Genomic DNA, 57,671 nt, shown 5'->3' with positions numbered 1-57,671 from the left:
GGTGTTGTGCGGCCTGGTGCTCCACGATGGTGACCAGTTCGGCGGAGCCGTAGTCCTCGAAGATCAGCGTGCGGTTGAAGCGCGAGGCCAGACCGGGGTTGGAGCGGACGAAGACCTCCATCTCCCGTGGGTATCCGGCCACGATCACCACCACGTCGTCGCGGTAGTCCTCCATCAGCTTCAGCAGGGTGGCGATGGCCTCCTGCCCGAAGTCGTTGGTGCCGGCGTACTGGGTGAGGGTGTAGGCCTCGTCGATGAAGAGGACGCCGCCCCGGGCCTGTTCGAAGACACGCGTGGTCTTCGGGCCGGTGTGGCCGACGTACTCACCGACCAGGGCGGAGCGGTCGGCCTCGACCAGATGGCCACGGTTGAGGAGGCCGACGGCGGCGAGGATACGGCCGTAGAGGCGGGCCACGGTGGTCTTGCCGGTGCCGGGGTTTCCGGTGAAGACCAGGTGGCGGCTGAGCGGGGGTGCGGCCAGGCCCATCTCCTCGCGGCGGCGCACGGTCTGCATCAGCTTCACCAGCGAGGAGACGTCGTTCTTGACCCTGTCCAGGCCTGCCAGTCCGTCGAGTTCGGCGAGCAGGTCCTCCAGGGTGTCCTCGGAGGGGGCTTCGGTCTCCCGCGCCTGGGTCGCCGCGGCCGCGGAGCCGCCCTCGGCGGACGCGAGCGCCTCGGTGCGGCCGGTGGGCAGGGCGGGGTGGGTCACGTTGCGTGAGACGCAGTCGTCGAACACCGGACGCGCTCCCTTCTCCGCGGCGACGTCCTCCTCGGTGTCCCGCACCAGACAGCCGCGCAGCACGGGGGCGCTGCCGGCCGACATGTGGACGGCCGGGAACCCCTTGCCGTCGTTGCCGGCGCCGGCGAAGACGCACTCCTCGAAGGTGCCGCGTGCCTTCTCGCCGACGAACAGGCTGTTCTTGCCGGTGCGGGACACGGTGACGGCCCGGACGCGTGGTTCGGCCGAGGGGCCGAGGACCAGTCCGGAGCCGGTCGCGTCGCGCACCGTGCAGTCCTCGACGCTGGGGGTGGCGCGCTCCCCGATCACCAGGCCCGCAGTGCCGGTGCCGCTGATCCGGCAGTCCCGCAGCACGGCCGAGGTGCCGGTTCCGCAGGTGATGCCGGCGCGTTCGGCCTCCGTGACGTCGCACTCCTCCAGGACGACCGTGCCGGTGGACTCGGCGCTGATCCCGGTGCGGCCGCGCAGCACGGACAGCCCTCGCACCCGCGCGGCCGCTGACGCGTCGAGCTGGAGGCCCGACAGCCCGCAGTCGCTGATGCGCACACCCTCGACGGTGAGCTCGGCCCGGTCGGTGGCTCGGACGCCGTGCTCCGGGGTGGAGCCGATACGGCAGGAGGTGAGCGTGAGCCGGGAGTCGTCGCAGGCGTGCACCGCGCTGAACCCGCAGTCCGTCACGTTGCTCGACGCCAGGCTCACCTGCGAACGGTCGCCCGCCAGCAGGCCGTTGGCCCGGCTGCCGTGCACCGAGGTGCCCTCCGCGGACAGCCGTGCGTTGCCCCGGGCCACCAGGCACGAGCCGTGCGGCCGGTCCACCTGGCAGTCGACCAGTACGGCCGTGCTGTCGTCGTCGGCGCTCACGCCGGGCCCGGAGCCGCCCCGTATCCGGGTGTTGAGGAGCAGGACGTCACCGGTCCCGGAGACGGCGACCCCGTCCGCCCCGGTGCGCAGCACCTGGCAGTCGGCCAGGACCACACCGCCGTCGGCGTTCTCGGGACGCTCCGGGTTCCCTTCGGAGCGCCGCGAACTCCCCAGCACCCGTACGCCTTCCACGCCCGTCTCCTCCAGTCGGCAGTCCAGTGCGGCCACGGACGCCTCGTCCTCCGTCAGCAGCCCGCTGCGGCCGGGGGCGGTGATCCGGCAGTCGCGGAGCACGGCCGCGGCCCTGCCCCGCACGCGGACCCCGGATCCGGTGACATCCCGGACCGTCAGCCCCAGGACGTCCGCCCTCGTGGCGGAGCCCAGGACGACTCCGGTGCCGTCGATGTCCTCCACCAGCGTGTCGGTCAGTTCGGTCCGGCCGGTGGTGTTCGCGTGCACCCCGGCCAGGGCGGCACCCGAGACCCGGCAGGCGCGCAGGGTCAGCGAGGCGTCGCCGCCCGCCTCGACGCGGCCGCCGGAGATGTCGCAGCCGTCCAGTTCCAGGCCGCCTGCGGCCACCAGTACGGCGGGCAGCGCCGGGTTCTGGCCGGTCAGCGCGATGCCGTCGACGCGGACACCGGGGGCGGTGACGTCCAGGACCGGCCGGCCGGGATCCGCCGCCAGCAGTCGTACGGCGAGGTCCGGCCCTTCCTCCGGCAGCAGGCTCACCGCACGGTCCAGGACCAGCACCTCGACGTAGTCGCCGGGGGCGATGCGGATCTCGTCGCCGTCGGCCGCGGCGCGTACGGCGGCGGTGATGCTGCGGTGGGCGCCGCGGCCCTTGGCGGCGACCCGGTGCACGGCAGGGATGGCGGTGGCGGTCACGGGAGCTCCAATCCCTCGAAGGGCGCGCTGGGTTCATCGGCCGGGGGCCGTGGGGTCGGCGGGGGCGGCGGCGCCGCGGGGGTGGGGGCCGGCTTCGGGAACGCCCGGCCGGGGGACGGCAGATGGCCCCCGTTCTGGCTGTCCGCCTGGGTGATCTGGAAAGTGATGTACCGGGACAGCGCGGACTCGGCCCAGTTCATGCCCAGTTCGCCGAGGCCGCCCTTGTGGAAGACCCGGGAGCCCGTGGCCAGGTGCCAGGCGTTGCGCGCCAGGCCGGTGCTCACTCCACCGAACAGCGAGCCCGCGGCACCCCACATACCGGCCCGCAGCGCGTCCACCCCCTGGACCTCGTTGCCGTTGACCCCGAACACCGACGCGCTGATGGCGTTGCTGACGAAGCCACTGAGCGCGCCGGTCGCGAGGCCCACGGTGTTGGCGTAGGTGGCGCTGCGCCAGCGGGTGGGCTTCTCGAAGGCGGCCCAGTCGGTGACCCAGTCGTCGGTGTTGCTTGCCAACGACTGCTTGGGGTGGCCGCCCCAGTCGCTCACACCCATGCTGGTCTTGAGGTACCCGAGCCGGGTGTGGTTGTACAGGGTGTTGAGCCCGCCGCTGAAGGTGCCGCCGACCGCGCCGGACAGCAGCGCCTTGAAGACGTCCTCCACCTTGAGATTGCCGTTGTTGGTGAGCTCGGTGATCACCAGGCCCGCGGTGAAGTCGGTGACGAATCCGGTACTGAACGAGGTCGCGAAGCTGCGGAGCTCGCGCTGCCACATGGGCATCTCGACGGACTCGCCGTTCCTGACCCCCTGGAACAGACCGTGCCACGGGTCCTGGACCTCTCGCAGATAGCCCATGGCCTCGATGTCGGCGCCGCGGTAGTCGAATTCCCGGCCGATGAGCTGCCAGGCTCGGTCGCCGGGCAGGCCGACCTCGCCGCCGACCCTGGGCAGGACCCCGCCGAGGTAGTGGGGGATGACGGCCGGGCCCGACATGCTGAGCCGGCCGAAGGGGTCGGTCCGGTAGACCCGACCGTCGAAGACGCGCTGCTCGACCAGATGGCCGTTCTGGTACTCCCGCCACTGGCCCCACTGCTTGTCGACCTCGCGGTAGCGGACGGGATCGCCGTCCACCTTGACGCGCTCGCGGAAGACCTTGCCGAGGTTGTACTCCTTCCAGGCCTCCCGGTCCACGCGGACCGTGCTGGGCGTCTCGAAGTGGCGCGCGGACTGGTCGAGCAGATCGCGCAGCGTCGTCGCACGCGTGAGGTTGGCCGCGGGCGCCGCGGGCGGCTGCGGGGTGACGATCTCGTACGCGTACTCGCGGACCCGTCCGCCGTCCCTGCTGCGGACCACCTGGTCGTCGATGAGGTCCCGCCAGCGGCCCTTCGCGACGTCGTCGTACACCCGTACGCCCTCGGAGTGGACCGTGCCGTCGGCGGCGGTCTTCGTCCACTTGTGGGTGCCGTCGGGCTGCCGCACCGCGTCGACCCAGGAGGCACCGACGTCGGTGGCGTTGCGCTCGCGCACCACGTTTCCGAGCCGGTCGAGGTCGACGAAGGAGTCGTCCCAGGTGCGTGAGTAGAGCGAGCCGCGGTTCTGCTTGCGGATGCCCTCGTCCAGCACGGTGGCCGGGTTGGCGGAGTCGTACGTCTTCCATGTCCAGTCGGTGCGGTAGGGACTGCCGGACGACTCGACGAACGCGTCGCCCACCAGGTCGCGCCGACCGGTGACGTGCAGCAGCGAGTTCCTGTCGACCCAGACGCCCGCGCGGTCGTTGCGGGCGAGGTCGTGCGGGGTCGGTGCGTCGAAGAGGTACTCGCGTGTCCCGGAGCCCTCACTGCGCAGCCGGACGCGTTCGACACCCTCGCCGTCGGTGAAGACGTCCCGCCACCCTCCGACGCCGTCGGCGTGCCGGGTGCCGGTCTCGCCGGTCGTCGTGTTCCGCCAGTGCAGCTCGTACGGGGCGCCCTCGCGGTACTCGGGAAGCGGCGCCCAGCGCTTGGCGTTGTCGGCGCTGCGCCCGATCTCGATGACGCTGCCGTCGTCGAGCTTGCGGCTCTCCCGAACGATGCGGCCGAACTGGTCGACGTCGACCCAGTTGGACGCCGACGGGTTGAGCCGGACACCGGTCACCGTGGTGCCGTCGGCGGCGGTCTGGGTCCAGTGGCTCACGCGGTTCAGGGAGTCGCCCGCGAACAGGTCACCGAAGAAGTTGTCGAACGGGTTGCGGCCCGCCGCGCCCTTCCACATGAAGGCGGGCGGACGCATGTCGGCGAACCGCTTGACGAGCAGGCTGCCGCCGTCCGACAGGGCCTCCAGGCTCTCGATCTGGGCGTTCGCCGGGCCCTGACCGACGTACGTGTCGGGGTCGATCCGTGTTCCGGCCGGGGCGTGGCCGGGCAGCAGCGAGTGCTCCTGGTACATCCGGGAGCCGTGCAGTCCGCCGAACGGCCAGGTCTGGCCACGCCGTTGAGCCACCGTCTCCAAGCCCGTGGCGGGGTCGAGGAAGGTGTCCTTGAAGGCGACGTGGTTCGCGCTCCAGTGCCGGGTGCCGGACAGCGCCTCCACACCGTCCTTGTCGAAGCGCTGCCAGGTCCAGTGGCCGTCGGCGCCCTTCTCGGCGCGCACGAGGCCGCCGTCGAGGGCCTTGTGGTAGGTGCGCACGTCGGAGGTGTTGAGCAGACGCCAGGAACCGTCCGGCACATCGTGGTACGTCCGTTGGTCCGGGTCCCCGATGCGCTCGCCGGACCGTACCCGGTTGCCCGCGTCGTCGAACTCGGTCCAGCGGGCGTGGCCGAAGCGGTCCCGGGCGATGTGCAGGGTGTCGCCGTTCTTGAGGACCTCGCGCTCGAACAGGGTCACCTTGCCGGGTTCCTTGCCGGTCAGCCTGAACTGTCCGGTGGGGGACGTCTCCAGCTTGGCGGTGTCGAAGCGGCCGGTGAACGGGGTGTTGTCGCCGTTGACGCGCACGCCCTTGCCGGTCACGTGGTCGATGGTCCAGTACGAGCCGGTGGGCTTGCCGCCCGTGCCGCGAATGGCGACGGTCTCCTCCAGCAGCTGGCCGCTCGCGTCGAAGACGGTCCGCTCCAGCGGCTGGGTGCCCGGCCCGGTGTGGATCAGGGCGATCCGGCCGTCGTCGAGCCGCTCCACGCGCAGGGTCGGGGACGCGTTGCCCGACGTGTCGAGGACCCGGGGCACCCCGTCCGGAGCGCCCGCCTCGAACCGGAACATGCCCCGGCCGTCGGCGAGTTGGACGTCCCTGAGGGCGAGCGTGCCCTCCGGGCCGTAGTGCCACTTCGTCGTGCCGGCGGCGTCGGTGACGGTGAAGCCGCCGCGTACCTCGGCCGGGAGGTTCGGGTCGAGGCGCGTGAGGGTGAACGCGTCGTCGGCGACGTGCGTGCCCACGAACTGGATGGAGTCGGGGGCCCAACCGCCCTCGGCCGTGCGGCCGGTGAGCCCGAGCTTGGTCCCGTCGAGCTCGGCGGGGCCGCCCCTGAGGAACACCTCCTGGTGGAGCAGTTCGCGGTTGGGGCCGAAGCCAGTGGTCAGGTCCGTCGGTGTGTGCGTGACGGTGAAGCGGCTGCCGCCGGGGCCGCCGTGCGGGGTCGGCGTGACGGTGAAGTCGCCGAAGACGCGGCTGCCGCCGCCCTGGAGGTCCTCCAGACGCGTGGCCAGCGGCAGGCTCTGGTACTCCCGCATGACGGTGGCGGCGCCCTGCCGGATCCCCTCGTGGGCCTGCGCGGTCATCTGGCGGAGCTGGTCGTGGAGGAGTTCGGGCCGCAGCCCGGGGAACCTGTTCAGCGAGTCGGTGGCGTCGCCCGCGAGCTGCTGCACATGCGGAAGGTCCAGGTTCTGCAGGGCGTGGGAGTCGGGTGCGGCATGCAGGAACTCCATGGCTCCGGAGATGGACGACAGGTCCGTCGAGGCCGCGTCCTCGGGCAGGGCAGCCCGTATGCCCGATGCCTCGTCGAGGGTGCGGTCGAAGAGTTCCGAGATGTCGGTGAGCCCGTCGTCCAGGAGGTCTTCCTCCGGGATGGAGGTGAGCGGGAAACGCTCGGACAGCGGGTCGGCCAGCCGGGTCGGCTGCGCGCCGTGCGCGCCCTCCGTGAACCGCAGGAAGCCCGAGCCGTCACGGGCCGGCAGGTCGCGGAAGACGAGGGCGCCGGTCCGGTCGAAGTGGAAGCGGCTGCCGGTGACGGTGTCGGTGAGGGTGAAGCCACCGGGCAGCCGCCCGGCGAGCGCGCCCTCCGGGGCGGTGACCCGCAGCGACCTGACGGCACTGTCAGGACCGAGCAGATCGACCTGCGTGAACCCGCCCGCCTCGTTGTGGGTCGCTGAGACTCGCAGGCCGGAGGGGAGTCCCTCCCCGGTGAGCACGGCCTCACGGCCCAGGAAGGAGCCGTCCTGGGCGAACGTCCACGTGGTGTTCCCGGTCGGGTCGGTGATGGCGAACCCGCCGTCCGGGATCCGTTCAACCGTGAAGTCCGTCCCGCGGACCGTTCCGTCCGCCGCCGGGGCACGGTCGAGGAGTTCGAAGCGGAACGAGCCCGGTGCCGTGTCGGTGGACGGTACGCGCAGCACCCGTATCTCAAGATCGGCGAGGTCGTCCGCGCCGGTCAGGCGGATCCCTGGCGTCCCTTCCAGGAACCCGGTCCAGTGCTCGTCCAGAGCTCGCCAGGCCGCGCGAAGGTCGAGGTCGGGCGCGTCGCCCGGGTTCAGCCGGGTGAGCCACTGGTCGCCGTGCTCTCCCACGGCGTCGGACAGTCGCAGGGCGGCGGCATCGTCCAGGCCGGGCAGGCGCGAAGCGGCACCGAGGGACAGGTCGGTGACGTCGGAGAGTGGACGCGAGCCGCCCGGTGCCTCGTCCAGGGTGCGCTGGAAGATCCCGGCGAGGTCGTCCAGGCCCGAGGAGCCGTCCAGGTCGTCGAGCCGGACGGGCGGTGAGTCGGGCGCGCCCTCCGTGAAGCGCAGGAATCCGGAGCCGTCACGGGCCGGCACATCGCGGAACGCGAGGTTGAGGTCGGCGTCGTAGTGGAAGCGGCTGCCCGTGACGCTGTCGGTCAGGGTGAAGCCGCCCGGCAGACGGTCCTGAAGCGTCCGGTCGATGACGGTGAGCGGGAACGAATCGGTGACTTCGCGGGGACCCACCAGCCCGACGATCCTGGCGGTCATGCCGTCCGTCGTGGTCGTGGCCGTGCTCCTGAACCACAGCCCGGACGGCAGCCCCAGATCGTTGTCGACGAGCGCCGTCTCACGGGCGAGGAACTCACCCCCGGCGCTGAACTCCCAGCGGGTGGTGCCGGCCGGGTCGGTGACGCGGAACGTGCCGCTGTCCAGGCGCTCCACCGTGAACCGCGGCTGCGGCCCCGCCCCGTGAGGTGTCGGGACGGCCTGCGTGACATCCAGCCGGAACGTACCGGGCACGCCGTCGGCGGCGGTGCCACCGGCGATCCGGAACTCCAGCCCGGCCAGGTCGCCCACGCCGGACAGCGGCATGTCCTGGAACTCGGTCAGGCGCGTGAGGGGCAGGTCGGCGGGCAGCGCGACGTCCGCGGCACGCGCGACGGCCGGCGCGTCGGCACCGGGCAGCTCGATCCGCGGCAGGTCGGTCGCGGCGCCGTCCAGGGTGTTGTGCTCGGGGATGGAGTGCAGCGGGAACCGCTCGGACAGCGGGCCGCCGAAGTCGTCGAGGGCCGTCAGCGGGCCGACGTTCGGGTCCGGCAGGGCCGCCCCGGCCGTCTCCAGCCGTATCGGCGGGGCGTCCGCCGGGAGGTCCATGAACCGGCCCGCGCGGTCGAAGACGAACCGGTCGCCGTTCGTCAGGTCGGTCACCGCGAAGCCCCCGGCCGGCAGCCGCCCGGCCGCGTCACCACCCGGCAGCCGTACGACGGAGAAGGCCCCGTCGCCCAGCCCCGGCGCGGACAGCCGGAGGGTCGGCACCATCTCACCGCCCGGCCCTCGGGTGACCGTCGTGACCAGCCGTGCGTCGGTCAACGCACCACCGGCGTGGCCGGAGAGCCGCAGTTCCTCGGACAGCCGTGTGCCGTCGAGGTCGAACCGGGCAGTCCAGGCCCCGTCGGGCGTCCCCACCTTCACACCGGTGACCACGCCGAGCGCGCCCGTGACAGGTTCGGTCACCACACCCCCGGACAGCGGCAGCCCGTCCGAACCGACCCACCGGGGCAGTGTGTCCGGACCCGGTGCGGCCTCGAACCGCAGGAAGCCGTCCGTCCCCGGAACCCGGTGGTCGCGGAACTGAAGAGCCTCGTCCGCGCCGAACACCAGGCGTACGCCACCCGCCTCGTCGGTGAGCGTGAAGCCGCCCCCCTCCAGCGGAGCCCGGTCCCACTCCACCCGCACGTGCGACGTCCCGGCGACTTGCTCCGGAAGCAGGGGCACCGTCTCACCGCGGGGCGCGGGAGCGTCGAAGCGGTCCAGCCGTGGCACGTTCATCGTGAACGTGTCGCCTGCGCGGAGGCTGCCGGCGAGCTCGTCACCGGCCCCGCGGACCGCAGCGCCGGCGGGAAGGATGTCGGCGAACACGATGACCTTGGCCTTGTCACCGAACTCGCCGATCAGTTCGTGCGCGAAGTCACCGTCCCGCACCAGCACCTGGTTGATCTTGATCTGGGTGTTGACCGGGAACGTCACTTCCGCCTCGGCCAGGTTCTCCGACCCCAGCACCCGGCCCGGATGGCCTTGCTCCGGCACGTCGAACTTCCAGATCACGGCCTTGGAGTTCACGAAGTTGTGTGTGGTGGCGCTCCCCGTGGTCGTGGACATGATCCCCGGCCAGGAGATGGTCCTCCCGACGTCGTGGTACCCGCCTCCCGGGTAGTGCGCCGGATCCAGGATCCCGTCGAACGACGAGAAGAGCTGCTGGCTGTCGCCGCGCACCACGGTGTTGCCCGGGATCGCCGGGGACGGGAAGTCGTCCCACGCCCGATGGATGGACTTGATGCTCTCATGCCACCTGTGCAGGTCCTGCATGTCCCAGGACTCCGTCACCTGCCGCGACGCGTACCCGCGTTCCGTGGCCACCCGCTTCCAGTTCTCCAGAACGTCCGCGGCCCGGTCCGAGAAGTCGAAACCCACCTGTCGCACCTGTGCCGCCGTGAACCCGGCCTCCTCGAACGCGGCCAGCAGCGGATTGATCGACCGGTACCCCGAACTCAGGTACTTCCCGCCCTCCTGCAGATCCGCCTTCTTCAGCTGCTCGGCCGCCCTCTTCAGCTGTTCCGTCTCGAACACCTGGCGTGAGGCGGCGGCGTTGTCGAGCGTCGCCCACGCGCGATCGCTGGCGGAGACGAGGGAAACGGAGCCGTCTTCGGTGTTCCTGATCTTGTAGCGTCCGAACGTCGCCTTGCCGTCGATCACCCAGTGCGAGGTGTCCCCGCCCGGTGTGTGCCTGACCACGGGGGTCCCGGCATCCAGTCCCGACCCCAACCCGTGTGCGCCCGCGGAGGGCGGTGGAACCGGTGCCATTCCCCCGATTCCCTTGCCGAGCGGCGGAACGGGGGGCGCGGAAGGAGCATGAGGAACCGGGGGAGCGGACAGAACGGCAGGAGGCGGCGGTGCCAGCGGAGCCGGAGGCGGCGTCATAGCGGTTGTTACGGGAGCGGCCGGGACCGCCGGGCCGTCGAAGGCCATGCGCTCACCGGTCGGGCCGACCTTGAAGGTGCCGTCCGGGGTGGTGACGACGAAGCCGTCGTCACCCATCCGCACATGGGTGCCGGGGATGATCCCTGTGTCGTTCCTGAGCGCCCAGCTGAGTTCCGTGCCGGACTCGAACGTGATCCATTGCCCGGTGGGCCGCTGCATGTCGTCCAGCAGCGCCAGTTCGCCGACACGCAGAGTGCCGGAGTTCACGCCCTCGGGGCCGCGCAGTTCGACGAAGACGGGTTTCGCCTCGAAGTCCGCCTTGAACGTGTCCGACAGACGGAGGTCGCCGGCGGCCTCGTCGAGACCCCTGAGCGGGCCGGCCGACAGCGCGTCACCCGTGCCGGAGGACGCTGCCGCCGTGGGGTACGGACCCTCCAGATAGCTCTTGGGAATGGTGCCCTTGATCAGCCATTCCTGGTCACGGGTGGTGTTGAGCAGGACACGGACATCCGAGGCGAGCTTGCCGCTCATGTCCTTGCCGCCCTTGCCGACGAGATTGACGTCGTTGGCCTTGAGGAAGCCGACGACGTCCTGCCGGGTGCTGTCGGCGGTGAGCCCGGAGAGGAAGTCGAGACGTTTCCCGATCGTCCACTCGATCTGGTCGCCGATGAGTTTCTGAAGGCTGTGGGCCGGCAGGATCCCCACGTTCGGCAGCTTCCCCGACTTGATGTCCGTCCCCAGCTTGTAGGCGTCGAGGGTGAACTCCGTGTTGCCGTACACCTTGTGACCGCCCGTGGCGGCGAAGGACGTGAAGGGGCTGTTGCTCTTCCGTGACGCGTTCTCGGCTCCCGCCACATGCTGGAAGGCCGTGGTCCTGCCCTCTGGATTGGCCGGGACCATGCCGAGGTCGGGGTCGAAGTGCGACTTGCGCAGGCCCTTGATGTCGACGTCGAGGTGGTGGAAGTCGTCCTGCCGGACGAGCTTGACGCCCCGCAGCTCCTCGATGTCGACCTGGGACATGTAGAAGTCGTCGGGCTTGGGCCCCAGTTTGAGGTTCTGGGCGGGCGGGAGTCCGGAGCCGGAAGCCCGGCCCGCGTTCTCCAGCACGCTCCCGGGCGCCGCAAGCGGTGTGTCCGGCGCGGACGGTACGAACTTCAGGGAGTCGACGGTCGCGTACGGGCCGGTCAGATACTGGTTCGGAATGGTCCCCTGCACCAGCCAGGTGTTGTCGCGGCGCACCTGCAGGAGGGCCTTGACGTCCGGGGTCACCTTGGTGGCCATCCCCGTGGAGACGCCGTTCTGTTTGAGGAAACTCTGGATCTCCTTGGTGCTGGTCATATGGCTGAACGTGGTCGGGACCTCCAGCTGCGTGTCCCCGACCCTGAGCCGGATCTCGGTCAGGATGTCCTGCTGCAGCTGGGTGTTGGAAATGATCCGCAGGTCCTTGACGCCGTCGACACCGCTGTTGATGTCTCTGCTCAGGGCGACGAGATCCAGTCCGATCTCCTGGTTCCCGTAACTCTTGGCGATGCTGCCCGGCGGGGAGAACGCGGTGAACGGGCTGTTCTCCTTGAATGCCTTGGCATTGGTTGTGGACACGGCCTGGAGCGGTGTGATGTTGCCGTCGAGTTTGACCGGGACGAGACCGTCCACGGTCAGGTGCGTCTTCATGCCGGACTTGAGGCTCGACGCCGAGAAGTCCATGTCCTGTCGCACCAGCCAGTGGACCTCCGGCAGGGCCGGTACGTTCATCTGCGCCGGTGCGGCGCCACCGGCCATCGACGGGCCCGCCGGCGCCTCCGGGCGCACCGGGACGTCGACGCGCAGGGGCGCGCCGTCCGGGCCGAACCTGGTGACGATGCCGTCGGGCGCGGTGACGGTGAAGTGGCCGTCGACCATCTCCACCCTGACGTCCGGGACGATCCCGGCGTCCGTTCTGAGCACGTAGGTGACCTGCTCCCCGGGCTCCATCGTGATCCACCGCCCGGTGGGCTGTGCCAGGTCGTCCAGCAGCCGGAGTTCGCCGGTGGGCAGGTTCGCCCCCGGACCGTCCAGGCGGGCCATCATCACCGTGATGTTCTGGTGGACGGTGTCCAGGTTCGTGCCGAGCCGGTCGAACTCGAGCCGCGCGTGATTGAACTTCACCTCGGCTGCGCTCAGGTCCAGTTCGGCCTCGGCGCGGTGCAGGGGCGACGCGGTGGGCAGGTCGGTGACCTGGGAGAGCTTCTGGCCGGCCGTGTCGAGGTCGAGGGCGGCGTTCTGCGCCCTGACCCAGGCCTGGAAGCGGTCGGCGCCGGTCTTGCCGACGGCACCGCCGGTGATGATCTCGCGCAGGGTGAGCGGGGGGAACCCGGTCTGTGCGGTGACCGGCTTGGTGGCGAGGTCGGTCTTCAGCGGCCCCAGCCCCAGCAACTCCCGTGCACGGCCCACGTCTGCGGGGGAGCCCGGGAGCAGCCGGGCCAGCTCGTCGAGCTTGAAGCCGAGGCTCGCCGGCGAGTCCGCTCCGGTGACCTTCCCCGCCAGTGGGCCGGTGCCCAGCTCGTCGGGGGCGAGGACGCGGACCGTCACCTCGTCCTTCAGCCCGACATGGACGTTCACCGGGTCGGTCTTGCCGATGCGCAGGATCACCCCGTCCGGTGCGACGTCCACCAGGTCGATCTCACCGTCGAGGATCTTGCGCACCTGGGCGGTGGTCAGTCCGCCGAACTTGCCGTCGATGCTGAAGGGCGCCAGCTCCGCCAGCTCGTCCATGGGCTTCAGCAGTCCGGCCCCGGTGCGGTCCAGGCCCGCGAAGGCGTCCAGGTCCCGCAGCCGGGTGACCGCGCTCTGCGGCCGCTCCAGCAGAGGGGACCGGACGGCCGTACCGGTCCCCGCCAACTCGTCGAGGTCGTCCAGGGCGTCGAGGGCGTTGCGGAACCGCGGGGACAGCAGCCCACCGGCGCCCAGATCGGCCACATCGATACTGCCGCCCCGCAGCAGGGGGCCGGAGCGGGAGCCGAGGGCGTCCAGGTCCCGGAAGGCGGCCGGCTCCACGAGGTCGTCGAGCGTGCTGGAGAACCGGCCCGAGGGCATCCCGGTGAAGCGGGGCAGGGAGCTGGCGCTCGTCGAGCGCGCGAGCACGGTCGGCGGGGGCATGAACTCGGTCAGCTCATCGACCGCGTCGTCCCAGGCCCGGGTGCCGGGCACGACCAGCTTGCCGCGTTCCCCGAGCGGCCTCGCGGCGTCGGGGGTGCTCAGCCCTCGGCCGGTCCTCCCGGCCAGGTCGCCGACGGAGCCCGCCGCGCCCGCAGCCCTGCCGAGGGCACCGCGGATCGAGGACTTCTGGAGCAGGCCGCGTTCGAGGATGCCCATGCGCCAGGCACCCCGGAAGCCGTACTTGGCGAGTTCGGCGTAGCGGAGCGGCAGGAGCGCCGCCACCGCGAAGTCGAAGGCCCGGCCCAGGTTGGTGAGCGCGTAGACGCCCAGCCGTCGGCCCATGCCTCCGCCGACGAAGGCGGTGGCCATGAAGAAGTCGCGGCGCAGCGCGAACCGCCCCCACTGCCACGTGCTCCTGGCCAAGCCACCCGCCATCCGCAGCGCCGACCCGATCGCCCGGGGCGTGCCGGCGAGGAGGCCGGGCAGCCGGGACATGCCGGTGGCGAACATGCGACCGCCGGCCTGGAACAGCTTCAGCATCCCCTGGCCGGTCAGGGCGGCCAGCGTCCGGGGCGCCATCACCAGCTTGCCGCCCTGCAGCACGAGCCGGCCTCCGGCGGAGAGGGCCCTGCCGGCGCCCCTCAGGCCGATACTGGCGCCGGACTTGAGCATGCGCAGCAGTCCGCTGGCCGTGGTGAGGCCCTTGGTCGACGGGAAGAGCACGCCGAGGAAGGCAAGGCCGAGGCCGACGCCGTTGAGCTTGCCCTGGCTGTAGTCCACCAGTGCCTTGCCGAAGAGGACAGCGCTCAGGCCGAACGCCAACAGCCCCAGCGGGCCGCCGACGATCATCGCCGCGATCGAGACCACGATCGTGATGATCTCCAGCGCCTTCCAGAGCCCTTCGACGAGCCTCTGCTTGAAATTCTTCTTCGGCGGCGCGACCGGCGAGGACACCATGTCGGCTGCCGACCTGAGGGAGTCCTCAAGGATCTTGGCCTCGCCGGTGATGAAGTCGAGCTCGGCCTGGACGTCGTTCATCGCGGCGGTGTATTCCGCGGGGACCGGCTCGCCGGGCGGGGGCATCTCCACCGCGTGGCTTCGTTCCACGGCGCTCCCCGCCCGGCCCTGGGCCTCCCGCAGGGCGTTCGCGTATCTGGCCGTGGCCGAGGCCGCGAGGTCGAAGGCGCTGCGGGCGTTCGCCATGAACTTCTTGAGCGACTGCTGCACGTAGTTGCGCAGGGCGTCCGCCGTCTTCCCCTCGAAGCCGCCGTCCGACGCGGTCCGCAGCATGTTGTCGAGGCCGGCGTCGACGTCGGCTGACAGATCCCGAAGCAGGCGGAAATCCCGTGTGAAGCCGTCGATGACACGAGGGTTCCCGACGACAGGATTTCCGTTGTACCCCACCACCACTTCACCCAGGTCGCCAGAGCCGGCCACAAGATCCTCCAAGATGTCCACGGCGCAAGGGCCAGCCCTTTGCATGCGGATTGCTTCCTGGTGACGTATTCAAGGGGACCGCCAGTTCAATGAAGTGACCGAAACCACATACCTGCTGGTCAGTAGGGGGCCGGGCGAAATTCTTTTGAACCTTTCGGGTCCGTCTCTGCGTCTACAGGGCGGACACGATGCCACCGCTTGTTCGGCATCACGAACACCTCTGCCGCCTCGGCCCGAATGCCGGAAGAAAGGACGGAATTACGTGACCCGCGTATCGATCGACTACGATCTGATGTACGCCCTCGCCCGTCAGATCTGGCATCTCCGCGATGAAATGGATGTCCCCTCGGGCGTGAAGCACAGCTTCGAGGCCGGCGACATCGGGCCCCGCGGGGACACGGCCGAGGCACTGTCGCACTTCTCCGGCGCCTGGCAGAAGGCGTTCACCGAGGGCTGGCAGGTCATGACCGACCTCGGCAACCTCCTCGACGAGATCGGCAAGGCCTTCTACGACAACGACGCCGGGATCGCGGCCAACGCCGCGACGATGGCGGCGGCCTACCAGCGCCAGAACATCAAGGCGGCGAACGACGGCTACAAGCAGCGGCAGGACGCCCTCTACAAACGGGCCGAGGCCGCGAACCTGGAGCGGAAGCACAGACCCGGGCAGCTCTACCTGGAGCGACAGCGCCAGGAGTTGGAGAAGAAGCGGGCGGCTCTGCAGAAGGAGCAGAACGCCCAGGCGAAGCGCCAGGAGGACCTCACCAAGCAGCAGGAAGAGCTCCAGAAACGGCAGGAGCCCTTGCGGCAGCGGCAGGAGGAACTCACCCAGCGGCAACAGGAGCTGTGGCAGCGGCAGAAGGCCGAGCGCGCCGAACTGGAGGCGGACTTCACGGCCAAGCAGGACGCCCTGGACGAAGAACGGGCGGCACTCGCCAAGGGGCAGCAACCGTCCCGCGAGCAGATGGATGAGCTGCAGCGCAAACAGCAGGACCTCTGGAAGGAACAGGACTCCGCGCAGAAGGCCCTGGAAGGCAAGCAGGAGAAGGAGCAGAACGACCTGAACCTGGAGCGGGACGCCCTGCGGAAGGAACAGGACGCCTTCACCCCCGAATGGGACGAGCTGGACAAGAAGCAGCAGGACCTGTGGAAGGACCAGGCCGCGACCGAAGAGGCGCAGAAACAGCTCGACAAGGACGAGGAACCGCTGCGGCAGCGGGCCGAGGACATGCAGAAGGCCTACGCCTCGGAGCAGGAAGAGCTGGAGAAGAAACCGGCCTGGACCCCGGAGAGCGGCGAACCCAACCCGCTGCACATGAACCGCGAACTCGGCGGGGACGCCCCGGCGGAGACCCCACCGCCCCCTGTACCCACCACCTACGAGCGGAACGACGACAACGGCCACACGAAGATCGAGTACAAGCTGAACGCCGACGGTGAGATCGAGGTCGACAAGAACGGCAACCCGGTCGAGACGACAACGACGATCACCAACAAGAACGGGATGTCGTACACCGAGACCTACCGATCACTCGCCCGTGAGGGCGACTCCGTGACGACCACCCAGGGCTCCGACGGCAAGGTCACCAAGGTCTACGTGGACGCGAACGACGAGTTCTACGGCAAGGGGTTCATGAGGCGGTACGTCACCGACGAGAAGGGCAACACCTTGCAGGTGTGGCTCAAGGCGCCCGACGGTGACTGGACGATGCAGAACGAGGCCAGACCGGCCGAGGGCCCGGAGGAGTCGTCCAACCCCGATATCGACGCGGTTGCTGTCGGGCAGGCGCCGATGGAGTACCTGGAGCGGCCACCCGCCTACCTGACCGTGGACAAGCCGATGGTCGACGCGACCGGGAAACCAGCCGACGGCTCCTTCTCGCCGGGGACAACGACCTCCAACCTGCCCGGCAACGCCACGCGTACCGACTACACGAACCCCGACGGCTCCGGCCTGCACGTCGTCACCGCGGACATAAGCCGCTATGTCGCCGACGACAAGGGCGAGATCCAGGAGGTCTGGCAGAAGAACCGGTACGGCGAGTGGTACCTGAAGGACTCCATCACCCAGCACGAGCGCTACGGCGACGAGCCCCCTCTGGGGATGATCGGCGAGAACTGGCGCTGATCTCCCGCTGAAGGGCCGGACGCCCGTCGGCCCTCACCCCCTGTACTCCCTGCGGGCGCCTCCCCCCGGCGCCCGCAGGGCCCCAAGGGCCCGCATCCGCGGGCCCGGCAGTTCCATCACCAAGGTGCACGTCCGGTCGCGACCGGACGCACCGAAACGCGAAAGAGGACACCATGGGCAAGACCCACGTCGATGACGAGCAGGTAGACTCCACGGCCGCCAAGCTCACCACCGCTGTCGACAGCACGCTCGTGCCCCAGCTGGAGAGTCTGCAGCGGGATGTCGTGGATCTCCTTGGCAACGGCCTGGTGCTGCAGCAGTCCAGCCCGGCGCTGCAGGACTCCTACATGAACTTCAACAAGTCGGTGACGGAGGCGGTGCAGAACATCAGGGAGTTCGCCAAGCAGTTCGTGTCGGTCAAGGACTCCGTGAAGAACCTGGACGGCCAGATCGCGAGCAGCATCCCGGCTGGTAGGTAACCGACGCCACCGCTTCATCCAGGGGTGCCGGCCCGGAATCCCCTTCCCGGGCCGGCACCCCTTTGCGTGTGCCGACGGCGCGGGCTTGGCGTCAGCGCCGTCCGACGGACCGGACGGCAGGTCTGGACCAGATTGTTTCATCCGGATCGCGGTCTCATGTAGAACCTCACGTTCACCTCAAGACCTCTTGAAAGTCCTCGAGGCACACATAGACTCACGCCCCAGCAGGAACAGGAGTTCTCTATTCCGTTTATGGATGCGGGCGGCTCTGGTCCCTGAACTCGCTTTTCTCGACTCATGCCGCCACGTGCGGCGCATGCCGGGACCGGCTCGCAGACCGAGGCCGGTGCTGGGGGAGGCAAACCCATGAGAACGTCCCCGTCCGCCCCATCCACACCCCCTGGGAGCGCTCCCAGGAATGGTGAGACCGTTTCTTCCGGTGACGGGCCGGTCCGTGTGCTCTACGAGCGACACCATGCGCCGCTCCTGCGCTACGTCAGTGGACTGTTGCGCGGCGACCGGCAGCGCGCCGAGGACTTCGTCCAGGAGACGCTGCTGCGCGCCTGGCTGAGCAGCGCGGACCAGCCGCCGGGCTGGTCGCCCTCGAGGGCCTGGCTGTTCAGGGTGGCGCACAACCTGGTGATCGACTGGACGCGGCGCGAGCAGGCACGCCCCGAGCTCCACCACGAGCTCCTGGAGTCCCATGCCGAACCCGTCGACCCCATCAGCCAGGCGGTTCACCGCTGCTTCCTCGTGCACGCACTCTCCCGGCTCTCGCCATCGCACCGCGAGGTGCTCTTCTACGTCTACATGCTGGGCTGGACCGGCCCGGACGCCGCGGACGCCCTGTCCATCCCGCCGGGTACGGTGAAGTCCCGCGCCCATCACGCCATACGCGAGCTGCGCCGACGGCACCCTCAGCACACGCTGGTGGCGGCATGACGACGGGTACACCACTCCACTGGCATGTGATCGCGCTGGCCAAGCCCGACAAGCCGCTGATGACGAAGATCCTCGTCGCTGTCGTCGCGCTTCTGGTGCTGTTCCTCCTGCTGCGGTACTTCGTACGCAAGCACGGCGGCTGGAGACGATGCCGGCGCCGCGTCGCCCGCGAACTCACCCTGACCCGGCACGCCTTCGGCGAACCGCTGCGCGCCTTCCGCCGCCACCGCCGAGGAGTACGGACCTTGGCCCGCCACCTGTGCGACCCGCGGGCGGGCCTGCTGGTGCGGCGGTTGCTCGACGCGGCCGGGGCAGCCCTCGGCGATGTGCCCGGGGCCTTCCCCTACGGGCTGCGGACGGAGCCGGGAGGCGTCTCTGTGCAGATCGCCGCCCGCCGGCTGCCCGAGCCCCCCGCCCCCTGGGAGGCCGACGAGCTACCCGGCCCGCAGTCCTGGTACCTGGAACTCGACCGACTGGAAGACGGCGCGGCTCTGCCCGGCGCAGTATCCCGAGGCGGCGCCCGCATGCGGCCGCTGCCCGTCGCGGTCGGCATGGCGGACGACGCCTGCGTCCACCTCGACCTGGCCGCCGGACCACGGATGATCACGGTCGAAGGTGACTCCGCCGCCCGGACACGCCTGTTCCACGCACTGGCCGCGCAGCTCGACCGACCGGGCAGTGGAGCCTCGGTGACCCTGACGGACGGTGTCCATCCGCACTTCCACGGGGAGCGGCTCGAGACGGTGCTGCGGGAACTGGAGGACACGCCCCTCGCGGAGCCGGAGGAGACGGTCACCGCCACCACCAGGGCCGTGGTCTGCGCCGCACCCACCCGGGAACAGGCCCGGCGGCTCGGGGCGCTCACCGCCTCGGGGGCCGTCGTCTGTCTCGTGGACGGCCCTGTACCCGGACACAGCTGGGCCCTCCGCGTCGATGCCCGGGGCCGGGTCACCTCTCCGGAACTCGGACTGCACGCGGACTGCGGCCCGCTCGGCAGGGCCGTCGCCGCAGCCGTACGGGCGGACCGACGCCGCGCGCGCCGCGCACCCGAGCGGCACCGGCCGACCGAGCAAGCCCTCGAACCGCGCGTGCAACCGGAGCAGCAGGCGGCCCGGTCACCCGAACTCGTGGAGGAACCCGTGCCCCCGGCCCCGGTCCCGGCCCTGACCGTGACCGGTGCCGATCTGCTGTCCGAACCGGCCACCGCCCGGACGCGCCCCGCCCAGGCCTCCTCCACCGATGAGCAGTAGCCCCGCGCCGCTCCGTCACCCCGTCCCGTTGCTCACCCCCGAACCACCCGAAGGGGAGACGTGAAACTCCTCGTCACCACCGTGACCGATGGCGACCTCTCGAGCCGTCAGGACGTCGTGCTGAGCGCCGACGCCACCACCCCCGTGCAGGAGGTCGCCGCGCACCTGGCCCGTATGCGGGCCGGGGCCGCGGCGCCCAGCACGGACACCACGTCCGCCGCGCCGACCTGCTATCTGGGAGACGAACCACTGCCTCCCGGAGCGGCGCTGGGAGCCACCCAGATCATGGACGGCAGCGTCATCGGCCTGGGCGCTCCCGTTCCGCGGGCCGGACTGGAGTACGGGCCCGAGCGCTCCGCGATGCAGCAGCCGCAGCGGGTCGACCACGCACCGTTCGTCGAACTGCAGGTGGTGGGCGGACCGGACGCCGGACGGGTGTACGCGCTCGGCGTCGGCACCCACGGCATCGGCCCGCTGGAGGGTTCCGCCGTACCGCTGCACGGCCGCGGCGTTCCGTCCGACGGCGTACGGATCACCGTGCGCCCGGACGGATCGGCCATCGTCGAACTCCCGGCGGACGGCACGGCACGGCTGTCCGTCCCGGAGCCGCCGGAGCACCGGGGCAAGCCCGACGTCCCGCTGCTGCCGCTCGTGGCGGGGGAGGACGAGGAGGAGCAGCCCGCCGATGAGCCATGGGACACCGCTCTTCTCCCCGATGACTGGGAACCCTGGCCCGTCGGTGCCGAACTCCAGCTCGGCGCCTTCCTGCTGCGGCTGGCCGAACCGACCCCGAGGGACGCCGCGGTGGTGCCGTCCGAGGGCGGCGGGGGCCTGGACTACAACCGTCCGCCGCGCATCCTGCCGCACCTCGCGCCCGAGCGGTTCCGGCTGCCCGCGCCTCCCGAGCCGCTCGGGCGCAGGCCCATCCCGCTGCTCGTGGCGTTCGCCCCGATGGTCTTCGGCCTCGTCATGGTCCTCTTCTGGAACTCGTACTTCTATCTGATCTTCATGCTCCTGTCGCCGATACTCATGGCGGCGAACCACCTCAGCGGGCGGCGCCAGGCACGCCTGGACCACGAGGACAGGTGCCGCGTCTACCGGCTGCGCCGCGCCTCCCTGGAGGAGGACGTCCGGAACAAGGTCGCCACCGAGCAGCGGCTGCGCACCGAGAACGCGCCCGACCCCGCGCTGGCCGGACTGTGGGCGGTCGGCCCCGGCCACCGGCTGTGGGAACGGCGCCGCGGCGACCCGGACCACCTCGCCCTGCGCATCGGGACCGCCGAGCAGCCGTCCCTCCTGGGCATCGACGACACGGCGCGCGAGGACAACCACACCGCCATCCACTGGACCATCCCCGACGCACCCGTCAGCGTCGACGTGGAGACTTGCGGTGTGGTGGGCGTGGCCGGGGAGCCCGGACCGGTCCAGGCGCTGGCACGCTGGATGACGGCCCAGGCCGCTGTGCTGCACACCCCCCGTGACCTGCGGATCGTCGTGCTCACCGACAAGGCGTCCCAGGAGTCCTGGGACTGGACCTGCTGGCTGCCGCACACGCGGGACGGTCTGCCCGGATCCCGCAGCGGTGCCGTCATCCTCATCGGCAACGACCCGGAGACGGTGGCGAACCGGGTGGCCGAGCTGGTCTCCACCCTGCGCACACGCCAGCGGGCCGCCGAGTCGACCATGAGCAAGGCGCTGCTCAGCGAACCGGACGTGCTGGTCGTGATGGACGGCGCCCGCCGCCTGCGCGACGTCCCCGGCGTCGTCTCCATCCTGAAGGAGGGCCCCGCGGCACGGATCTTCCCCCTGTGCCTGGACCACGAGGAACGCCTCCTTCCCGAGGAGTGCACCGCGGTGGTCCGGTACGAGAACCACCGGCTGACCCTGCGCCGCACCGGACTGCCCGACGTCCCCGACATCCGCCCCGACCTGGTCGAACCCGCGTGGTGCGAGCGACTGGCCCGGGGTATCGCCCCCATTCACGACGTCACCCCGGACGCCTCCGAGGGCCTGCCCGACGGCGTCGGCCTGCTCGACCTGCTGGGCATGCCGGAGCCGAGCGGCAAGATGATCGCCGCCCGCTGGACGGAGCGACCGTCGTCCACCTCGCTGCTGCTCGGCGCGGGCTACGATGGCGCGGCCGCCTTCGACCTGGTGAAGGACGGCCCGCACGGTCTGGTGGCGGGCACCACCGGATCCGGCAAGTCGGAACTGCTGCAGACCTTCGTGGCCTCGCTCGCCGCGGCCAACCGGCCCGACGAGCTGACCTTCGTCCTCGTCGACTACAAGGGCGGCAGCGCCTTCAAGGACTGCGTGAAGCTGCCGCACACCCTCGGCATGGTCACCGACCTCGACAGCCATCTCGTGCAGCGCGCGCTCACCTCACTGTCGGCCGAGCTGCTCCGCCGCGAGCACATCCTGGCGGCCGCCGGGGCCAAGGACCTGCCCGAGTACCAGACCATGCGCCGCCGGGACCCCGAACTCCTGCCCGTACCCCGGCTGGTCATCGTCATCGACGAGTTCGCCACTCTCTACCGGGAGATCCCGGACTTCATCCCGGGCCTGGTGAGCATCGCCCAGCGCGGCCGGTCCCTGGGCATCCATCTGATCCTTGCCACGCAGCGTCCGGCCGGAGTGGTGAACGCCGACATCCGTGCCAACACCAACCTGCGGATCGCCCTGCGTGTGACCGACGCCACCGAGAGTCAGGACGTCATCGACACCAAGGACGCCGTCAGCATCTCCCCGAGCACCCCCGGCAGGGCGCTGGCCCGGCTCGGGCACGGCACGGTCGTCCCCTTCCAGACCGCGTATTGTGGTGCGATCCGGCCCGGGGCCGCTCCGGCCCAGGAGCCGCAGCGCGCGATCGAGGGGGAAAGGCCCCAGGTCTGGGGGACCGAACTGCCGTGGCAGCGTCTCGGCCGTGCCGTCGGAGTGCCGGACACCGGTGAGGAGCCCCGTGCCGCCGTTGTGGACGACGACCTCCCCACCGACCTCAACGCACTGGTGGAGGCGGTTCGCGAGGCGACGGAGCTTCTGGACTGTGTGCCCCAGCCCAGCCCATGGCTGCCCCCGCTCGACAGCAATGTGCTCATAGCGGACCTGCCACAGCCCGAACAGACCGGCGGGGCCCGGCTGGCCCCCGTGTCCTGGGCGCTGTCGGACCTGCCCGGCTCGCAGGCGCAACTGCCGGTCCAGCTGGACCTCGACACCTTCGGTCACCTGTACGTCATCGGCATCCCGCGCTCCGGGCGGTCGCAGGTGCTGCGGACCATGGCCGGGGCGCTGGCCCGCGGCCACTCCGCCGCGGACGTCCACCTGTACGGCATCGACTTCGCGGGCGGCGCGCTGTCCGCCCTGGGCGTGCTGCCGCACTGCGGCGCCGTCGTGCTCCGGGGCGACACCGAGCGGCTGGAGCGGCTGTTCGCCCGGCTCGACGCCGAACTGGGCCGCCGTCAGGAGCTGCTGACCCGGCATCACGCGGCGACCCTGGCGGAGCTGCGGGAGATCGTCCCCGCGGCGGCCCGTCCGGCGCATGTCCTGCTGCTCATCGACGGCTGGGACGCCCTCGTCGACCTCATCGCCGATCACCACGGCGGCCGGCTGATGGACCAGCTCAACCGCCTCCTGCGCGAGGGAGCCGCCTCGGGTCTGCACGTCGTCGCCACGTCCGAGCGCGCCCTGCTCGCCTCGCGGGCCAGCGCGCTCAACGACAACAAGCTGCTGCTGCGGCTGAACGACCGCAGCGACTACCACCTCGTGGGCAAACGCCCGGCGGAGATGCCCGACGTCGTCAGGCCCGGACAGGGCTGGTGTTCCGACGGCACCGAGATCCAGGTCGCGCTGCTCGGGCCAGGGGCAACCGGTCAGGAACAGGCGGAGGCGCTGCGCGCGATCGGCGACGAGGCGACCCGTCGCGACGCGGGGCTGCCCGCTGCTCGCCGGCCCGTCCGCATCGGCTCACTGCCCGCGAAGGTGGCCTTCACGGAGGCGTACGAGAGGGTGGCCGAGGAGTTCCGCCGACCCCTGTGGGGCCTGCTGGGGCTGGGCGGTGACGACGTCGCCCCGGTGGGGGTGGACTTCTCCCAGGCGCCGACGTTCGTGGTCGCCGGGCCTCCCGGCTCCGGCCGCAGCACCACGCTGGCGAGCCTCGCGGTCTCCCTGCTCGCCTCCGGTACCCGGCTCGTCGTCCTCACGCCCCGGGAGTCGCCGCTGCGCGCCCTGGACGGGCATCCGGGAGTACAGCTGCTCACGTCACGGGCGCCCACGTCACGGGAGTTCGCCGCCGCCCTGGAGAGCGGCAACGAGCCCCGCGTGGTGCTCGTCGACGACGCCGACCTGGTGGCGCTGCCGGAGTTCGACCAGGACCTTCGCGCCCTGGCCGAGTCCGGCAGGGAACGCGGCATCGGACTGGCGGCCGCCGCCACGGGAGACACCATGGCGGGAGCGATGGGGTGGCTGGGCGCCCTGAAACGGCAGCGCAGGGGTGTGCTGCTGGAGGCCCAGAGCCTGATGGACGGCGACGTCCTGGGCGTCCGCCTGACCCATGCCCATCTGCGCAACCGCAAGCCCGGCCGGGGCCTGACCGTCGACCCGTGCTCCGGTGAGCCGATCAACGTGCAGATCCCCGAGACGCCGCTCGACTGACGCGGATGGCGGCGTACGCCGCCGAACGGGGGCGGCGGCCCGGTTCGGCGGCACGGCTCCCGGCTACGTATGCTGGTGCTCTGACGCGGCGTGAACTCGCTTGCCTTCCAGGGCGGTTCACGCCGTACGGTGCGGGCCGCTGTCGTCGCCGATCCCGCACCGACGAGGGCGGCCGAGCGGCCGGGGCCGAGGCCGGCCCGGGCCCTCGGCCGCACGCCCGTACAGAGGATTGTCGTACGCCGTCCGGCCCTGTCATGGTGGACGTTCTCTCCGACCCGCTCCACCTTTGGGTGAGTGATCGTCATTGTCTCCCCGGAGAGGGTCCCTCATCGTGCGTGTCCGGTCGTGGACGCTGGCCGCCGTCTTCGCTGCTTTGCTGGCCCCTGCAGCCCTGCCCGCCCTGGCCCAGCAGCCCCTCCAGAGTGAGGGGGCCGTCGCCGCCGCCGAGTTGCTCGCGAAGGCGCGCGGCTGCGTCCGCGTGTCGAAGGGGCTCTACCGCAGCGACGCCCGCGCCCGCGCCGTCATCCCGGTCTGCGGTTTCGGCGGCGCGGTGTTCTGGAAGGCCGACATGGACATCGACTGCGACGGCCGGCCCGGCACACACTGCAACCGCGACACCGACCCGTGGTTCCAGCCGACCACCTCCTACCGGCAGTCCGACGGCCGCCACCTCAGCGCCGAGCAGCTGCCGTTCATCGTCGTCCCCGTCCCGAGCCCCATCTGGGACCACCGGGACCACGGCATCAAGGGCGGTTCGATCGCAGCCGTCATCTACGGAGACCGCGTCCAGTACGCCGTCGTCGGCGACACCGGCCCCCGGAACATCATCGGCGAGGCCTCCTACGCCACCGCCAAGGCCCTCGGCATCAACCCCCACCCACGCCGCGGCGGCACCCACTCCGGCGTCACCTACATCCTCTTCGAGAACTCCCGCGTGTCCCCGATCGAGGACAAGGAGGCGACGCTGAAACGCGGGGAGAAGCTGGCGCGGCAGTTCGTACGGGGCCGGTGAGCGGACGGCCTGGGCGGGGCCTTCGGCAAGCTCGGCCCCGCCGACCGCCGAGGGTCACTCCTTCCGGTACGCGTACGCCTCCGCAGCCGCGGCCGCGACCGCCGCGAGGTCCGCTCCCGTCGATGCCGTGACGACCGCGGCGACGGCACCCTCGACGAACGGGGCGTCGACCAGCCGGGTGCTCCCGGGGAGTTCGTCGCCCTCGGCGAGCAGGGCCTTCACGGTGAGGACCGCGCTGCCGAGGTCGGTGAGGACCGCGACCCCGGCCCCCCGGTCCACGGACGCGGCGGCCGCCGAGATCAGCTCGGCGCTGGTGCCCAGACCACCGTCGTCGGTGCCGCCCGCGGGGGCCACCGGGACGTCGGCGCCCGCGCCCGCGAGCCCCTTCGCCAACTCGGCGACCGAGGCGGCGACTGCGGCGCTGTGCGAGACGAGCACGATGCCGACCCGTGCCCCGGCAGGCAACGTTTGCCCGTCAAGGAGCGGCGTCCGGTGCGTGCTCTCGGTGTGCCGGCCGGAAGGCCCCGCAGATGGACTGGATGTACTTGGGCTTTCGGCCGGTGCGGCGGTGGGGCCCCTCCCGCTCATGGGGGCCCCTCCCGCTCGAGCGAAGCCGAGAGTGGGGGAGGAGCCGAGAGTGGGGGAGCTTGCCGGGCGTCGCGACGGGGCGAACGTTGCCTGTCGGGGCACTGGCTTCTCGTCAGGCATCGGTGGCCTCCCGGTGCTCGGCGGTGTCGGCGAGCGCCGCGATCAGCAGCGCGGCGGAGGTGGCTCCGGGGTCCTGGTGCCCGATGCTCCGCTCACCCAGATAGCTGGCCCGTCCCTTGCGGGCTTGCAACGGCGTGGTCGCCAGGGCGCCCTCCTCGGCGGCGGACCTCGCCGCGGTGAACGACTCATCGAGTGCGGCGACAGCCGGGACCAGCGCGTCGATCATGGTCTTGTCGCCGGGCGCGGCCCCGCCCAGGGTCATCACCGCGTCGACCCCGGCGCGCAGCGCGTCCGCGAGCTGACCCTCACTCACCTCGACCGCGTCCCCGAGAGCCTTGCCGGTGCGCCGCAGCAGGGTGCCGTACAGCGGACCGGACGCGCCGCCCACCGTCGAGATCAACTGCCGCCCGGCGAGCACGAGGACGGCGCCGGGCGTGTCCGGCGCGTCCTTCTCCAACACGGCCACCACGGCGGCGAACCCGCGGTGCAGATTGCTGCCGTGGTCGGCGTCCCCGATCGGCGAGTCGAGCGCCGTGAGCCGCTCGGCCTCGCGTTCCACGGAGGCCGCGGCGGCCGTCATCCAGCGACGGAAGAAGTCGGCGTGCAGCACGTAATCTCCTTGCGCGGTATGAGAGTTGACTGACTGCGGTGATGACGAGATGGTGGCAGACGGCCGGTTGACGGCCAGGGTGCCGCCCCTCATACCCCCCAGCGCAGCCCCGGCGTCCTGACCGGCGCGTCGTACAGCCGCAGCAGCTCCTCGTCGATCTCGCAGAGGGTCACCGAGGCGCCGGCCATGTCGAGGGAGGTCACGTAGTTGCCGACGAGGGTGCGGGCCACGGCGACTCCGCGCTCGGTGAGTACCCGCTGGACCTCCGCGCTGAAGCCGTACAGCTCCAGCAGCGGGGTGGCGCCCATGCCGTTGACGAGCAGCAGTACGGGGTTGCGCGGGTTCAAGTCCTCGAGGACGGCGTTCACCGCGAAGTCGGCGATCTCGCCCGAGGTCATCATCGCGCGCCGTTCACGCCCCGGCTCACCGTGGATGCCGACGCCCAACTCCAGCTCTCCGGCCGGGAGATCGAAGGTGGGGCTGCCCTTGGCCGGCGTGGTGCAGGCCGTCAGGGCCACCCCGAAACTACGGGAGTTCTCGTTGACCTGCCGGGCCAGCGCCTCGACCCGCTCCAGCGGCTGCCCCTCCTCGGCGGCGGCGCCCGCGATCTTCTCCACGTACAGGGTGGCGCCGGTGCCGCGCCGCCCGGCGGTGTAGAGGGAGTCGGTCACGGCCACGTCGTCGTTGACGAGCACCTTGGCGATCTGGATGCCCTCGTCCTCGGCGAGTTCGGCCGCCATGTCGAAGTTCAGCACGTCACCGGTGTAGTTCTTCACGATGAACAGCACCCCGGCCCCGCTGTCCACCGCCGCCGCGGCCCGGAGCATCTGATCCGGCACGGGCGACGTGAACACCTCACCGGGACAGGCCGCCGACAGCATGCCCGGCCCCACGAACCCACCGTGCAACGGCTCGTGCCCCGACCCACCCCCGGAAACCAGCCCCACTTTCCCGGCAACCGGCGCGTCCCGCCGCACGATCACCCGGTTCTCCACATCCACGGTCAACTCGGGATGCGCCGCCGCCATACCCCGCAGCGCGTCCGCGACGACGGTCTCCGCGACATTGATGAGCATCTTCATGAGTACCTCCCGGTGCGGTTGGCAGATGGCCAATGCTTACATTGGTGACGGATCGTCAGATCCCTGGCGGTGGTCGAAGTCGGCTCGGCGGGAACGCTCCTGTCGGCAGTATCGACCTTGAGCAAGCGAAGGTCACGTGCGGATGCTCCTGGGCATGTCAAGGCGGGCACGTGCGCTTGTCGTCGCAGGGGGTCACCGCCCATGCCTCGTACGTCCATCAGCGGGAAGACGCCTCACCCGGGCGGCAGGACCGTGTGGCCGACCATCAGCCGCCGTACGGCGAGCGCGAGTTGGAGCCGGAGGCGGCCGTGTGGGTCGCGTACGGACCAGCCCAGCAGGGACTCCGCGTGGGTGAGCCGGTCCTGCAGCGTGGAGTGGTGCAGATTCAACTCGGCGGCGGCGGTCCGCAGGCTGGGGGCGGTGACGACCGCGTACAACGTGGCCGGCAGCCAGGGTGTCGCCGCGATGGCGCTCGCCAGCGCCCGTACGTCGGCCGGCGGTTCCGTGCCCGGCCCGACCACGTCGGCCAGGAGCGCGAGCGTGCCGAGCTCGTCGGCGTACACGGTTCGCGGACCCGGTTCCGTGCCGTCGGCGGTGAACCGCAGCGCGGTGCGGGCGGCGGCCCAGGAACCTGGGAGGTCGAGGACGGGGACGGCCGGGCCCACCCCGACGCGGCCGCCCCGCGGGAGACCGGGCCCGAGGAGCGAGGCGGCGAGAGCGACCTCGTCCGGACGGGCGTCCGCCACCCCGTCCGACCGGCCCCCGCGGGCATGGCCCGCAGACTCCGGCACCGGGAGCGGCTGGACGCGCGCATGGCCGTCCGGCAGGGCGAGCGCCCGGGCCTGACCGGACGGGTCGAGCCCCAGGGCGCGGGCCGCGTGCAGCCGCGCCGCCTGCGGGGCGCCCGAGTCGAGGAGCGTCTCCAGCAGCGCCGGGTCCTCGGCCGGGGCGCGGGCCGGCGCCCGGCCCCGGGTGCGGTCCAGCACCAGCCGCGCCGCGCTCGTGGCCCGTTCCAGGACCATGGCGTCGACCACGCTGCACGGACCCGGGCGCTCCAGCCACAGCGCCGGCGAGCCGCCGGGCGTCAGCGGCGCCGAGGGCCACTCCGGGCGGGCCGGCCCGGACACGTCGCGCCGACGCCCGTCGGCCTCGACCCGGACTCGTACGCCCCGGTCGTGGTCGACGAGCCGGGCCGTACTGCCGGAGAGTACCGCCGCGCCGCGCACCAGCGCCTCCAGCCCGGCACGGCCCTCGACCAGCCGGTCGAAGTAGGCGATGACCCGGACGGCGGCGCCGGCGTCCGGATCGAGGGCGGTCAGTCGCCCGGCCAGCTCTTCCATGGGCACATCCTGCTACGGCACCGAGCCGCAGGTCACTCCCCGAGCAGCCGGTGCAGCCAGCGCAGCCGGGCCGCACGGGCGTCCTGCGAGAGCGCGGCCTGCGGGGCGAGACCGTCGAACGCGTGGAACCCGCCGGGCCACACGTGCAGCTCCGCCTCGCCGCCCGCCTGCCAGATCCGGGACGCGTAGGCGACGTCCTCGTCCCGGAAGGTCTCCGCCGAGCCGCAGTCGATGTAGGCCGGCGGCAGCCCGGACAGGTCCTCGGCCCGGGCCGGAGCCGCGTAGGGGGAGACGTCCGCGGTGCCGCGCGCCTCACCGAGCAGCGCGCTCCAGCCGGTCTCGTTCGCCTGGCGGTCCCAGATGCCGAGACCGGCCATCTGGTGGGCGGACGGGGTGTCGTTGCGGTCGTCGAGCATCGGGCAGCTCAGGAGCTGGCCGATCGGACGCGGACCCCGGCGGTCCCGGGCCATGAGCGCCAGCGCCGCGGCGAGGCCGCCGCCCGCGCTGTCGCCCGCCAGGATGACGCGGTCGGGGTCGGCGCCGATCTCCTTGGCGTTCTGGGCCGTCCACAGCAGGCCCGCGTAGCAGTCCTCGACGGGGGCCGGGTGCGGGTGCTCCGGGGCGCGCCGGTATTCGACGGACACCACGACCAGGCCGAACTCCTCCGCACAGTCCAGGGTGAACTCCATGCCGAGCCGGTTGTTGCCCAGGACCATGCCACCGCCATGCGTGTGGTAGATGACGGGCCGCGGCTCCTGCACCCTGGTGGGCCTGCAGATGAGCAGTGAGATCTCCGGGGCGCCCTCGGGTCCGGGCACCGTCCGCTCCTCGACGTCGAAGACGCCGTCGCGGCGCATCTCCTCGTTGGTCAGCAGCGGAAACGGACCGTCCATTCCCGCTTCCTCGGCCGCCCTGGCGAGGGCGAGCGTCTCCGGCGTCAGCGTGGTCGGCGCCATCTCGCCCATCACGGCGAGCGCGGCGGCCAGCTCCGGGTCGAAGGGCGGGGGCGTGAGCGGCGGGGGAGTCGTGGTCATCCTGGCCTCCTTGCGCAGGTTACGGCGGGTGCCCACGACTGTCGCCGTCCCCGGACCGTGCCGGGATCCCGCCGTACTGCGGGAGTCTCCCGCCACCTGGCGGGTCAGAGCGTAGGGGCAACCGGTCCGGACCAGAACAGTCGATTACGTCCTCGATGCAGTCGACAGAGGACACATCATCCGACCTGTGTTGCTCCGCCGATGAAGCCGGCCAGCACGGGACTGTTGTTCTCTCGCATCCAGACGAGCCCCATTTCGACATTGAGGGGCTCGTTCTGGAGCGCACGATAGGTGACACCGATCTTCTGGATGCGGCGCACCGACGCGGGGATGAGTGCGACGCCGACCCCGCTGGCCACGAGCCCCGCGATGGTCTGGATCAGGGCCGCCTCCTGAACGACGCGTGGCATGAATCCGCCCCGACGGCACTGCTCCAGAATGATTTCGCGCAGGCCCTGGCCGGTGTGGCCGCTGACCGTCACGAACGGTTCCTCGGCGAGTTCGCCGACATCGATCTTCCGCTGCGCCGCAAGGCGGTGACCAGGCGGAAGCGCCGCTACCAGAGGTTCTCGGGAGATGGCCGCGGACTGGAGGTTCCGGTCGCCGAAGGGATGCGTCGCGGCGCACGGAAGGTAGAAGCAGGCGCAGTCCAGCGATCCGTCACGCAGCCCGGAGACCTGCTGCTCCGGGGTGAGCTCGTGCAGATCAAGGCGCACGTTGCTGAATCTCGCCCGGAAATCGCGAAGGATGGGCGGGAGGGTTTCTATGGTCGCGGAGGGTACGAAGCCCAGAGCCAGCCTGCCCCACTCGCCTTTCGCCGCTCTCCTCGCGTCCGCGATGTTCGAGTCGAGCTGGGTGAGGAGTTCCCGCGTGCTCTTCTGAAAGTGACGGCCTGCCGCCGTGAGCCTCACCTTGCGCGTGGTCCGCTCGAAGAGGACCACGTCCAGTTCTTCCTCGAGCTGGCGGATCTGAGCGCTCAGCGGCGGCTGGGTCATGTTGAGCCGGTCCGCCGCCCTGCTGAAGTTCAGCTCTTCGGCCACGGCCAGAAAGTACTGGAGCTGTCGGAGTTCCACAGTGATGTATTCGCCAGTCCTATAGATCAAGAGCAAAACGAGTATTGGACAGGATCAATACTGCGATACAAGCATGTGACGCAACGTTCGCAGAAGCGCGGAGGCGGTCCGTTCACGGGGAGCGGTACGGAAGGGAGGGGATCCTGTGACGGCGAGATCGATGTCGGAGGTCGTCGCGGGCTTCACCCACGACGTGTACGCGGTCAGGGTCGTGTTCGCGGTCGACGCTCACCGCACGTCCTTGCAGCCGGAAATCGAACGTCTCGGCGCCAAGGCGGTCCTCGTGCTGGCCTCCGCCTCCCAGAAGGCTGTGGCCGGCGCACTCACGGCGGCGATGCCGGGTGACCGCGTACAGCCGTTGGCGTTCACACGGAGCCGATCGGCGGCGGGGCAGATCTCCCGGGCGTACGAGGTCGCGGCGCGCGAGCAGGCCGACTGCCTGGTCGCCGTCGGGAGCGGTGCGGTGATCCACGCCGCCGGACAGGCCGCGCTGCGCGCGGAGGTCCCCCTGGTCGCCCTGCCGACGTCGTACGCCGGTGCGGAGTTCGTTTCCCCGCCGGATACGTCGGACACGCCGACCCCACCCCCGGACGGGACCGGACCAGCCGCATACCCGTCAGCGGCGGCCTCGCGGGTGGTGATCTACGACCCGACCCTCACCGTCGGGCTTCCGGACCACGTCACTGCCCGATCCGCGATGCGCGCCCTCGCGCACGGCGTGGACGTCCTGTGCACGCCGGACGCGAGTCCGGTCGCGGCGATGATGGCCGAGGAGGGGATCCGCCGGATCGCCGACGGCATGCCGGACGCGATCCTGCATCCCCACGGACTGGTCGGCCGGTCCCTGACCCAGTACGGCGCGTACCTCACCGCCAGCTCGCTCGCCGTAACCCCACCGGGACCGCATCGCACCCTCTGCGAAGCCGTGGAGCGGGCCTGCGGTATGCGCCCCGCCGATGTACGCCCGGTCGTCCTGCCGCACCTCCTCGCGGCGACCGGTCCGAAGCGGCCGCTGGCCCTCGCCCGTGTCGCCGAGGCCCTCGGCTGCAACGACGCCGTGCAGGGCGTCACCGACCTCGCGCATGAGGTCGGGGCCGCGCAGAGCCTGCGGGAACTGGGGATGGGGCCCGACGGGCTGGACGCCGCCCTGGAGGCACTGCGGCGGGACGAGACGGCCGCCCAGGGCGCAGAGCTGGAGCCGGACGTGCTCGCCGCCGTCGTGGAGAACGCCTACCACGGGCGAACCACCCTCCGCCCGTGACACGGCTTCGGCAGCAGAAGCCCCACCGGGCGCCAGACGCACACGCTACGCATGAAAGGTTGGTGAGGGTCCCATGAGTGAGCCTTCGCTGTTCACCGAGGACAGGTCCGCGGAGATCGTCGTCGAGAGTTTCGGCTCGGACACGGACCCGCGACTGCGGCAGGTCCTGGGTTCCCTCGTCCGGCATCTGCACGCCTTCGTCAAGGAAGTGGAGCTCACCAACGAGGAGTGGGAAGCGGCCATCGCCTTCCTCACCGAGACCGGTCAGGCGTGCACCGATGTCCGGCAGGAGTTCATCCTGCTGTCGGACGTGCTGGGTGTCTCCATGCTGGTCGAGACGATCAACAATCGCTCACTGGAACTGGCCACCGAGTCCACCGTCCTCGGCCCCTTCCACATGGTCGAGTCACCGCCCAGAGAGCCGGGCGACCTCATCGCCCTGGACGGCAAGGGCGAGCAGTGCCTGGTCACCGGGCGCGTCACCGACGAGAAGGGCGCCCCCGTCGCGAACGCCACCGTCGACGTCTGGCAGGCGAACGCCGAGGGCTTCTACGACGTACAGCAGCCCGATATCCAGCCCGAGCGCAACCTCCGTGGCCTGTTCACCACGGACGACAACGGCGAATTCTGGTTCCGCTCCATCGTGCCCCGCTTCTACCCGATCCCGGTCGACGGGCCCGTCGGACGCCTGCTCGAGGCCACGCACCGCCACCCGAACCGGCCGGCGCACATGCACTTCCTGGTGAGCGCCGAGGGCCACCGGCCGCTGATCACCCACCTGTTCGTGAAGGACTGCCCCTACATCGGCTCCGACGTGGTCTTCGGCGTCAAGGAAAGCCTGGCACGCGACTTCGGCCAGGTCGACGACCCCGTCCGCGCGGCCGAACTCGGTTTCGACAACCCCTACCGGGCCGTCCACTTCGACATCACCCTCCTCAGCGCGGCCGGCCAGGAGACCAAGCGATGAGCCAGGCACGAACCTTCACCTACCAGGCGCTGCCCATGCGCGTGGTGATGGGAACCGGCGTGCTCGACCAGCTCGCTGACGAGATCGACAGGGCCGGGCTCAAGCGCGTCCTCGTCCTGTGTTCCCCGCCCCAGCAGGCACTCGGCGAGGCCGTGGCTCAGCTGATCGGCGACCGTGCCGTGGGCGTCCACCCGCACGCCCGTATGCACGTTCCGGTCGAGTCCGCCGCCGCGGCCCGTGACCGGGTGGCGGAACTGGGGGCCGACGGCTGCGTCGCGGTCGGCGGCGGCTCGGCGATCGGGCTCGGCAAGGCCATCGCCCTGGAACACGATCTGAAGATCATCGCCGTACCCACGACTTACGCCGGTTCGGAAATGACCTCTGTGTGGGGGCTGACCGAGCACGGTCGCAAGCGCACAGGCAAGGATCCCCGGGTCCTGCCCGTCAGCGTGCTCTACGACCCCGAGCTCACGCTGAGCCTTCCGGCGGCTGTCTCCGTGACCAGTGGCATGAACGCGATCGCGCACGCCGTCGAGGCCCTCTACGCCCCGGACGCCTCGCCGATCATCAGCCTGATGGCCGAGGAAGGGGTGCGCTCGCTCGCTGCCGCCCTCCCCGCGGTGGCCGCGGACGGCAAGGACCTCCCGGCCCGGGCCGACGCCCAGTACGGAGCGTGGCTGTGCGGGGCCTGTCTCGGCGCCACGAGGATGTCCCTGCACCACAAGCTGTGTCACGCCCTCGGCGGCACGCTCGACCTGCCGCACGCCGAGACACACACCGTCGTCCTGCCGCACGCCCTCGCCTACAACCAGCCCGCCGCGCCCGATGCCGCCGCCGCACTCCGGCGGGCCTTGGACGGAGCCGCCGATCCGGCCACGGCGCTGTGGGAGCTCGCCCGGCGTCTGGGCGCCCCCGGATCGCTGCGTGAACTCGGCATGGAGCAGAACGACATCAGCCGGATCGTCGAACAGACGCTGGCCCACCCCTACGCCAACCCGCGGCAGGTCACCGCGGACCGCCTCACCCGCCTCCTGAGCCGCGCCTGGGCAGGCGAACCGCCGACCGCGTGACCCGCACGCGCTCCCCCCGGCCCCGCCTGCACCCACTCCCGGCGCCGGACAGGGGTGAGGGCAGGTGGGCCATGAAGTCCACCTGCCCTCACCCATCTACCTCAGCGCACCTCCCGCGCGTACGGGGCGACGGTGATCCGGTCGATCAGCGGCGCGTAGCGGGAGCGGAGCAGCACCCCGGGGAAGGTGTCCGAGGCGTAGGTGGTGCCGTCGAAGTTGGGCAGTTCCTCGGAGCGGAAGGTGATCGTGTTCTGTCCCTTCTGGAGGCGGACCGGGACGGTCAGCTCCCAGAAGTTGTTCGCGTGGAAGCTGTGCGGGAAGCCGACGCGCCGCATGTCGCCGCCGTTGACGGTGATGTCGGCGTGGCGGGCGAGGGGGTCCGGGTTGTAGTGGGTGGCCTCGGACTGCTCGGGGTTGGAGTAGCGGACGCGCAGCGCGTACAGGCCGGCCCGGTCGGCCGTGACGGTGAACGTCGCGGTGTTGCCGTTGCCCGGGTCGCCGCCGATGCCCGTGATCGCCGTGCCGTCGGTGGCCAGGGAGAGCGGGGTCAGCGTGGCCGAGCCGGCGAGCTGGGCATCGTTCGCCTCGTACGTACGCGCCGGGAGCGTGCCCCCGGTCGGCGTGACCCTGAGACGGTCGACGAGAGTCGTGGCCGAAACTCCGGTTACCGTCACCTTGTTGACACCGCCCGAGAGGGAGACGGCCACGCTGCTCCTGCCGTTGCCCAGACGCAGAACGTCGTGCCCGTTGACCGAGAGCCGGGCGCCCGAACCGCCGAGGGTGTCGACCTTGAGGGTGGCCTCGCGGTCGGCGGGTGAGTAGACCCAGAACGTGGCGGTCTGGCCCTTCGCCAGCCGGGCCGCGCCCGAGCCGGTGGCCGGCTGCCTCGGCAGGTCGTAAGCGGGCCGTGCCCCGCCGCCGAGCCAGGCCAGCTCGCCCTCGTACACCTGGGTCTTCGCCGAAGACTCCGGCAGGGAGAGGGTGAGGCGGTCGACGATGGCGTCACCCTTGGTGGCGCGCTTGCCGTCGAGGCTCTGCGCGGCGAGCGTCAGAGTGTGCCTGCCCTTGGTGAGCTTGACCTTGGTGTCGGTGTGGTCCCACACCACCCACTTGTAGCCCAGCGGCAGATGCAGTTCCTGCTCGCTGTCCGGCTTGCCGTCCAGGGCACGCCCTGCGGTGGCACCGTCCCGCCCAGCCCGGTGGCGGCGGCAGCGGCCCCCGCCGCGTGTTCGGCGGCCGTCACCACGGCACCCTCGGCGGCCACCGGCCCGGCGGCCGCGTCGCCCGAGGCCGCCCGGCCGCGCCGCCGCCCGGTACCCGCGGACCCCTCGGCGTCGTCACCACCGGCGCCCTGCGCGGGCAAGGGCGCCTCGCCGACCGGTTCCTCGGCCCGCCGCCTGCGCCGCCCGGTGGGGGCGGCGGCGGACGCGGCCTCCGCCTCGGGGGCGTCCTCGCTCTCCAGGAACGCGTCCACCGACGACCGCCGCGCCCGTCGCCGTCCGCCACCGGCGGCCTGCTCGGGCAGCGCGACCTCGGCACCGGCGGCCACACCATCGGCGTCGCCGTCGGAGTCCACCTCGGCGTCGACGGTGGCGGGCGCGGCCGCGAGCGCGACGGCACCCGCCCCGCCCCCCAGCGGCACCTCCAGCACATACGCGCTGCCGCTCATCCCCGGCACCTCGACCGTCTGGAGCACACCGCCGTGCGCCCGCACGATCCCCTGGACGATCGGCTGGTGCACCGGGTCTCCCCCGGTGTACGGCCCGCGCACCTCGATGCGTACGACCTCACCGCGCTGCGCGGCCGCCACGACCACGGTGTTGTCCATGTAGCCACCGGCCGACATGGGCGAGTTGCCCGTGGCGTCGACGCCCGCCACATCCGCGACGAGATGCGCGAGCGCGGTGGCGAGCCGTGCCTGGTCCACCTCGGCCTCGATGGGCGGCGCGTGCACGGCGAACTGCACCCGTCCCGGCCCGATCAGCTCCACGGCCCCGTCGACACCGGCCGCGACGACCGCGTCGAGCATCACGGCCGTACGGACGAGGTCGTCCTCACCGGCATCGATCCGCTGGTAGCCGAGCACGTTGTCGATGAGCGTCGTGATCCGCGAGTACCCGGCGGTGAGGTGGTGGAGCACCTGGTTGGCCTCGGGCCACAGCTGCCCGGCGTCGTCGGCCGCGAGGGTGCCCAGTTCAGCGCGGAGCTGGTCGAGCGGGCCGCGCAGGGAGGTGCCGAGCACGGCGAGCAGCTGCTCGTGCCGCGCGGCCAGCGCCTCGTAACGGTCCTTCTCCCGCTCCCCGAGCGCGGCATACCGCTCGTCACCGGCGGCGAGTTCCTCGGCGTGCGTCTCGCGCAGCTCGGCCAGCGCGGCGGTGTGCTCCTCGCGGACCTTCTCGATCTGCTCCGCGTGCTCCGTGGTGAGCCGCTCCAGCTCCTCCGCGTGCCGCTCGGCCTCGGCTTCCTTCTCCTCGGCGAGCTGGTCGTACGGCCGCCGGTCGGTGAACGTCATCACGGCGCCCACGAGCTGGTCCCCGTCGCGCACCGGCGCGGTCGTCAGGTCGACCGACACCTTGTCCCCGCTCTTCGACCACAACACCTGCCCGCGCACCCGGTGCTTGCGCCCGGACCGCAGCGTGTCGGCGAGCGGCGACTCGGCGTACGGGAAGGGGGAGCCGTCGTCACGCGAGTGCAGTACGAGAGTGTGCAGCTCCCGCCCGCCGAGGTCGCTGGCCCGATAACCCAGTATCTGAGCGGCAGCCGGATTGACGAGAACGATCCGCCCATCGGTATCGGTCCCCACCACACCCTCGGCGGCGGCCCGCAGAATCATCTCGGTCTGCCGTTGCGAACGCGCGAGCTCGGCCTCGGTGTCGACGGTGCCCGACAGATCGCGGACGACCAGCATGAGCAGCTCGTCATTGGCGTAGCCGTAACCGTCGTACGCCTGCTGCCCGTTCTCCAGATTCGCGCTTGTGACCTCGACCGGGAACTCACTGCCGTCGGTCCGGCGGGCGATCATACGGGTCGGCTTGGTCCGACCGGTCGGGTCGACGCTGTCGGGCCGCCGCATGGATCCCGGGATGAGCCGGGAGTCGAACTCGGGCAGCAGATCGAGCAGCCCCCGCCCGACGAGGGCGGTTCCCGGCGTCTCGAAGGCCTCGAGCGCGATCGTGTTGGCGTTGACGACGGTGCCATTGGCGTTGACCAGCACCAACGCGTCGGGCAGCGCGTCCAGTATGGCTGCGAGGCGAGCAGCGCCTCGGGATGGCCTGCTGCTCACGAGACGCTTCCTCCCTGTTACCGCAACTTGCCGACCACGGGGGCCATGGCCATCTTGCCAACCGGCCCGCAGCGTGTCACGCGAGGGAGTCTACGGGCAGAGGTTGCGCTCGCGACGCCGGATGAGAGGGAGGTCGCACACCGAACATACGGAGACGGCACGACCGTACGGACGGCGATGCCGTGACCGTGTGTTTTGCCCGGCGGCCTGTACGACGGCACATATGTACGGGGACCGGCGGGTCCGGATCGCGCTCGATCACACTTATGGGCAGCCGCCGCCGAGCTTATGCGCGGAGCTCCGGGAGTACGGGCACGAGCGCGTCCCAGCGGGCGATCTCGCAGCCGTTCCCGCGGTCGAAGCGGGCGTCGACGGGGCGCCCGGCCCAGGTGCCGGTGACATGCGCGGTGGCGGGACCGCCGTACAGCATCGTGCAGACCGTGCCCGGCCCGACCGGAGCGAAGGGGTCCTTGCCCCAGATCGTCCGCCGGTCGAGCCGCCCGCACGCGTCCCGTACGGCCGGATGACTGCCGCCCTCGGGATGGCACCGCAACTCGAACGTCCCGTTCGCCCCGGCGCCCACCCCGCGCACCGTCACGATCAGCCGGTCCCCAGGGGCGGGGTCCGGCGACGACGTGCGCGGCAAGGTCTCGGCGGCGTACGCGGCCGGGGCGCCGGGCGCCAGTGCCCCTGCGGCGGCCGCGGCGAGCGAGGCAGCGGCACCGAGGAGAAGCCGGCCCAGGGCGGGGCGGGTGCGGGGTGGTACCGGGCGGCGGTGGGGGGCAGGAGTGGAGGGTGTCTGCGGTGCGGCGGGGGGAGGGCTCTGCGACATGACCTGACTAACGCCACGCCCGCCCCACGGTTGCGCGGCGGCGGTCGGCCATGGGCCTGGCGTGACCGAGCACCCTCGCACCGTTTCCGACCCGCCCCGACGTGCCATACGGCTTTGCCCTGTGGCCTCTCCGCCTAGTACCGTGGGAGCCGATTGGTGACAGCCCGCTCGGCTGTGTCATCATCTGCACGCACCACTCGCGCTCGCGCGGGCGGTTGTGCTGGAGGCGTCGCCTAGTCCGGTCTATGGCGCCGCACTGCTAATGCGGTTTGGGCCTTAAAGCCCATCGAGGGTTCAAATCCCTCCGCCTCCGCGCTTGATCACCGAAGCCCCGGTCCACCCGACCGGGGCTTCGCCGTTCCCACCCCTGCCTCTAGGGGCTCACAGGGTGTTTTCCCAGGTCACAAGGGGTATGGCAAACGGATTTCACATGGCGACGGCAGTCATGTAATGTTCTTCCTGTCGCCGCAAGCGGGCCGAAAGGACCGGGTCGGCGGGAAAACAAAACAAGCACTCGTAGCTTAACGGATAGAGCATCTGACTACGGATCAGAAGGTTGCAGGTTCGAATCCTGCCGAGTGCACACAGGTCGAAGGCCCCTTGGGATGATCCCAAGGGGCCTTCGACATCAGCGGGTGACATCAACGCCTCCGGAAACGGTCCTCAGCCGTCGGTGTCCGGCGCCGTCTCGCCCTCCGAGTTTTCCTCGGTGTCGTCGAGCCCAAGGGCGTCGTCCATGCTCTCCGCAGCGGCCCTCAGCGTCGTGTCCATCACGTGCGCGTAGGTGTCCAGCGTCATCGTGATCGTGCTGTGTCCGAGGGTTTCCATGATCGTGCGCGCGTCGACACCCTGAGCGAGGAGTAGCGAGGCGCAGGTGCGTCGCAGGTCGTGCACCCGCACGCGCCGCACGCTTGCGTCACGACACAAGATCGTGAGCATTCGGTCAAGGCTGCGAGGGTCCGTGACGCGGCCGGTCGCCGTCGTGAAGATCAGTCCGTCGGGCTGCCCCGGTGTGGGCTGCACGAAAGACATAGAGGCCCCCCGGCTCTGTCCGGCTGGATGGGGACGGAGGTGAGTGCGGCCAGGATCGCACCGGAAAGCACGGGTGCGGTCGCCTCGCCGAAGGCGAAGTGAACACAGTGACACTGACCAGCCGTACACAGTGACACTGACCAGCCGTATCACAGGGAAACCGGGGGACGTCGGAGATGCGCATCGCCTTCCTGCTGCACAACGCCTACGCGATGGGCGGAACCGTACGGACGACCATGACACTCGCCGGCACGCTCGCCGGGCGACACCAGGTGGAACTCGTGTCGGTCTTCCGGCACCGCGAGAAACCACAACTGGGGCGCTCGCCGGAGGTGCCGCTGCGGGCCCTGGTGGACCGGCGCAAGGGATCCGCGGACGCGGCGGACCCTCTCGCCCGGCGGGCCGGAGAGGTCTTCCCGAAGGGGGACAGCCGCTCGCACCAGTACCACCGGCTCGCCGAGCAGCGGGTCATCGACTGGCTGCGGGAGACGGACGCCGACGCCGTCGTGGGCACCAGGGCCGGACTCAACGCGCTGGTGGCCCGGTTCGGGCCACGACATGCCGTACGCATCGGCCAGGAGCACCTCACCCACGACAACCACCCGCACCGACTGCGGACGGAACTCCAGCGCTGGTACGGCGGTCTCGACGCGCTGGTCACCATGACCGAGACTGACGCGCGCGACCACCGGCGCGGCATGCGGCTGCGGCGCACCCGGGTGCTGGCCATCCCCAACAGCGTTCCCGAACCCCTGGTGCCGCCGGCCGACGCGGCGGCCAAGGTCGTCGTCGCGGCGGGACGGTTGGCCCGCGTCAAGCGGTACGAGATGCTGGTCGACGCGTTCGCCCTGGCCGGTGCGGCCTGCCCCGACTGGTTCCTGCGCATCTACGGGGACGGCCCGGAGCGCGCCCGGATAGCCGACCGGATAGCCCACCACGGCCTGGGTGACCGGGTCTTCCTGATGGGTTCGGCCACTCCCATCGAGGCCGAGTGGGTCAAGGGCTCCATCGCCGCGGTGACCTCCGCGCACGAGTCGTTCGGAATGACGATCGTGGAGGCCATGCGCTGCGGCCTGCCCGTGGTGAGCACCGACTGCCCCCACGGGCCCGGCGAGATCATCCGCCACGGTGTGGACGGCTTTCTCGTCCCGCGCGACAGCACCCGGGGCGTGGCCGACGCGCTGCTGGTACTGATGCGGGACGACGAACGGCGTGCGGAGATGGGCAGGGCCGCCCGGGCCAGCGCGGAGAAACGATTCGCTCCGGATGACATCGCCGACTGCTACGAGCGCCTGTTCAGCACACTCGTGGAGGAGCGGGCCGGGCGCTCCGCTCCTCCACCGCCCGGCCTGGCCGACTGGCGCGACCGTGCCACCGCGCTCGCCGCCACGGCAGGCATCCTCGCCCGCGGAGCGGTGCGCCGCGGGCGGCGCAAGCTGGGCTGGGTCGGATGAACGCGGATCGCACAGCGGCCTCGGCACAGCGGATGCTCTGGATCGTGGCCGCCGGGTTCTGTCTGCTGTCGGCCGTCCTCGTACCGCTCACCCTGCCGCTCGGCTGGGACGAGATCGTGTACGCCAGCCGCTTCGGATCGTACGGTCCCGCGACCCCGTTCAGCGCCCCGCGTACCCGCGGGGTCCCCCTGCTGCTTGCTCCGATCGCCTCCTGGAGCGACTCGACGGTGCTGCTCAGGGTGTGGCTGCTCCTGCTGGCCGGCGGTGCGCTCTGGCTGGGATTCCGGCCCTGGCTGCGGATCCTGCACCGCCCGGCGGCGGCGTGGGTGGCGGCCGGACTGTACGGCAGCCTGTGGATCACTCTGTTCTACGCCGGTTCCGCGATGCCGAACCACTACACCGCGATGGGTGCCACCGCCGCGGTGGGCTGCTTCCTCGCGCCGCGTCCCCGGTACGCGGGTGTCGCGGCAGGCCTGGCGGTGGTGACACTGATGCGGCCCAACGACGGTGTGGCCGTCGCCGTGCCGCTGCTCCTGGCCGCCGTACTGATGCCCACACTGCGCGGCCACGGCCGCCTGAGGGGGCGTCTGCCGGCCGTGGCGGCCGGACTCGTGGCGGGTGCGCTGCCCTGGGTCGTCGAGGCCGAGGTGCGGTTCGGCGGGGTGCGGAACCGGTTCGCGGAGGCCGACCAGGTCCAGGGCGGCCTGGGGGCCGTCTTCTCCCTGCGCGCCCATCTCACCGCGCTGGACGGCCCGCTGCTGTGCCGTCCCTGTACGGGCGACAGCGTACGGCTGCCCGTGACGGAGTGGTGGGTGCTGCTGCCGCTGCTGGTCGGCCTGGGACTGTGGGCGGAGCGCCGGGCGCGCCGGTCCACTGCACCGCTGTGGCTGGCGGTGGCGGTGGCAGTGGCCACGGCGGCGCCGTATCTCTTCCTCGTCCCCTACGCCGCGCCGCGGTTCCTGCTGCCGGCTTACGCCCTGCTGGCGCTCCCTGCCGCTGTCGGGCTCCTCGCCGTCGTCCACCGGGCCCGTACCCGCCGTTCGGTGCCGACGGCCGCGGTGCTCGCCCTGGCACTCCTCGGGCACTGGGGCATCCAGGCCGGTCTCGTCCACACTCATGCGGGCATCCAGCAGCGGGCCCGCGGAGACTGGGAGCGGATCGCCTCCGTGCTGCGCGAGCACGGGGTGCATCCGCCGTGTGTCCTCGCGGGGAACCGTTCGACGATTCCCATCGCCCACACCGCGGGCTGCACTGTCACGGAGACGGATCCCCGGGCGCACCCCAGCGCGTTGGTCCTTCGCGAGCGGAAGCCACCGCACTGGGCGCGCGACTGGCAGCGTTTTCCGGTGCCGGACACCTATAACCCCGGATGGACCGTCGTCGTGCGTCCATGACGGCCGGCCGTGCGCCTCAGGGCCGGCAGGGCGATGCGGTCCCAAGGTCCACTGCGGCGTCGGCGGCTCCCGTGATGTCAGAACTGACTGGCGCGCCCATGAGCGTTGACGACTTCTGGAAGATCATCGAATCGGCTCGGGCAGCGGCTGACGCCGGCGCAGGGCCTCTGCACGAGACCATGGCGGACCAGCTTGCTTCCCACAGCCGGGGTCGACGCCGCCGAAGCCGGCGAGACGGTCGGGGCTGCCGAAGACGCTCATGTCGCCGCCGGTGGCGGCCAGGAACAGTCGGTATTCGGCCGTGAGGGCGGGGGCGCGGGCGCTCGATCCCTCACGGAACGGGGCCACTTGAGGAAGACGTCGCAGAGACGGTCGCGATTGTACGACTTAGGGACCATCTGTCACACTGGCCCCGCCACCCACGGGCGGGGAAACTTTGGCCGTGCGGTGGATTCGCCCAACTCCTTTTCACGGCAGGGTCAATGCGTACCAACACACTGACCTTGAGGACTGTCCCTGTGCGAAGAAGTCGAATGGCCTTCCTCCTGGCGGCCAGTGTCGTCGCCGGCCTGGTTCCCGTGCTGGCCCCACCACGGCGTCCGCCGCGGGCGATCCCCTCGGCCAGTACCTCCGACAGAAGCCGGCGTGGCACCGTTGCGCCAAGACGATGCCGGCCGCCTTCCAGTGCGCCAGGATCAAGGTTCCGCTCGACTACAGCCGCCCGGGCGGCAAGAAGCTCGACCTCGCGATATCGAGGATGAAGACGAGCACCAAGAAGGAGCGCCGTGGTGTGCTCCTGATCAACCCGGGTGGCCCGGGCACTGAGGGCCTCTACATGTCGAGGGACATGGCGAGCGTGCTGCCGAAGTCCGTGACGAGGAAGTACGACCTCGTGGGCTTTGACCCGCGGGGCATCGGTCGGAGTTCCCCCGTCGGCTGCGGCCTGACGTCCAAGGAGCAGAACCGGGAGCGGCCTTACAAGGCCGAGACGTTCGCCAAGGACGTCAAGTGGGCCCGGACCGTCGCCGAGAAGTGCTACGCCAAGCAGGGCGACAAGTTGCGGCACATCACCACCCGCAACACCGCCCGTGACATGGACGTGATCCGTGCCGTGCTCGGTGAGAAGAAGATCTCCTACTTCGGGATCTCGTACGGCACCTACCTCGGTGCCGTCTACACGCAGATGTTCCCCAAGCGTTCCGACCGCTTCGTGCTGGACAGCGTCGCCGCCGACCCGGCCCGGGTCTGGCGCGGCATGAGCCGGCTCCTTGCGGAGGGCGCTGAGCCCGCCTTCACCAGGTGGACCGAGTGGACCGCCCAGCGGAACTCCCATTACAAGCTGGGGAGCACTCCCCAGGCGGTCTGCAAGACGTTCTACGACCTGGTCGCCCAGGCCGACCGCAAGCCGATCCATTTCGAAGACACCTCACTGACCGGCGCCGACATCCGCTCCCAGAGCCGCGTCATGTTCTTCTACGTGAGCGACGCCGCCGAGTGGATCGCCGAGGTGAAGAAGGCCGCCAAGGGCAGGGCTCCGTCCGCCGGCCAGGACCTCAAGGCACCCACGCAGGCTCCGCCCTCGTTCGGCAGTGCCGTGCCCTCGGACAACAAAGAGGCTGCCTTCTGGTCCATCGTCTGCGCCGACACGCGCGACTGGCCGCGTGATCCGGAGCAGTACCGCCGCGACGCGATCCGGGACAAGGCCGCGTACCCGGTGTACGGCGACTTCGCGTCCAACATCAAGCCGTGCGCCTTCTGGAAGAAGGAAGGCAGCGAGCCCGCCACCAGGGTCGACAACAAGGTCGGCGCGCTGACCTTGCAGAACGAGTGGGATTCCCAGACGCCACTGGCCAGCGGCCAGGGCCTGCGCCGTGCCATGAAGGGGGCGAAGATGGTCACGGTCACCGGAGGCGTCGGACACGGCATCTACGGTCGCATGTCGTGCGCCGACAAGACGGCCACGGCCTACCTGACCACCGGCAAGCTGCCGGCGAAGGACGTGACCTGCAAGGGTCCTACGCCAATACCCTAGCGCGGCGGCGTCAACTCGCTGCCGGTCCCTGCTCCGCAGGGTGTCCCGGGGCGGTGAGCCGCTGCTGACCTTCGGGACGAAGTGAGTTTCACGTGGGGCCTTCCGCTGGGGAGGCCCCCAGCCGGGATCCACGTCACGGGCGGAAGCACGCGGGACAGGACCGGCACTGGCGTGGCCCCCATGGCTGTGCGCGCGCTCCGACCATGAGCGAGCCGTGAAACCGAGAGGTGGCCCAGGAGCCCCGCGCACACTGGGAGTTGGTGGCCCTGGCCGGTCTTCGTCCAGAACCGACGGCAACCCTGACGGCAACGACGGCACACAGAGACCGTTGATCACGACCACCAGCCATCAGCTGAGAGGAAGGCGGCACCCCAGCCCGACGTGTTGCCCAATCCCACGGATCAGAAGGTTGCAGGTTCGAACCCTGCCGAGTGCACACAGTCAAAGCCCCAAGGATCCAGAGGGGCTTTGTCGTGCCGTCATCCGGCCGTTCGGGGGATACGCGGGCCGTCTCCGGCGCGTGCGCGCCCCGTTGGGGCATCCCTTGATGGGACGGAAGGGAGACGTGATGCCGCTCTATCTATCGAGGTTCAGCTATACGCCGGAGACCTGGGCGAGGTTGATCGGCCACCCCGAGGACCGCGCGAAGGCCGCTCAGGCGTACATCGAGTCCGTCGGCGGAAAGCTCCATGGCTTCTGGTATGCCTTCGGCAAGCATGACGGCTACAACCTGTGGGAGGCCCCGGACCACGTGTCCATGGCCTCGGTCGCACTGGCGATCAGTGGAGGGGGAGCACTCAGTTCGTTCGAGACGACTGTTCTCCTGACCGTCGATGAAACGCTGGATGCCCTGCGGAAAGCCGGACAAGTCCAGTACCGGCCTCCTGGCGCGTAGCGGTCCGGATCACGTACAGCAACCGGGTTCCTCCACTGGAGCCAGGCAGGGCCTCTGGCTCAGGGCTCGCGACGGGCCGAGCGCTGCGTCTTCGGCGCGACGGTCAGCGGTTCGCCGCCGACCTGCTGCAGGGCCTGCCCTGCCGGGCGCCGCTTCCGACGCTCGCCGATTCCCGGCGTATCCGTTGCGTTGACGACCCGACGGACACCCCAAGGCGGTCATGCGGTCGAGGGCGGCGTGCTGATGCCCAGCAGGGAGAGGAAGGCGGAGGCTGCGAGGGACGGGGTGTGGGGGGTCCAGATGAGGTGCTCGACCCGGATGGGGCCGTTGGTGATCGGTACGCAGCGCAGGCCGTGCAGTTCGGTGGTGAACGTTGCGGGCAGGAGGGCGATGCCCAGGCCGTGGCGGACCATTCGGATGATGAGCCCGACGCCGGAGACCTCGAAGGCGACCTCGCGTCGCAGGTCGGCCGCGGCGAACGCCTCGTCGGACTGGGCGCGGGCGGCGCTGCCTTCGGCGAAGTCGACGAATGCCTCGTCGGCGAGGAGGTGAAGGTCCACCTCGTGTTTGGTGGCCAGCGGGTGGTCCGGGGCGAGCACCGCGACGTGCCGGCCGTGGGCGAGTTCCTTGTCGCGGACGCCCTGCGGTCGGAAGCCGGGCGGTACGCCGAGGAACGCCGCGTCCAGTCTGCCGTCGCGTACCTGCTCGACGAGCTGTTCGCTGGAGCCCGCCCGCAGAGTGATCCGTACCTGGGGGTGGCGCAGGCGGTAGTCCCGGAGCGCCGCCGGGAGGTCGACGGCCGCGACGGTGGGGATGGAGCCGAGGGTCAGTCTGCCCCGTATCTCGCCGGTGGCCGCCGCCACCTCCGCCCGCGCCCGCTCAGCTGCTTCCAGGGCCTGGCGGGCGGCGGGCAGGAACGCCTCTCCGGCGGTGGTCAGCCGTACCCGGCGGCTGGTCCGGTCGAACAGCCGGGCGCCCAGTTCCTTCTCCAGCCGGGCCACTTGGTGGCTGAGCGCGGACTGGGCGATGTGGCACCGCTCGGCGGCGCGGGTGAAGCTCGCGGTCTCCGCCACCGCGAGGACGTAGCGCATCTGCTGGAGATCCATCCGATCCATCGTGGAACACGATGGATCGGATGACAAACATGTGTTGGACCGATGGATGGCTGCTCGGCGATGCTGACATCACGGGCGGCCGGGCGTCAGTCGGCTGGCAGCCACCACCCGGACCGGCGAGGCCCGGGCCGCCGGCCCCGTCCCCGCCGACCCCGTCGTACTGCCATGGGCGCCCTGGGCGCCCCGACCTCGTGGAGACCCCTGTGCGAGTGATCGCCTTCGACCATCTTGTCCTGAACGCCGCCGACATCGAGCGCTCGCTCGCTTTCTACACCGGCCCGTTGGGCCTGGAGCCGGTGCGGGTGGAGGAGTGGCGGGCCGGTAAGGCCCCCTTCCCGTCCGTGCGGGTGAGCCCCACCACCATCATCGACCTCGTCCAGGCGCCCGCCGAGCGGCCGGAGGGCTCCAACGTCGACCACATCTGTCTCGTGGTCGAACCGCTCGACTGGCAGCAGGTCATCGATTCCGGTGTCTTCACGGTGCTGGACGGTCCCGACGAGCGCTTCGGCGCCCGGGGCACCGCGGTCTCCCTCTATGTGCGGGACCCGGACGGCAACACGGTGGAACTGCGCTGGTATCCGCAGGACGCCTGAGGACCCGGTGCGGACCAGCACTACGCGTTCGTGACGGTCACCCGCTTCAGGGAGGCGATCAGGGCGGTCACGGCGGTGGTCGCGGCGAAGCTCCCCGCCGCGACGAGGAACACGCCCACCATGAAGAGGCCGCTGGCGTCGTCCGACCAGTCGTAGAAGGCGGCGGCGGTCAGGCCGGTGGTGACGCCGAGTACGGCGTCCGTGATGTGGCGTCGTGAGGACGCCGCCCAGTACAACGGGGCCAGCAGGGTCAGGACCAGGCCGATCACCTGCCATGCCTCGTACGGGCCGGTCACCGAGCCATCGGGCTGTACGTCACGTTGCTGGTCCCAGCCCAGCCAGGCGGCCCACGCCATCGATGCGATCACGGCCAGCGCGAGGGTCGTCGGCGGTTGGGGAACGAGGTTCAGGGGTTGTTGTCGTCGCATGGCCCAAGGGTTCCGGCTCGCCGAACAGCCGGCCAGAGGTCAGGTACTCACCCCGGCTTGCGTACTTCAGCCGCTGGTCAGAGGCGTTGTCAGTGGTGGCCTCTAATGTCGTGGGGGATGGCACACGCGTGGAGATGTACGGGGCTGCGGTGGGGTGGGGACGGGCCGCTGCTCGGGTGGGAAGGCGGGCGGAGGAGTCCGCTGCATCGGGGGAAGGTGGTTGCTTTTGGGGTGGTGAGCGAGGGGCGGCGGACCTGTGTCGGGGCGCGGGGGAACGCGTGTCCGGTGCGGGCCGGGGTGCCGGGGCGGAGTACGGGGGCTCGGTGCGACGAGTGTGCGCGGCTCGACCGGGCGCATTCCGTCGCCGCCGACACCATCGCCGATGATCCGCGGCCGTACCACGTGTACCTCGCGTGGTTCGGGCCGGGGATGGTGAAGGTCGGGATCACGGCCGTCGAGCGGGGGTCGACTCGGCTCCTTGAGCAGGGGGCGGTCTGCTTCGGGTGGCTGGGGAGGGGGCCGCTCATGGCCGCGCGTCGGACGGAGGAGGTGGTGCGGGCCGCGCTCAAGGTGCCGGACCGGATTCCGTACGCCGAGAAGAGGGTGGTGCGGGCCGCCCTGCCGGAGGCCGGGGAACGGGCGGCCGAGCTCGCGGTGCTGCACGCGCGGGCGCTCGAGGTCTACGGGTGGCCGGAGGCGTTGGAGCCGGTGCCGTTCCAAGTGGTCGATCACTTCGGGGTGTTCGGGCTCGATGGGCTGCCGGCTGCCGAGGGGGTGGTGAGTGAGCTGGTCGCGGGTGGGGTCGTGGGCGGTGAGGTGCTTGCCGTCGCCGGGCCCGATCTGCATCTGGCAACCGGGCGTGGGGCCGTGGTTCTCGATACGCGGCTGATGACCGGGTGGGAGCTGACCGCTCCGGCCGGCGAGGCCGCGCGGGACGTACTCACCGTGCCGGTACGGGAGTTGAAGAGCAGAGGAGGTGTGCAGGACGGGCTGTTCTGAAGGTGCCCGCACCAAGGTGGCCGCGGGCAGTGGCGGGTAGCAGCGGGCGCACAGTGGCGAGTAGCCGCGGGCGGTGGCGAGTAGTCGTGGGTAAAGACTTCGATCCCTTTGGGATCCCGTTCGGAAAGGTGGTGGACGTCGGGTGGCGTGCGGCTCGACAGTGGTGACATGAGCGATCAGCGGATAGCACCTGTTCCTGCCCATGAACCTCCCTATTACGCCGTGGTGTTCACCTCCGTGAAGACCGCGGATCAGAGCGGGTATGGGGAGACCGCCGAGCGGATGGAGGAGTTGGTGAAGGACGTGCCGGGGTTCCTCGGGATGGACCATGCGCGGACGCCTGGGGGGCTTTCCATCACCGTGGGGTACTTCCGGGACGCCGACGCCATCGAGCGGTGGAGGAGCGATGTGGAGCACCGGGCGGCGCAGAAGCGGGGACGGGCCGAGTGGTACGAGAGCTACAGCCTGCACGTCGCCAAGGTCGAGCGGGGCCACAGTTTCGTACGCGAGGGCTTCGCACCCGACAGCTTCGTAAGGGGAGAGCGCGAAGCATGACGGTGCCCGCGTAAAGGTGGGGTCAGATCGGGGGCGTACAGCGTGGTGGCTGTGATCGGGAAGCTGTGAGGAGGCGGTGAGTTCCCCCGGGGAACTCCGTGGAAAAGGCCTGGTCGGCGGGGTCGGTGTCCGAGAAGTCGGGGATCTTCCCAGGGGCCGCCTGAGAGCTGTCTGTGCGTTTCTCAGAAAAATCACACGTTCCCGAAAGGGTGTTCTCACGGCGTCCCTTCAAGGTATCCAGCATGACCGCGACCTCGCCCCAGGGGCGCACCGAACTGCTGAGGCCGGACGGGAGCCCCGTTCGAGTGCTTGTGGTGGACGACGAGCTGTCGATCACCGAACTGCTGTCCATGGCCCTTCGCTATGAGGGGTGGCAGATCCGGAGTGCGGGGGACGGCACGGGTGCCATCCAGACCGCACGGGACTTCCGGCCCGACGCCGTCGTCCTGGACATGATGCTTCCGGACATGGACGGGCTGACCGTCCTCGGGCGGCTGCGGCGTGAGCTGCCGGACGTGCCGGTGCTGTTCCTGACCGCGAAGGACGCGATCGAGGACCGGATCACCGGGCTCACCGCCGGCGGCGACGACTACGTCACCAAGCCGTTCAGCCTCGAAGAGGTCGTGGCCCGGCTGCGCGGACTCATCCGCCGCTCCGGTGCCGCGGACCGGCGGTCGGACTCCGTGCTCGTCGTCGGCGACCTCATGCTCGACGAGGACAGCCACGAGGTCTCGCGCGGCGGGGAGAACATCCACCTCACCGCCACCGAGTTCGAACTGCTGCGCTTCCTGATGCGCAACCCGCGGCGTGTGCTCAGCAAGGCGCAGATCCTCGACCGCGTGTGGTCGTACGACTTCGGCGGCCAGGCCAACGTGGTCGAGCTCTACATCTCGTATCTGCGGCGGAAGATCGACGCCGGGCGGGAGCCGATGATCCACACCCGGCGCGGGGCCGGCTACCTGATCAAGCCCGCCGCGTCATGAGCGGGCGACGACGGACGCGTACGCAGAGGCAGCCGAAGCCGAAGCCGAAGCCGAAGCTGGTACGACCGGGACAGCCGGGACAGCCGGGACAGCCGGGACAGCCGGGACAGCCGGGACCGTACAGCCACCAGGACCGGTTCCAGCCGATGTACTCCACGACCACCTCAACCCAGTTCCGCGCCGGTGAAGTCGCGGACCGCATCTGGGGGGAGCCGACGACGCAGACGCGGCCGGTGCGCCCGCACGATCAGGATTGGAGGAACGCATGATGACCACGCAGTTCGAAACGAGCAGCTGTCAGGGGGGTGCGAGCCCCACGAGTCCCGATCGGGAGTCGCCCGCGGGCAACAGAACCGCCGTGCAGGAACCGGTCGTTCAGGAGACCCTCGACGGCTATGGCACCCCGGCCCCCGGCACCGGCTCCGGTGAGCCCAAGCAGCCCCTCGGCCGGCGGATCTGGCGCGGGCACCCCGAGGACAACCGCTGGATCCGCCCCGGATTCCTGCTCACCCTCCTCCTCGTCGGCGGCCTGTACACCTGGAACCTCACGGCTTCCGGTTACGCCAACTCCTTCTACCTTTGATCTTGGACACCAAGGACGATCTGCTGGAACTGGCTCTCGACCGTGCGTTCGGCGAGCTGGTGCTGCCCGGGGAGGGCGCCGGCGAGGACTGGCGGGACCGACTCCGCATGCTCGCCAAGGAGTACCGGGCGGTGCTGGTCCGGCACCCCTGGGTGTCGCCGCTCGCCGGTACCTTCCTCAACATCGGCCCGCACTCGCTCGACTTCTCGCTCGCCGTGCAACGCGTGATCCGTGGCACCGGGCTCCCCGCCCACGGGCAGACCGGTGTGATCGCCGCCGTCTTCCAGTTCGTGTACGGCTTCGGCACCATCGAGGGGCACTTCATCCAGCGCTGCGCCAGTGCCGGCATGACCCAGGACGAGTACTTCCGCCATGCGATGAGCGCGGTGAGCGAGACCCCCGAACTCGGCGAGCTCGTCCAGCAGTCCGCGGACCTCATGGAGGCCCGCGGCGGCGACACCGTCGAGGAGATGCGCGAACGGGACTTCACCTACGCCCTGGAGACCCTCATCGCCGGCATCGAGGTAATGGTCGACCGGGGCTGAGACCGACTCAGTCTCCCTCGGCGAGCCGTGCGGGGAATCCGCCGGTCGCCACGGGCCCCCACTTCACCGGCGTGACCCGGATGATCGACTTTCCCTGCTTGACCATCGCCTCCCGGTACTCGTCCCAGTTCGGGTGTTCGCCCGCGATGTTCCGGAAGTACTCCACGAGTGGCTCGACGGAGTCCGGCGAGTCGATGACCTCCGCCGTTCCGTCGATCTGGACCCAGGGGCCGTCCCAGTCGTCGCTCAGTACGACGACGCTGACCCGCTCGTCCCGCTTGGCGTTGCGCGTCTTGGCACGCTCGGGGTAGGTGGAGACGACGATCCGACCCGAGTCGTCGACACCGCAGGTCAGCGGCGACGCCTGAGGGCTGCCGTCGGCCCGGCGGGTGAGGAGGAGCGCGCGGTGGCGGGGGCGTACGAAGTCGAGCAGTTCTTCGAGGGAGACCTTGGTGTTGGTCGCGATGTTCCGTGGCATGCCGCACAGCGTAGGGCCGCTTGCGACCGGCCGGTGGGGCGGTGCTCCACCGGCCGGGGTCCGAACAGTGCGAACTACTCGCCGGGGTGGGCGAGTTCGATGTCGTGGTCGTCGACGCCCGCACCGGTGACCGTCAGGGCCGTGGCCACCGGCGGGTACCCGGTGGCGATGACCGTGTACTCGCCGCCGTCCAGGTCGGTGAAGGCGTACACCCCGTCCTCCCCGGTGGTGGCGGTGCCGACGACGTTGCCCGCCGCGTCGACGAGGGTCACGCGGGCGTCCGGCAGGGCCCCGCCCGGCGTTCGTACGACCCCCTGGAGCCGGGCCCCGGCCTCCAGGTCGACCTCGATCCGGGTGACGCCGGTGCCGCCCACCTCGACGGGCAGGGCGCGCGGGCGGTACCCGGCCGCGTTCACCGCGACGGTCACGGCACCCGGCACCAGCTCGGCGAAGCCGAACTCGCCCTGCTCATCGGTGTTCCCGGTGGCCAGCACCTCCCCGCGCACATCGGTCACCACGACCATGGCGTCCTCGACGGGCAGGGCGCTCTGCGCGGTCCGCACGACGCCGCTCAGGCCGCTCGTCCCGCTCAGCAGGACGTCGTACGAGACCGGCTCGCCGTCCACGACGAGCGTGGACGCCTGCGGCTGGAACCCGTCGGCGGCGGCGAGCAGCACATACGACCCGGCGCCGGGCGCGTCCACCCCGTAGGCCCCGTCGGCCCCCGCGACCGAACGGCCGAGCTGTCGGCCCTCGCGCGAGATCAGCGTGACGGCGGCCCGGGGGACGGGCGCGTTCTCGGCGCCGCGCACATGGCCCCGGATCGGGGTCCCGCCGGAACCGACGGGCGGCGCCGTGGCGGTCTTCTCGGCTGCGGCCGTGGCGGGCGCCTGCTCCTGCGCCGTCTCAGCCGTCTCAGCCGTTTCAGCCGTCTGAGCCGTCTGAGCCGTCTGAGCCGTCTGAGCCGTCTGAGCCGTCTGAGCCGTCTGAGCCGTCTGAGCCGTCTGAGCCGTCTGCGCCATCGCCCCCTTCGTCTTCAGCGGCACCTCCTTGATGAAGAGGGAGAAGACGAGGGCGAGGAGGGCGATCGGCGCGGCGTAGAGGAAGACGTCCCCGATGCCGTGGCCGTAGGAGCTCTCGATGACCGTGCGGATGGGCGCGGGCAGCGAGGCCAGGTCGGGGATCTCGCCGTGGCCCATGGACGAGCCGGACACGCCGAGCCTGGCGAGTCCGTCCTCCGCGTAGTGGGTGATCCGGTGGCTGAGGACCGCGCCCAGGGCGGAGACGCCGATCGCGCCGCCGAGGGAGCGGAAGAAGGTGACCACCGAGCTTGCGGCGCCCAGGTCGGTCGGGTCCACCTGGTTCTGGGTGCACAGCACCAGGTTCTGCATCATCATGCCGACGCCGAGCCCGAGCAGCGCCATGAAGATCGCCACATGCCAGTACGCGGTGTCGTACCGGAGGGTGCCCAGCAGCCCGAGGCCCGCGCTCACCAGCACACCACCGGCGATCAGCCAGGCCTTCCAGCGGCCGGTACGGGTGATGACCTGCCCGGAGACCGTCGAGGAGACGAACAGGCCGGCGATCATCGGGATGGTCAGGACGCCGGACATGGTCGGCGACTTGTCCCGGGCCAGCTGGAAGTACTGGCTGAAGAAGATGGTGCCCGCGAACATCGCGACGCCCACGAAGAGCGAGGCCAGCGAGGCCAGCGTGATCGTCCGGTTGCGGAACAGCCGCAGCGGGATGATCGGCTCGCTCGCCCTGGCCTCGACGAGCACGAAGACCACGAGCAGCGCGAGCGTGCCGCCGACCATCGCGTACGTCTGCCAGGACACCCAGTCGTACTTGTCACCGGCGAAGGTCACCCAGATCAGCAGCAGGCAGACCGCGGCCGTGATGAGGAAGGCGCCCGCCCAGTCGACCTTGGCCTTGCGGCGGACGACCGGCAGGTGCAGGGTCCGCTGGAGCACGATCAGCGCGATGACGGCGAAGGGCACGCCGACGTAGAAGCACCAGCGCCAGCCGAGCCAGTCGGTGTCGGTGATGACCCCGCCGATCAGCGGACCGCCGACCATCGCGGTCGCGAAGGTGGCACCGAGGTAGCCGTTGTACCGGCCGCGTTCACGCGGGGAGATCATCGCCGCGAGGATGATCTGCGCCAGCGAGGAGAGCCCGCCCATGCCGATGCCCTGGACGGCGCGGAACGCGATGAGCGTGCCGGCGTTCTGGGACAGCCCGGCCGCGGCGGAGCCGAGCACGAAGATGACCAGCGCCAGCTGGATCAGCAGCTTCTTGGAGAACAGGTCGGCGAGCTTGCCCCACAGCGGGGTGGACGCGGTCATCGCCAGCAGCGACGCGGTGACCACCCAGGTGTAGGCGCTCTGTCCGCCGCCCAGGTCCTTGATGATGTCGGGCAGCGCGTTCGACACGATCGTCGACGACAGGATCGCCACGAACATGCCGAGCAGCAGCCCGGTCAGGGCTTCCATGATCTGCCGGTGACTCATCGGAGCGCCGTCGCCGTGTCTGCCGTGGCCGCCCCCTCCGTGCTTGGCGTGAGCCCGCACACCGGCTGGTGTGGTCGTTGCCATGGGGCTTCCTTCTCCTGTGCTCTTTGCGGGTGTACGGGTTGCTGGTCTGTCGCTCGCGGTCTGCTACACGGGCGTGCAGGGCGGCGCGGTGGCGTCGAAGCTCTCGCGCAGTCGGCCCAGGAGCCGGGTGAGCTGTCCGACCTCGTCGTCGGACCAGTCGCTCAGCCGTTCGGCCATCAGCCGGCTGCTGCGCCGGTACAGCTCGGTGACCACGGCCCGGCCCTCGGGGGTCAGACGGAGGATGCGCGAGCGTTTGTCCGCCGGGTCGGGGAGCCGTTCGATCCAGCCCCGTTCGGCGACGTGCGCGACATGACGGCTGGTCACCGACATGTCCACCGAGAGCAGCTCGGCGAGCCTGCTCATCCGCATGTCGCCGTGCCGGCCGAGCAGGGCCAGGACTCCCGCCGATCCGCCCGGGCAGTCGTACGGCAGCATCCGTCCGATCTCCCGCTTCACGGCCCCGATGGCACTGAGCTGACGGGCCAACTCCTCGTAGTGCGCCTCCTCGGACATGGAGCCCCTCCCTTGTTTGTTGCTTAGGGCAACCATAGGGGTGGATGGTTGCTACAGGCAAATGAAACTGGACGTTCACGGCCCAAGTCTTGGCAAAGGAGAACAATGGGCAGGTCGCGCGGGCACCAGCGGGGTTGGGTCCCGGATACCCGATTCGCTAAGGTCTCGGGCCATGGCTGACAACCAGGGCCCCCAGGGCAACTATGACCCCGCGGGCAGCACCCAGATGTTCCGCGCCTTCGTCGACGAGACCCCGGCCGGGGGGCGGCAGGCCGCCGCGGCGGGCTCCGCCGGGCCGCGTGTTGGTGTGATCGTCGGTGTCATCGCGGCGGTGGCGGTTGTGGCCGCCGTTGTGTGGCTGGCGTTGGCCTAGTGCTTCGGCTTGGCCGCAGGGTGCCTACTCGTCTGCCGGGCTCTGTGATGTGGCGGGTGCGGGTCCGTTGTGGTTGCTCGTGCAGTTCCCCGCGCCCCTTGAAAGCCCCGGCGACCCCATGCTCTTGAGGGGCGCGGGGAACTGCACGACCAGCCCTCACTGACCCGCACATGCCCACGCACCCTGGATACGCCACGACCGCCGGAGGCTGACGCCTCCGGCGGTCACACGTGTAACGAAGCGGAGCGTGCCCGCTCAGTCGGAGATGAGGCCCTCTCGGAGCTGGGCCAGGGTGCGGGTGAGGAGGCGGGAGACGTGCATCTGGGAGATGCCGACTTCTTCGCCGATCTGCGACTGCGTCATGTTCGCGAAGAAGCGGAGCATGATGATCCGGCGCTCGCGGGGCGGCAGCTTGGCGAGCAGGGGCTTCAGGGACTCGCGGTACTCGACGCCCTCCAGTGCGCTGTCCTCGTAGCCGAGGCGGTCGGCCAGGGAGCCTTCGCCGCCGTCGTCCTCGGGGGCCGGGGAGTCCAGCGACGACGCCGTGTACGCGTTGCCGACGGCGAGGCCGTCGACGACGTCCTCCTCCGACACGCCCAGCACGGCGGCGAGTTCGGTGACCGTCGGTGAGCGGTCGAGCTTCTGCGAGAGCTCGTCGCTGGCCTTGGTGAGGGCCAGGCGCAGCTCCTGCAGCCGCCTCGGCACCCGCACCGACCACGAGGTGTCGCGGAAGAACCGCTTGATCTCGCCCACGACCGTCGGCATCGCGAACGTCGGGAACTCCACGCCCCGCTCGCAGTCGAAGCGGTCGATCGCCTTGATCAGGCCGATCGTTCCGACCTGGACGATGTCCTCCATCGGCTCGTTGCGCGACCGGAAGCGGGCGGCGGCGTAACGCACCAGCGGGAGGTTGAGCTCGATGAGGGTGTCCCGGACGTAGGCACGCTCGGGGCTGTTCTCGTCGAGTGCGGCCAGCCGCAGGAACAGGGAGCGGGACAGGGTGCGGGTGTCGATGTTCGCCGAGGCCGACAAGGCCGGGAAGTCAGTCGCCGGCGGAGCCTGGGGACCGGGAAGGTCCGGAAGGCCCGGAAGCTCCTGAAGGTCCTGAGGGGCCTGGAAAGCGTCGGGCGCGGTCTCGCTCTTGGCGAGCGTGAGCACCTTCGAGCTGCCCTGGTCTGCGGACATGCCACCCCCTTTGGGTCGCGGACGGTCGCGGCGGACGCTCCGTCGTAAGGAACGCAGCCTCCACCTGAATACCGGCGGCGAGGCCACGGCAAACGCGCTGGGGGAAGAATGTCACACGTCGGCAACGCGATGTAGTGACATGTCGACATGACAAGGGTGAATAGGCCCTGGAAACAGGCGGTATGACGGAGTTTCAGGCCAGAACCGTCGGTAAGAGCATCGATGAGCGATTCGCTCCCTCCGGTGACACCTCGCCAGCGCATTCGGTTATGCCAGATGGCCTGGGCACGTGTGCCGCTGGCCAATTCTGTGCGCCCCGCCTGCCTTCGTGCGCCCCGTGTGCCCCACGGCCCATCGCCGGTGTTGGGAAGGAGATCTGGTTACCGCCGGTCACGTCCACCCGGGCCCCGTAAGGGGCGCGGGGCTGTATCGATATGCGGCTCCGCCGCGTGGGCGCGAGAAACCACGACATACCCGCAGCCGCAAACCCCCAGTACGCCCCGAGCCATTAGTCGCCCCTGCCCCAAGCGGAGCGCTCACGCCTCGATCCGGTTGGCCGAACGCAGCCGCGCGAAGCTCCGCGCGAGCAGACGCGAGACATGCATCTGGGAGACCCCCAGCTCCGCGCTGATCTGTGACTGGGTGAGGTTGCTGTAGTAGCGGAGCAGCAGGATCCGCTGCTCGCGTTCCGGGAGTTGGACGAGGAGGTGCCGGACGAGGTCGCGGTGTTCGACGCCGTCGAGTTCCGGGTCCTCATAGCCGAGTCGGTCGAGGAGCCCCGGCATGCCGTCGCCCTCCTGGGCGGCCTCCAGCGAGGTCGCGTGGTACGAGCGTCCGGCCTCGATGCAGGAGAGGACCTCGTCCTCGCTGATGCGCAGCCGCTCGGCGATCTCGGCGGTCGAGGGGGCGCGCCCGAAGGCGGTCGTGAGGTCCTCGGTGGCGGTGTTCACCTGCACCCACAGCTCGTGCAGCCGGCGGGGGACGTGGACCGTGCGGACGTTGTCGCGGAAGTACCGCTTGATCTCGCCGACGACGGTCGGCATCGCGAAGGTCGGGAACTGCACGCCCCGGTCCGGGTCGAACCGGTCGATGGCGTTGATCAGCCCGATGGTGCCGACCTGGACCACGTCCTCCATGGGCTCGTTGCGGGAGCGGAAGCGGGCGGCCGCGTAGCGCACGAGCGGGAGGTTCGCCTCGATGAGCGCCCCGCGCACGCGGTTGTGCTCGGGAGTGCCCGGCTCCAGGTGCTTCAGTTCGCCGAAGAGGACCTGGGTAAGGGCCCGGGTGTCGGCGCCGCGACGTTTCTCCGGGACGGGGGCAGGGGCTTCTTCCTGGGGTGGCGCAGTACTGGCCGACACGGTCAACGCCACCTCTTCATCCATCAACTCAACCGTCAAAAGCGGTCATAGCATCACAAGACATGTGCACTGTGATCAAGCACCTCATATCGCCGTGTTGAGGGAGAGTTGAGGGAGAGTTGAGGGAGGGTGCGGCATTTCGGGCATAAAAGCGCCCCGCACTGTTCGAGTGCGGGGCGGGCCTTG

General features: G+C 70.7%; 37 protein-coding genes, 2 tRNA genes and 2 pseudogenes (1 of these 41 running past the window's edge). 22 read left to right on the top strand and 19 right to left on the bottom strand.

Going from position 1 to position 57,671, the window contains the following annotated elements:
- Window positions 1–2,485, bottom strand: partial view of a right-handed parallel beta-helix repeat-containing protein gene (locus tag CES90_RS32225; RefSeq protein WP_189787239.1) — the 5' portion only. 200 nt of this gene lie to the left of the window's left edge; 2,485 of the gene's 2,685 nt are visible here — the first part of the coding sequence; the start codon lies at window positions 2,483–2,485; the stop codon falls past the left edge of the window.
- Entirely contained in the window at window positions 2,482–14,679 is a 12,198-nt protein-coding gene (locus CES90_RS32220) for a putative T7SS-secreted protein (RefSeq protein WP_189787238.1), read from the bottom strand. Before CES90_RS32220 ends, CES90_RS32225 begins: the two co-directional genes overlap by 4 nt.
- Window positions 14,680–14,920: 241 nt before the next feature.
- Here CES90_RS32220 and CES90_RS32215 point away from each other — a divergent pair, with 241 nt between their 5' ends.
- From CES90_RS32215 to CES90_RS32190, 6 genes are all read left to right on the top strand, one after another.
- On the top strand, window positions 14,921–16,786 hold the full coding sequence (locus tag CES90_RS32215; protein ID WP_189787237.1) for a coiled-coil domain-containing protein: 1,866 nt from the start codon (window positions 14,921–14,923) through the stop codon (window positions 16,784–16,786).
- Window positions 16,787–16,959: 173 nt separating this feature from the next.
- Window positions 16,960–17,265, top strand: coding sequence for a hypothetical protein (locus CES90_RS32210; protein ID WP_189787236.1), 306 nt, complete (start codon window positions 16,960–16,962; stop codon window positions 17,263–17,265).
- 456 nt (window positions 17,266–17,721) lie between these two features.
- Entirely contained in the window at window positions 17,722–18,207 is a 486-nt protein-coding gene (locus CES90_RS32205) for a sigma-70 family RNA polymerase sigma factor (RefSeq protein WP_189787235.1), read from the top strand.
- Complete coding sequence (locus CES90_RS32200; RefSeq protein ID WP_189787234.1) at window positions 18,204–19,457, top strand: hypothetical protein; 1,254 nt, start codon at window positions 18,204–18,206, stop codon at window positions 19,455–19,457. The genes CES90_RS32205 and CES90_RS32200 overlap by 4 nt, the downstream gene beginning before the upstream one ends.
- A gap of 60 nt (window positions 19,458–19,517) precedes the next feature.
- Entirely contained in the window at window positions 19,518–24,104 is a 4,587-nt protein-coding gene (locus CES90_RS32195) for an FtsK/SpoIIIE domain-containing protein (protein ID WP_229914326.1), read from the top strand.
- 331 nt (window positions 24,105–24,435) lie between these two features.
- On the top strand, window positions 24,436–25,116 hold the full coding sequence (locus CES90_RS32190; RefSeq protein WP_189787233.1) for a glycoside hydrolase family 75 protein: 681 nt from the start codon (window positions 24,436–24,438) through the stop codon (window positions 25,114–25,116).
- Between the two features lie 54 nt (window positions 25,117–25,170).
- Here CES90_RS32190 and dhaM read toward each other — a convergent pair whose 3' ends face one another.
- From dhaM to CES90_RS32160, 6 genes are all read right to left on the bottom strand, one after another.
- The gene (gene dhaM / locus CES90_RS32185) at window positions 25,171–25,581 is read right to left on the bottom strand and encodes a dihydroxyacetone kinase phosphoryl donor subunit DhaM (protein ID WP_189787232.1); all 411 of its coding nucleotides are present in this window, start codon (window positions 25,579–25,581) and stop codon (window positions 25,171–25,173) included.
- Between the two features lie 235 nt (window positions 25,582–25,816).
- The gene (dhaL, locus tag CES90_RS32180) at window positions 25,817–26,434 is read right to left on the bottom strand and encodes a dihydroxyacetone kinase subunit DhaL (RefSeq protein WP_189787231.1); all 618 of its coding nucleotides are present in this window, start codon (window positions 26,432–26,434) and stop codon (window positions 25,817–25,819) included.
- Between the two features lie 89 nt (window positions 26,435–26,523).
- Window positions 26,524–27,516, bottom strand: coding sequence for a dihydroxyacetone kinase subunit DhaK (gene dhaK / locus CES90_RS32175; protein ID WP_189787230.1), 993 nt, complete (start codon window positions 27,514–27,516; stop codon window positions 26,524–26,526).
- Between the two features lie 233 nt (window positions 27,517–27,749).
- The gene (locus CES90_RS32170; protein ID WP_189787229.1) at window positions 27,750–28,856 is read right to left on the bottom strand and encodes a helix-turn-helix domain-containing protein; all 1,107 of its coding nucleotides are present in this window, start codon (window positions 28,854–28,856) and stop codon (window positions 27,750–27,752) included.
- 32 nt (window positions 28,857–28,888) lie between these two features.
- Window positions 28,889–29,890: an alpha/beta hydrolase gene (locus tag CES90_RS32165; protein ID WP_189787228.1), complete on the bottom strand. Its 1,002-nt coding sequence runs from the start codon at window positions 29,888–29,890 to the stop codon at window positions 28,889–28,891.
- Between the two features lie 176 nt (window positions 29,891–30,066).
- Complete coding sequence (locus CES90_RS32160) at window positions 30,067–30,963, bottom strand: LysR family transcriptional regulator (protein ID WP_189787267.1); 897 nt, start codon at window positions 30,961–30,963, stop codon at window positions 30,067–30,069.
- 145 nt (window positions 30,964–31,108) lie between these two features.
- Here CES90_RS32160 and CES90_RS32155 point away from each other — a divergent pair, with 145 nt between their 5' ends.
- The 3 genes from CES90_RS32155 (at window position 31,109) to CES90_RS32145 (ending at window position 34,261) form a co-directional block, all read left to right on the top strand.
- Window positions 31,109–32,224 (top strand): iron-containing alcohol dehydrogenase, encoded by a 1,116-nt coding sequence (locus tag CES90_RS32155; RefSeq protein ID WP_189787227.1) that lies wholly within the window; start codon window positions 31,109–31,111, stop codon window positions 32,222–32,224.
- Window positions 32,225–32,297: 73 nt separating this feature from the next.
- Window positions 32,298–33,191: an intradiol ring-cleavage dioxygenase gene (locus tag CES90_RS32150; RefSeq protein WP_189787226.1), complete on the top strand. Its 894-nt coding sequence runs from the start codon at window positions 32,298–32,300 to the stop codon at window positions 33,189–33,191.
- Window positions 33,188–34,261 carry a maleylacetate reductase gene (locus CES90_RS32145; RefSeq protein ID WP_189787225.1) on the top strand — a complete coding sequence of 358 codons (1,074 nt, stop codon included), beginning with the start codon at window positions 33,188–33,190 and terminating at the stop codon, window positions 34,259–34,261. The genes CES90_RS32150 and CES90_RS32145 overlap by 4 nt, the downstream gene beginning before the upstream one ends.
- Window positions 34,262–34,362: 101 nt before the next feature.
- Here CES90_RS32145 and CES90_RS32140 read toward each other — a convergent pair.
- The 3 genes and pseudogenes from CES90_RS32140 to CES90_RS32130 form a co-directional block, all read right to left on the bottom strand.
- Window positions 34,363–35,424: pseudogene (locus tag CES90_RS32140) on the bottom strand (LamG-like jellyroll fold domain-containing protein); the annotation flags it as partial.
- Entirely contained in the window at window positions 35,310–37,544 is a 2,235-nt protein-coding gene (locus tag CES90_RS32135) for a PAS domain-containing protein (RefSeq protein ID WP_232791337.1), read from the bottom strand. The pseudogene CES90_RS32140 and the gene CES90_RS32135, both read right to left, overlap by 115 nt.
- Before the next feature lie 286 nt (window positions 37,545–37,830).
- Entirely contained in the window at window positions 37,831–38,376 is a 546-nt protein-coding gene (locus CES90_RS32130) for an SSI family serine proteinase inhibitor (RefSeq protein ID WP_189780979.1), read from the bottom strand.
- A 222-nt stretch (window positions 38,377–38,598) separates the two neighbouring features.
- On the opposite strand from CES90_RS32130, the gene CES90_RS32125 reads away from it, so the two are divergent.
- A tRNA-Ser gene (locus CES90_RS32125) sits at window positions 38,599–38,689 on the top strand.
- A 197-nt stretch (window positions 38,690–38,886) separates the two neighbouring features.
- Window positions 38,887–38,959: transfer RNA gene (locus CES90_RS32120), tRNA-Arg, on the top strand.
- A gap of 80 nt (window positions 38,960–39,039) precedes the next feature.
- Here CES90_RS32120 and CES90_RS32115 read toward each other — a convergent pair.
- A complete protein-coding gene (locus tag CES90_RS32115; protein WP_268257007.1) occupies window positions 39,040–39,408 on the bottom strand; it encodes a tyrosine-type recombinase/integrase in 369 nt (122 codons plus the stop codon).
- A 176-nt stretch (window positions 39,409–39,584) separates the two neighbouring features.
- Between CES90_RS32115 and CES90_RS32110 the strand changes: the two genes are divergently transcribed.
- The 4 genes from CES90_RS32110 to CES90_RS32095 all read left to right on the top strand — a co-directional run bounded on the left by CES90_RS32110 (window position 39,585) and on the right by CES90_RS32095 (window position 45,183).
- On the top strand, window positions 39,585–40,862 hold the full coding sequence (locus CES90_RS32110; RefSeq protein ID WP_189780980.1) for a glycosyltransferase: 1,278 nt from the start codon (window positions 39,585–39,587) through the stop codon (window positions 40,860–40,862).
- Entirely contained in the window at window positions 40,859–42,256 is a 1,398-nt protein-coding gene (locus tag CES90_RS32105; RefSeq protein WP_189780981.1) for a hypothetical protein, read from the top strand. Before CES90_RS32110 ends, CES90_RS32105 begins: the two co-directional genes overlap by 4 nt.
- A gap of 667 nt (window positions 42,257–42,923) precedes the next feature.
- Window positions 42,924–44,288 (top strand): alpha/beta hydrolase, encoded by a 1,365-nt coding sequence (locus tag CES90_RS32100; protein WP_373313266.1) that lies wholly within the window; start codon window positions 42,924–42,926, stop codon window positions 44,286–44,288.
- A gap of 568 nt (window positions 44,289–44,856) precedes the next feature.
- A complete protein-coding gene (locus tag CES90_RS32095; RefSeq protein WP_189780982.1) occupies window positions 44,857–45,183 on the top strand; it encodes a GYD domain-containing protein in 327 nt (108 codons plus the stop codon).
- A gap of 218 nt (window positions 45,184–45,401) precedes the next feature.
- Here the strand turns inward: CES90_RS32095 and CES90_RS32090 are convergent, their stop codons facing one another.
- Window positions 45,402–46,289, bottom strand: a complete 888-nt coding sequence (locus tag CES90_RS32090) for a LysR family transcriptional regulator (protein WP_189780983.1) — start codon at window positions 46,287–46,289, stop codon at window positions 45,402–45,404.
- Between the two features lie 212 nt (window positions 46,290–46,501).
- On the opposite strand from CES90_RS32090, the gene CES90_RS32085 reads away from it, so the two are divergent.
- The gene (locus CES90_RS32085) at window positions 46,502–46,891 is read left to right on the top strand and encodes a VOC family protein (RefSeq protein WP_149826947.1); all 390 of its coding nucleotides are present in this window, start codon (window positions 46,502–46,504) and stop codon (window positions 46,889–46,891) included.
- A 20-nt stretch (window positions 46,892–46,911) separates the two neighbouring features.
- On the opposite strand, the gene CES90_RS32080 is transcribed toward CES90_RS32085, so the two are convergent.
- Window positions 46,912–47,319: a hypothetical protein gene (locus tag CES90_RS32080; RefSeq protein ID WP_189780984.1), complete on the bottom strand. Its 408-nt coding sequence runs from the start codon at window positions 47,317–47,319 to the stop codon at window positions 46,912–46,914.
- A 117-nt stretch (window positions 47,320–47,436) separates the two neighbouring features.
- On the opposite strand from CES90_RS32080, the gene CES90_RS32075 reads away from it, so the two are divergent.
- The 5 genes and pseudogenes from CES90_RS32075 to CES90_RS32055 form a co-directional block, all read left to right on the top strand.
- Window positions 47,437–48,318, top strand: coding sequence for a DUF2797 domain-containing protein (locus CES90_RS32075; RefSeq protein WP_189780985.1), 882 nt, complete (start codon window positions 47,437–47,439; stop codon window positions 48,316–48,318).
- A gap of 168 nt (window positions 48,319–48,486) precedes the next feature.
- Window positions 48,487–48,873: an antibiotic biosynthesis monooxygenase family protein gene (locus CES90_RS32070; protein ID WP_189780986.1), complete on the top strand. Its 387-nt coding sequence runs from the start codon at window positions 48,487–48,489 to the stop codon at window positions 48,871–48,873.
- A 242-nt stretch (window positions 48,874–49,115) separates the two neighbouring features.
- Window positions 49,116–49,856 carry a response regulator transcription factor gene (locus tag CES90_RS32065; protein ID WP_229913593.1) on the top strand — a complete coding sequence of 247 codons (741 nt, stop codon included), beginning with the start codon at window positions 49,116–49,118 and terminating at the stop codon, window positions 49,854–49,856.
- 358 nt (window positions 49,857–50,214) lie between these two features.
- A complete protein-coding gene (locus tag CES90_RS32060) occupies window positions 50,215–50,439 on the top strand; it encodes a hypothetical protein (RefSeq protein WP_232791336.1) in 225 nt (74 codons plus the stop codon).
- Window positions 50,440–50,441: 2 nt separating this feature from the next.
- Window positions 50,442–50,984 (top strand): annotated as a pseudogene (locus tag CES90_RS32055) (TetR/AcrR family transcriptional regulator C-terminal domain-containing protein); the annotation flags it as partial.
- A gap of 7 nt (window positions 50,985–50,991) precedes the next feature.
- Here the strand turns inward: CES90_RS32055 and CES90_RS32050 are convergent.
- The 3 genes from CES90_RS32050 to CES90_RS32040 all read right to left on the bottom strand — a co-directional run bounded on the left by CES90_RS32050 (window position 50,992) and on the right by CES90_RS32040 (window position 54,569).
- Window positions 50,992–51,462 carry a PPOX class F420-dependent oxidoreductase gene (locus CES90_RS32050; protein ID WP_189780988.1) on the bottom strand — a complete coding sequence of 157 codons (471 nt, stop codon included), beginning with the start codon at window positions 51,460–51,462 and terminating at the stop codon, window positions 50,992–50,994.
- A 74-nt stretch (window positions 51,463–51,536) separates the two neighbouring features.
- Window positions 51,537–54,056, bottom strand: a complete 2,520-nt coding sequence (locus CES90_RS32045; protein WP_189780989.1) for an MFS transporter — start codon at window positions 54,054–54,056, stop codon at window positions 51,537–51,539.
- 63 nt (window positions 54,057–54,119) lie between these two features.
- Window positions 54,120–54,569: a MarR family winged helix-turn-helix transcriptional regulator gene (locus CES90_RS32040; RefSeq protein ID WP_189780990.1), complete on the bottom strand. Its 450-nt coding sequence runs from the start codon at window positions 54,567–54,569 to the stop codon at window positions 54,120–54,122.
- 172 nt (window positions 54,570–54,741) lie between these two features.
- Between CES90_RS32040 and CES90_RS32035 the strand changes: the two genes are divergently transcribed.
- Window positions 54,742–54,942 carry a hypothetical protein gene (locus CES90_RS32035; protein WP_189780991.1) on the top strand — a complete coding sequence of 67 codons (201 nt, stop codon included), beginning with the start codon at window positions 54,742–54,744 and terminating at the stop codon, window positions 54,940–54,942.
- Between the two features lie 255 nt (window positions 54,943–55,197).
- On the opposite strand, the gene CES90_RS32030 is transcribed toward CES90_RS32035, so the two are convergent.
- A complete protein-coding gene (locus CES90_RS32030) occupies window positions 55,198–56,127 on the bottom strand; it encodes an RNA polymerase sigma factor SigF (protein ID WP_189780992.1) in 930 nt (309 codons plus the stop codon).
- Window positions 56,128–56,663: 536 nt separating this feature from the next.
- On the bottom strand, window positions 56,664–57,509 hold the full coding sequence (locus tag CES90_RS32025) for an RNA polymerase sigma factor SigF (protein ID WP_189780993.1): 846 nt from the start codon (window positions 57,507–57,509) through the stop codon (window positions 56,664–56,666).
- Between the last annotated feature and the right edge of the window lie 162 nt (window positions 57,510–57,671).

This window comes from Streptomyces capitiformicae (assembly GCF_002214185.1).
GTDB lineage: Bacteria > Actinomycetota > Actinomycetes > Streptomycetales > Streptomycetaceae > Streptomyces > Streptomyces capitiformicae.
The sequence above is the reverse complement of the archived record's forward strand: the minus strand, read 5'-3'. Positions and strand labels throughout refer to the sequence as shown.

What these genes read in the sequence shown, in the direction of transcription:
- CES90_RS32210 (WP_189787236.1), top strand. Translation starts at nt 16,960, where the DNA reads ATGGGCAAGACCCACGTCGATGACGAGCAGGTAGACTCCACGGCCGCC.
- CES90_RS32200 (WP_189787234.1), top strand. Translation starts at nt 18,204, where the DNA reads ATGACGACGGGTACACCACTCCACTGGCATGTGATCGCGCTGGCCAAG.
- dhaK (WP_189787230.1), bottom strand. Translation starts at nt 27,516, where the DNA reads ATGAAGATGCTCATCAATGTCGCGGAGACCGTCGTCGCGGACGCGCTG.
- CES90_RS32170 (WP_189787229.1), bottom strand. Translation starts at nt 28,856, where the DNA reads ATGGAAGAGCTGGCCGGGCGACTGACCGCCCTCGATCCGGACGCCGGC.
- CES90_RS32165 (WP_189787228.1), bottom strand. Translation starts at nt 29,890, where the DNA reads ATGACCACGACTCCCCCGCCGCTCACGCCCCCGCCCTTCGACCCGGAG.
- CES90_RS32150 (WP_189787226.1), top strand. Translation starts at nt 32,298, where the DNA reads ATGAGTGAGCCTTCGCTGTTCACCGAGGACAGGTCCGCGGAGATCGTC.
- CES90_RS32145 (WP_189787225.1), top strand. Translation starts at nt 33,188, where the DNA reads ATGAGCCAGGCACGAACCTTCACCTACCAGGCGCTGCCCATGCGCGTG.
- CES90_RS32130 (WP_189780979.1), bottom strand. Translation starts at nt 38,376, where the DNA reads ATGTCGCAGAGCCCTCCCCCCGCCGCACCGCAGACACCCTCCACTCCT.
- CES90_RS32115 (WP_268257007.1), bottom strand. Translation starts at nt 39,408, where the DNA reads ATGTCTTTCGTGCAGCCCACACCGGGGCAGCCCGACGGACTGATCTTC.
- CES90_RS32110 (WP_189780980.1), top strand. Translation starts at nt 39,585, where the DNA reads ATGCGCATCGCCTTCCTGCTGCACAACGCCTACGCGATGGGCGGAACC.
- CES90_RS32105 (WP_189780981.1), top strand. Translation starts at nt 40,859, where the DNA reads ATGAACGCGGATCGCACAGCGGCCTCGGCACAGCGGATGCTCTGGATC.
- CES90_RS32100 (WP_373313266.1), top strand. Translation starts at nt 42,924, where the DNA reads ATGCCGGCCGCCTTCCAGTGCGCCAGGATCAAGGTTCCGCTCGACTAC.
- CES90_RS32095 (WP_189780982.1), top strand. Translation starts at nt 44,857, where the DNA reads ATGCCGCTCTATCTATCGAGGTTCAGCTATACGCCGGAGACCTGGGCG.
- CES90_RS32090 (WP_189780983.1), bottom strand. Translation starts at nt 46,289, where the DNA reads ATGGATCTCCAGCAGATGCGCTACGTCCTCGCGGTGGCGGAGACCGCG.
- CES90_RS32080 (WP_189780984.1), bottom strand. Translation starts at nt 47,319, where the DNA reads ATGCGACGACAACAACCCCTGAACCTCGTTCCCCAACCGCCGACGACC.
- CES90_RS32075 (WP_189780985.1), top strand. Translation starts at nt 47,437, where the DNA reads ATGGCACACGCGTGGAGATGTACGGGGCTGCGGTGGGGTGGGGACGGG.
- CES90_RS32070 (WP_189780986.1), top strand. Translation starts at nt 48,487, where the DNA reads ATGAGCGATCAGCGGATAGCACCTGTTCCTGCCCATGAACCTCCCTAT.
- CES90_RS32065 (WP_229913593.1), top strand. Translation starts at nt 49,116, where the DNA reads ATGACCGCGACCTCGCCCCAGGGGCGCACCGAACTGCTGAGGCCGGAC.
- CES90_RS32050 (WP_189780988.1), bottom strand. Translation starts at nt 51,462, where the DNA reads ATGCCACGGAACATCGCGACCAACACCAAGGTCTCCCTCGAAGAACTG.
- CES90_RS32045 (WP_189780989.1), bottom strand. Translation starts at nt 54,056, where the DNA reads ATGGCAACGACCACACCAGCCGGTGTGCGGGCTCACGCCAAGCACGGA.
- CES90_RS32040 (WP_189780990.1), bottom strand. Translation starts at nt 54,569, where the DNA reads ATGTCCGAGGAGGCGCACTACGAGGAGTTGGCCCGTCAGCTCAGTGCC.
- CES90_RS32035 (WP_189780991.1), top strand. Translation starts at nt 54,742, where the DNA reads ATGGCTGACAACCAGGGCCCCCAGGGCAACTATGACCCCGCGGGCAGC.
- CES90_RS32030 (WP_189780992.1), bottom strand. Translation starts at nt 56,127, where the DNA reads ATGTCCGCAGACCAGGGCAGCTCGAAGGTGCTCACGCTCGCCAAGAGC.
- CES90_RS32025 (WP_189780993.1), bottom strand. Translation starts at nt 57,509, where the DNA reads ATGGATGAAGAGGTGGCGTTGACCGTGTCGGCCAGTACTGCGCCACCC.